This window comes from Janthinobacterium violaceinigrum, assembly GCF_009208555.1.
GTDB classification, from domain to species: Bacteria; Pseudomonadota; Gammaproteobacteria; order Burkholderiales; family Burkholderiaceae_D; genus Janthinobacterium; species Janthinobacterium violaceinigrum.
Genome location: NZ_WFLI01000005.1, coordinates 1 through 53,741 on the forward strand (window position 1 = coordinate 1; position 53,741 = coordinate 53,741).

A 53,741-nucleotide genomic window follows, 5' to 3' on the forward strand; every position below is an offset into this window, starting at 1 on the left:
TGCCGCAGCGCCAGTGGCACCTGCCGCGCCAGTCCAGCCGGCACCGCCACCCCCACCGGCCGCCGCGAAAGCACCGGCGCCGTGGGACGATGCGCCACCCGTGGCCGTGATGGAAGCGCCCGCGCCGGCACAGCAGGCGCGTCCCGCCGCGCCGCCGCCGCAAGCGCAGCAGCAGGATGACGACTTGCCGCCGTGGGTCACCGAATTTTCCGACGACAGCGCTTCGGCTGCCGTGTCGGCGCCCGCCAATGCGCCGGGCAATGCGCCCGGCGAACAGCCCGCCGTCGTCATGCCGCAGCGTGCCGCCAAGCAAGCCGCGCCCAGCGGACCGTATGTGATCACGCCCGTGCCGGGCCTGGACTGGGACGGCAACTGGCCGGCCGTCGCCGCCGTGCTGCCCTTGCGCGGCGTGGCCCAGCAGCTGGCCGTGCAGGCCGAGCTGATCGAATGCCTGCACGACGGCCACAGCACGACGTTCCGCCTGCGCGTGCCCATCGATACGTGGCGCAGTCCCGCCAACGTGGAAAAACTGGCGGCCGCGCTGACCGAGCGCTTCGGCCGCAAGGTCAGTGTCGACACGGAACTGGGCGCCGTCTGGTACACGGCCAGCGCGGAAGCGCAAGCCCACCGCGAGGCGTGCCAGCTGCAAGCGGAAGAGACCATCGCCAGCGACCCCTTCGTGCTCGACATGAAGCGCGCATTCGACGCTTTTGTCGTGCCGGGAACGATTACCCCTGCACCGGCCGGCTCCGCCGCGCCGACCCTGCATTGATGATTAACACACTCACAAACTGAATTGAACGGAGCATTCTCATGATGAAAAATCAACTGGCTGGCCTGATGAAGCAGGCGCAAGCAATGCAAGACAACATGAAAAAGGCCCAGGAACAACTGGCGCTGGTGGAAGTGGAAGGCCAGTCCGGCGCCGGCTTGGTAAAAATCGTCATGACGTGCAAGAACGACGTCAAGCGCGTTTCCATCGATCCATCCTTGCTGGCCGACGACAAGGACATGCTGGAAGACCTGGTGGCTGCCGCCTTCAACGACGCCGTGCGCAAGGCGGAAGCGACGTCCGCGGAAAAAATGGCAGGTTTGACTGGCGGTATGAACTTGCCAGCCGGCTTCAAAATGCCATTCTGATGCAACACCGCATGCGCTCGATCCATGGCACGGGGCAGGGTTGATCCATGTCCAAGTCGCTTGAATTCCTGACCGAGGCGCTGCGGCGCCTGCCCGGCGTCGGCCCCAAGTCGGCGCAGCGGATGGCATTTCATTTGTTGCAGCACGATAGGGAAGGCGCGGCCATGCTGTCGCGCGCCCTGTTCCAGGCCGTCGATGCCGTGCATCACTGCGGCCTGTGCAATACCTTTACCGAACATGAAGTGTGCGAGACCTGTCTCGACGAGGAGCGCGACAAGCGCTTGCTGTGCGTGGTGGAAACGCCCGCCGACCAGCTGATGATCGAGCAGACCTTGACCTACAAGGGCCTGTATTTCGTGCTCATGGGACGGCTGTCGCCGCTCGACGGCATCGGCCCGAAAGATATTCACCTCGAAAAATTGCTGAACCGCGCCAACGATGGCGTGGTCGGTGAAGTGGTGCTGGCCACCAACTTCACGAATGAAGGCGAAGCGACGGCCCACTACATCAGCGAAATGCTGAAGGCGCGGGGCTTGCGCGTGAGCCGCCTGGCCCGCGGCGTGCCCGTGGGCGGCGAACTGGAATACGTCGACGCGGGCACCATCGCCCGCGCGATGCTCGACCGCAGGGCAACCTGACTACAACATGACAGACGCTTCCGCATCTTCCGGCCCCCTCCAGGGCATCAAAGTCCTGGAACTGGGCACCCTGATCGCGGGGCCGTTCTGCGCCCGCATGCTGGCCGAATTCGGCGCCGACGTGATTAAGATCGAGTCGCCCGATGGCGGCGACCCCATCCGTACCTGGCGCGTGTTGAAGGATGGCACCTCGCTGTGGTGGTCGGTGCAGGCGCGCAACAAAAAAAGTTTAACGCTGAACCTGAAGTCGCCGGAAGGGCGCGCGATTGCCCGCCAGCTGGCCCTGGAAGCGGATATCATCATCGAGAACTACCGCCCCGGCGTGCTGGAAAAGTGGGACCTCGGCTACGAGCAGCTCAAGCAGATCAAGCCTTCCCTCATCATGGTGCGCCTGTCCGGCTTTGGCCAGACGGGGCCGATGAAGGACTTGCCCGGCTTCGGCGCCATCGGCGAATCGATGGGCGGCTTGCGCTATGTGTCCGGCTTTGCCGACCGCCCGCCCGTGCGCGTGGGCGTGTCCATCGGCGACTCCGTGGCGGCCCTGCACGGCGTGATCGGCGCCATGATGGCTTTGCGCCACCGCGACGTGACGGGCGGCGCGGCGGCCGGCGAAGGGCAGATGGTCGACGTGGCCCTGTACGAATCCGTGTTCAACCTGATGGAATCGCTGGTGCCCGAGTACGACCAGGCGGGCGTGGTGCGCGAGCGCACGGGCGGCTCGCTGCCCGGCATCGTGCCCTCGAATACCTACACGACGGGCGATGGCGAAAACATCGTGATTGCCGGTAATGGCGACGCCATCTTCAAGCGATTGATGCTGGCCATGGGCCGTATCGACATGGCGGGCGACCCGCAGCTGGCACGCAACGACGGCCGGGTGGCGCGCACGCAGGAAATCGACGACGCCATCGGCGCCTGGTGCGCCACGCACACGATAGACAGCGCGCTGGCCGTGCTGAAGGCAGCCGACGTACCCGCCGGCAAAATCTACTCCGTGCGCGACATGCTGAGCGATCCGCAATTTCTCGCCCGCGACATGTTCGAACAACACCATTTCGCGGACGGCACGCCCGTCAAGCTGCCCGCCATCAGCCCGAAACTGTCCGCCACGCCGGGCAAGACCCAGTGGCTGGGACCCACCCTGGGCCAGCACAACGACGAGGTGCTGGCATCGCTGGGCTATGATGCGGCCGCCATCGCGCGGCTCAAGGCCGATGGGGTGGTGTAATTCGCTATTAACCCACAGAACTAAAGCTGGGGTCAGACCCGGCGGGTCTGACCCCAGAATTTGCTTCCCGACTTATTTGATACCGATCATGCCTCCATTGTTCCGCACCGCGCTTGCCCTGGCCTCGGCCGCTGTTCTTCTTTCCGCCTGCGCCAGCTTCCCTCACGATGCACCGATCGCGGGCCTGCGCCTGATCGGCGAACAGCGCATCGCCTTGAAACAGCCGTTCGAGGGCACCACGGTGGGCGGCTTGTCCGGCATCGACTACGATGCGGCCAGCAACAGCTGGGTGATGGAAAGCGATGACCGCTCGGAAATCAATCCGGCCCGCTTCTACCGCGCCACTCTGGCCTACGACAGCACGGCCTTTTCCGCCGTGACCTTGAACAGCGTGCATTTCTTCACGCAGCCCGACGGCAGCCGCTATCCGAACCTCGCGCACGCCAAACTGGACCGTGGCGACCAGGTGCCCGACATCGAAACCATCCGCGTCGATCCGCAGGACGGCAGCCTGTGGTACGGCAGCGAAGGCAACCGCAAGGTGGGCTTGCATCCGTTCGTGCGCCACGCGGACCGCGATGGGCGTTACCTGTCCACCTTGCCCACGCCCTCCATGTTCAATGTGTCGAAGAACGAGGTCGGCTCGCGCAACAACATGAGCTTTGAGGGACTGTCGTTTGCCAGCGACGGCAAGAGCCTGTGGCTGGGCATGGAAGCGGCCCTGTACCAGGATGGCCCGCTGGCTACGCCGGACCATGGCTCGGTGGTGCGCATCACGCGCCTGGACCGCGCGGGCAAGGTGCTGGGCCAGTACGCGTATGCTATCGAGCCCGTGGCGTCGCGGCCCGCGCCGGGGCGCGAAGCGGACAATGGCGTGTCGGAAATTCTCGCCGTCAACGACCATCAAGTGCTGGTGGTGGAGCGGGCGGGCGTGGAAAACGCGGATGGCATCTACACCAACCATGTGCGCGTGTACGCGATGGACACGGAGGGCGCCACCGACATCCAGGCCATGCCGGCGCTGGCAGGCGCGGCCTATGTGCCGGCGCGCAAGCGCCTGCTGCTGGACCTGGAAAAGATCGGTTTGCCGCGGGTCGACAATATCGAAGGCATCAGCTGGGGCCCGCGCCTGGAAAACGGCCGCCGCAGCCTGGTGATGATTTCCGACGACAATTTCAACGCGCAGCAAGTCACGCAAATCCTTGCCTTCGAAGTGCTCTAGTTTCCAGGCTGGCCAGCTGGCCAGCCTGCCTGGCCAGCATGGCCGTGATCGTGTCGTGCGGCGACGGGTGGCCCAGGAAATAGCCTTGCGCCATGTCGCAGCCGTATTCTTCCAGCATCAGCAGCTGCTCGTCCGTCTCCACGCCTTCGGCCACCACCACCATCTTCAAGCCATGGGCCATGGCGATGATGGCGCGCGTGATGGCCGCGTTTTCCGTATCCTGCGGCAAGCCGGCAATAAAGCTCTTGTCGATTTTTAATGCCCGCACGTCGAAGCGTTTCAGGTAATTCATTGAAGAATAGCCCGTGCCGAAGTCGTCGATGGACAGATACACGCCGATGCCGCGCAACTGCTCCAGGGTCACCATGGTGGCGCGCGCATCGTCCATCAGGGTGCCTTCCGTCAATTCCAGTTCCAGCAGGCGCGCGTCCAGGCCCGTGTCGGCCAGGGCCGACAGCACGATCTGCATCAGGTTTTCATCCTTGAATTGCTTGGCTGACAGGTTTACGGCCATGCGGATGGCCCGCCCGCCATCGTTTTGCCACGCCTTGGCCTGGTTGCAAGCGGTGCGCAGCACCCATTCGCCGATGGGCACGATGAGTCCCGTCTCTTCGGCCAGCGGGATGAATTCCGTGGGCGAAATGATGCCCCGCTCCGGGTGGCGCCAGCGCACGAGCGCTTCCACGCCCACGATCTGCGTACTCGGCACGTCGATCTGCGGCTGGTACAGCAAGTACAGCTCGTTGTTCTGCAAGGCCTTGCGCAGACCCACTTCCATCTTGACGTGGCTCATGATTTCCATCGTCAGCGAAGAGCTGTACAGCTTGGCGTTGTTCTTGCCGCAGTTCTTCGCGTGGTACATGGCCGTGTCCGCATATTTCAACAGCGAATTGCAATCCTCGCCATCTTCCGGATACAGCGAGATGCCGATGCTGGCCGTGACGAAAATCTCGTGTCCCTCGATCATGAAGGGCCGGCGCATCGCTTCCTTGACGCGGTGCGCCACGTTGAGCGCATCTTCCACGCGCTCCAGGTCGGGGATCAGGATCGTGAATTCGTCGCCGCCCAGGCGCGCCAGGTTGCTGCCGCCGGAGGTGGGCTCGAACTCGTGTTCGGCGCGCAGCACCAGGTCGCTGGGGCGGATGGTTTCGCGCAGGCGCTCGGACACCACCTTGAGCAGATGGTCGCCCACGTCGTGGCCCAGGGTGTCGTTGATGCGCTTGAAGGCATCAAGGTCCATGAACAGCACGGCGAACTTCTTGTCGTGCTCTTTCGAGCGCAGCAGTTCGCGCTCCAGGGTTTCCAGGAACGCCTGCCGGTTGGGGATGCCCGTCAGGCTGTCGCAATAGGCGAGGCGGCGGATCTGTTCTTCCGTGCGCTTGCGCTCGCTGATGTCGCGCACCAGGCCCAGCACTTCGTCGGCGCCCGTGGCCACCAGGCGCGCCTCGAAATGGCGCGTGCTGTCCGCGTGCGTGAGCGTGTAGTCGACGGAGCCGATATGCTGCGTGGCCAGCACGGCGTGCGCCTTGTCCAGCAGGCGCGCGGCGATCTCGGGCGGCAGCACGTCGCGGATATGGCTGCCCACGCAGTCGCTGATGGAAAAGCCCGCGCTGGCGTCGTGGCCCTGTTCGTAGTCGAGATAGAAGCCTTCGCGGTTCAGGCGGAAGAAGGTGTCGGGGATGGCGGCCAGCACGGCGCGGTTGTGCGCGTCGGCGATGCGCAGGCGGGCGATGGCGTCGCTGGCGCGCAGCACGTACAGCACGCGGTGTCCGAGGATGGGCCAGTTGATGGGCTTGGAAATGAAATCCGTGGCGCCCACCTCGTAGGCGCGCGTGACGGCTTCCAGTTCGTCGCCGCCCGTGACCATGATGATGGGCACGGTGCCGCCCACTTCCTGCAGGCGGATCTCGCGGCACACGGCAAAGCCGTCCAGGGCCGGCATGTCGACATCGAGCATGACCAGGTCCGGCCCGCTGTGCTTGTAGCTGGCCAGCGCCTGCACGCCGTCCTCGGCCTCGATCACGTCCAGGCCCACCTGCGTGAGCATCTGCCGCATCAGCAATCGCATCACGGGATCGTCGTCGGCCACCAGCACCAGGCCGCGTGGGGGAGGGAGGGGCGCTGTCATGTCAGTGTTCCTTCACGAGGATGGCGCTCAGCGATTCGCGTACGGACAGGAAGGCTTGCTGCATCTCCTGCAGCAGGGTAGCCGCGCCCTCGGTGCTGCCGGCGCGGCCCAGTTTTTCCATTTCCTTGCACAGCTGCGCCAGGCCGTCGGCACCTACGTTGGCGCTGCCCGATTTGAGGCTGTGCGCCACCTTGCGCAGCGCTTCCGCATCCGCGCCGGCAATCGCTTCGCGCATGGCGGTCAGCTGGCGCGGCGTTTCGCCGGTAAAGGCGAGGATGACCCGTTCGAGCAGCGCATCGCCATCGGCGCGGGACAGGGCGCGGATGTTTTCCAGCGCCTGCCGGTTCAGCGGCTGGCCCGATGGCGGCGGGGACGGCGGTGGGACAGCCTGGGAGGCAGGCGCGGGCGGTGGCGCCTCGGGCGGCGCTTCCTGCGGCGTGGGCGGCTCCGGCGCCTCGCTGTGGTGCACGGTGGCCGCGCGCGGCAGGGTGATCCAGCGGGCAATCGTGTGGCCCAGGTCCTGCTGCGTGAACGGTTTGCTCAGGTAATCGTCCATGCCGGCCGCCAGGCACGCTTCGCGGTCGCCCTGCAGCGCATTGGCCGTGATGGCGACGATGGGCAGCACGCGCGCGTGGCCGCACTGCTGTTCGTGGCGGCGGATTTCCGCCGTGGCGGCAAAGCCGTCCATCACGGGCATCTGGCAATCCATCAGGATCAGGTCGAAGTCCTCGGCCTGCGCCGCCTGCAGGGCTTCTTCGCCGTTGCGCGCGCAGACCACGTCCAGGCCCAGGCTATCGAGCATGGCCAGCGCCACTTCCACGTTGACTGGATTGTCCTCGGCCAGCAGCACGCGGCGGCGCTGGCGCCGGCCCGCCTGGCGCGCCGCGTGCGGCGGATGGATGCGCAGGCTGTCGCTGGCGCGGGGCGGCGTGACGATGCAGTCGAACAGGTCGCATTCGCGGGCCGGCTTGATCAGCTGGAAGGCCACGCCCGCCTCGCGCCGCTGCACGGGATCGGCCGCCGCCTGTTCCGTGCTCAGCAGCAAAAGCTTGAGGTCGGCCAGCAGCGGGTCGCTCTTGATGGTGGCGGCCAGGGCCAGGCCGCTGGTGCGCGGCAATTCCATGTCCAGCAGGGCCACGGCATATGGCGTGCCCGCCTGCGCGGCCGCGCGCAGCTTGCCCAGGCAGTCGCTGGCCGTGCCTGCGCTGTCGCTGACGATGTGCCAGCTGGCCAGCTGCCGCTCCAGCACGGCGCGCGTGGCGGGTGTGTGGTCGACGATCAAGGCGCGTAACCCCCGCGTGGTTTTCAGGTTGAAGGACGGGTCATCGCTGTCGACGCGCCGCTTATCGAAATTTACTTCGAACCAGAAGATCGATCCTTGCGTTAAAGCATTATCAACGCCGATCGTGCCGCCCATCAGCTCGACCAGCTGTTTCGAGATCGTCAGTCCCAGGCCCGTGCCGCCGTGCTTGCGCGTGGTCGAGCCGTCCGCCTGCGAGAACGATTCGAAGATGCGCGTCTGCGCCTCGTTCGACACGCCGATGCCCGTGTCGTGCACTTCGAAGCGCAATCCCACGCTGGGCGCGTCTTCGCTGCACACGGTCACTTTCACGGTGACCTTGCCCGTTTCTGTGAACTTGATGGCATTGCCCAGCAAATTGACGATGATCTGGCGCAAACGGTTCGGGTCGCCGCAGATGGCGATGGGAATGTCGTAGGCGATATCGAATTCCAGGCTGATATTTTTTGCTTCCGCCTGCGGCGCGAACACATGTTCTATGTCGTCGAGCAATTCGCGGAAATTGAAGCGGATGTATTCCACGCTCAGCTTGCCCGCCTCGATCTTGGAAAAGTCGAGGATGTCGTTGATGATCACCAGCAAATTCTGCCCCGAGCGCTGCACCATGCTCGTGTAATGGCGCTGCTGCGCCGTCAGCGGACTGGCCAGCAGCAGTTCCGTCATGCCCAGCACGCCATTCATGGGCGTGCGGATTTCATGGCTCATGGTGGCGAGGAAGGCGCTTTTCGCCTGGCTGGCCGCCTCGGCCGCATCCTTGGCCTTTTCCAGCTGCGCCGTGCGCACGCCCACCTGGCGTTCCAGCTGGTCGCGGTAATTAGCCAGGGTGCTGTCGCGGCTGTCGATCTGCGCCAGCATGTCGTTGAAACTGTCGATCAGCACGCCCAGCTCGTCGCTGCGCTGGTGCGCGATGCGGTGGCTGTAGGTCTGGCTGCTGGACACCTTCTGCGCCGTGTCGATCAGCTTGGTGATCGGTTCGGCAATCACGCTCTTGAAGCGCCGCGCGAGGAACACGGCCACGAGGAAGGACAGCACGGTGGCGCCGCCGATGGCGCTCACGTGGCGGCCGATGTCGCGCCACATGTGGTTCAGGTCCGCCTCGATCAGCACGGCGCCGATGATCTCCTGCCCCGTCGCGGCCTGGCGGTAGACGGGGCGGTACAGGCGCATGGCGGGCGCCAGCGTCGTGCCCGAGCCTTGCGTGACGGGCTGCACGGCCATGTCGGCCAGCAGGGCCGGGTCCATGTCCTCCGGCGTTGCCAGCCCCTGCGCATGCTGCGGCGCGCGGTACAGGGCGAACAGGCGCCCGCCCTTGTCGAACAGGGCCGCCTGGGCAATCTCGTTGCGCGCGGACAAGGCCGCCAGCACCTGTTCCGCCTGCCCCTGCGCCGGCTTGCCCGCCAGCAAAGGCACCGCGCTGGCCGCGCCGATCACGCCCGCCAACGACAGCAGTTGCTTGCCTTCATCGTTCTTGTGGCTGAGCACGGACGTCAGCGCAAACGCCACGAACACCAGCAGCAGCGCGCAGCCCGACGACAGCACCGAAATCATGGTCAGCTTCTGGCTGATGCTGGAGCGTTGGAAATTGAACATGGTTGCGGCGCTTCCCCGGTCGGCCCGTTGGCTGTTTTTTAATTCCTATTGGAAAAATATAGACGCGAAGACACACCATGATGTTGATGTGGGTCTAATGGAAGAAAGGGGAGGGGAACTTATAAGAGAGGAAATGAAAAGGGCGGTCTCACAAGACCGCCCTCAAATTATTGCTGAGCAACAACAGCTGACTCAGCCGTAGCGAGCGGAAGGGACAGGTGGCCGAGAAGCGCAACCGTACTGTAGTACGGTGAGCATCGCAAGCCGCCTATACCGACGCGCAGTAGGCTGGGTCAGGTGTGTCCGCTAACAGCAGCCGCCGCGCTTGCCGGCCCCGCCATAACGGGCTTCCTGCCGTTCGCGGAAGAACTCTTCATACGTCATCATCGGCTCGCCGGGATGGGTCACTTCCCGGTGCGCCACATAGGTGTCGTACTCGGGCAAGCCGCACATGAGCCGCATGCTTTGCCCCAGATACCGTCCAGCCTTGATGATTTCGTCGATCATCATTGCACCGTGGGCATGGCCTGGAACGGCGTTTCCTTGGTGCTAGGCTTGCTGTCGGCGCGCGCCTTCAGAATGGTGCGGATGCCGAAGAAAAGCACGCTGATCACGACGATGACGAAGAAGGCGGCCAGGCCGGCGTCCAGGTAATCGTTGAAGATGATCTGCTGCATCTGCGCCACGGACTTGGCCGGCGCCAGCAGGGTGCCTTCATCCAATGCCGCAGAGTATTTCTTGGCATGCGCGAGGAAGCCCACGCGCGGGTTGGCATCGAAAATCTTTTGCCAGCCTGCCGTCAAGGTGCACAGCAGCAGCCAGATGGTCGGCAAGATCGTTACCCACGCATATTGTCCCCGTTTCATCTTGAACAGCACGCAGGTGCCGAGGATCAGCGCGATGGCGGCCAGCATCTGGTTGGCGATGCCGAACAGCGGCCACAGGGTGTTGATGCCGCCCAATGGATCGACCACGCCCTGGTACAGGAAGTAGCCCCAGGCCGCCACGCACAGGCCCGTGGCCAGCAGGTTGGCGATGACGTTTTCCGTCTGTTTCAGGCTAGGCACGAAGCTGCCCAGCAAATCCTGCAGCATGAAGCGGCCCGCACGCGTGCCCGCATCGACGGCCGTCAGGATGAACAGCGCTTCGAACAGGATGGCGAAGTGGTACCAGAAGGCCATCATGGCCTTGCCGCCGATGGCGCCCGACAGGATCTGCGCCATGCCGACGGCCAGGGTCGGCGCGCCGCCCGCACGCGAGATGATGCTGTGCTCGCCAACGTCCTTGGCCGTCTGCGTCAGCATGTCCGGCGTCACATAGAAGCCCCACTGCGAGATCGCTTGCGCGGCCGATTCGGCCGTGGTGCCGATCAGGGCGGCCGGGCTGTTCATGGCGAAATAGATGCCGGGCTCGATGGTCGAGGCGGCCACCAGGGCCATGATGGCAACGAACGATTCCATCAGCATGGCGCCATAGCCGATGAAGCGGGCATGGCTTTCGTTTTCAATCATCTTCGGCGTGGTGCCCGAGGAAATCAGTGCGTGGAAGCCGGAGACGGCGCCGCAGGCAATCGTGATGAACAGGAAGGGGAACAGATTGCCCGACCAGACGGGGCCGGAGCCGTCGATGAACTTGGTCATGGCCGGCATTTTCAGGTAAGGCGCGACGACGATGATGCCGATGGCCAGGCCCAGGATGGTGCCGATCTTCAGGAACGTCGACAGGTAGTCGCGCGGCGCCAGCAGCAGCCACACGGGCAGGACGGAAGCGATGAAGCCGTAGCCGATCAGCATCCACGTCAGTTCCGTGCCCGTGAACGTGAACATGGGGCCCAGCACGGCGTGTTCCTGCACGTACTGGCCGCCGATGATGGCCAGCATCAGCAGCACAAAGCCGATGATGGAGATTTCGCCGATGCGGCCCACGCGGATGAAGCGCGAGTACACGCCCATGAACAGGGCGATGGGGATCGTCGCCATCACGGTGAAGCTGCCCCATGGGGAGCCCGTCAGCGCCTTGACGACGATCAAGGCCAGCACGGCCAGGATAATGACCATGATCATGAAGCAGCCCAGGAGCGCAATCATGCCGGGAATCTCGCCCAGTTCAGCCTTGATCAGGTCGCCCAGGGAGCGGCCGTCGCGGCGCATGGAAATGAACAGCACGATGAAATCCTGCACGGCGCCCGCAAACACGACGCCCGCCAAGATCCACAGCATGCCGGGCAGATAGCCCATCTGCGCGGCCAGCACGGGGCCGACCAGGGGACCGGCGCCGGCAATAGCCGCGAAATGGTGGCCGAACAGCACGTATTTATTCGTCGGCACGTGGTCGAGGCCATCGTTGTGCTTGAAGGCGGGCGTCATGCGGCGCGCATCGAGGCCCAGCACCTTGTCGGCGATGAACAGGCTGTAGAAACGGTAGGCGATCAGGTAGACGCAGACGGCGGCGATGACGATCCAGATTGCGCTGATCGGTTCGCCGCGTTGCAGGGCGACGACGCCCAGGGACCCGGCGCCGGCCAGCGCAAGCGCTGCCCAGCCGAGCTGTTTGAAAATGCGGTTCATGCTTCCTCCAGAGATTGACGGGCGCTGTGCCGTGCGATGATGTGTGCTGCCGAGCCTGGTCGTCGCCAGTTTGGATGTTACTTTTGGTGTATCTGCAGCTTATGGCGAGTATTCAGGAATCGTATAATTGCCGCAAGCGCAGCACTACGCAGTAACGCTCAGTATTACTACGCAGGCCGATCACGGCGCCGCGACGTAAAATCACGCATTCCCACCAGCATCGACGCCGCCGGAGCGCCAGGCCATGAAACTCAGACAGAAAGTCATCTTCCTGGCCATCACGCCGCTCATACTCGCCCTGTGCGCCATCGCGTTTGCCGTGCGGCACCAGGCGATCACCTTGGCCGAGCAGCAGCGCGCCACCATCCAGCAGGCGTATCTGGCCAGCAAGGAAGCCGAACTCAAGCATTACGTGACCCTGGCCAGCCATTCCATCGCCTCCCTGTACCAGTCGGGGCGCAAGGATGGCGCCACGCAGGAAGAGGCCAAGCGCATCCTGTCCGCCCTCAGCTATGGCGACGATGGCTATTTCTTCATCTATGATTTGCAGGGCAAGTCGCTGATGCATCCGCGCCAGCCCGAGCTGGTGGGGCAGAACCTGTGGGAGCTGCGCGACGCGGAAGGCAACCTGACCATCCAGCGCCTGATGCAGCGGGCGAAGGGCGGCGGCGGCTTCGAACGCTACAACTGGATCAAACCGTCGACCAACAAGTCCGCGCCCAAGCTCGGCTATGTGATCCTGATGCCGGAGTGGGGCTGGATGATGGGCACGGGCATCTACATGGATGACGTGGACCAGGCGCTGGCCCAGGTCGACGCCCAGCAGTCGCGCAATATCCGCTCCACCATGGAATTGATCGCCGGCATCGCCATCCTCGGCTCCCTGCTGGTGGCCGCCTGCGGCCTGGTGCTGAACCTGCGCGAATTGCGCGTGGCCGATGCCAAGCTGAAAGTGCTGGCGCAGCGCGTGGTGGAGTCGCAGGAGGAAGAGCGGGCGCGGCTGTCGCGCGACTTGCATGACGGCATCAGCCAGTGGCTGGTGTCCATCAAACTGCAGATCGAGGCGGGCATCGCGCGCCTGGCCGGCAATGCAGAGCAGAAAGAAAAGGCGCCCGCCACGTTCGAGCGGGCCGCCGAGCAGCTCAACAAGGTGCTGGGCGAAGTGCGGCGCATTTCGCACAACCTGCGCCCGGCCATCCTCGACGACCTGGGCCTGGCCGCCGCGCTCGACCACCTCGTGCATGAATTTAACGACAGCAGCAGCGCGCAAGCTAGTTTCACGGCCAGTCCGGCGGCGGCGGGCGAGGGCTTGCCCGACATGGTCAATACCGTGCTGTTCCGCATTGCCCAGGAAGCGCTGACCAATTGCGAGCGCCATGCCCACGCCAGCGCCGTCGAGGTCAGCTTGCGCGAGGCGGACAAGGCCGTGGAATTGCGCATCGGGGATAATGGCGGCGGCTTCGATTTCGACGGCATCGTCCTGCACCCGCAGCGCGGCATCGGCCTGCGCAACATGACGGAACGCATGGAAGCCATCGGCGGCAGCCTGCACATCACTTCCTCGCCCGCCGGCACCGTGGTGCTGGCGCGGCTCGGCCTTTCCTCCACACACTGATAGATACGCAACCATGACCGAGAAGATCAACATCCTGCTGGTGGACGACCATCCCCTCGTGCGCGACGGCTTGCGCGCGCGCCTGGAAGCGGTGGCGCATTTCGACGTGGTGGCCGAGGCGGGCGGCGCCGACGAAGCCTTGAGCCAGGCGCGCCTCCACAAGGTGGACCTGGTGCTGATGGATATCAATATGCGCGGCACCAACGGCATCGAGGCGACGGCGCTGTTCAAGCAGGCGTTTCCGCAGATTGCCGTGCTGATCCTGTCCATGCACGACAAGCTCGAATATGTGTCGCAGGCGATTGCCGCCGGCGCGCGCGGCTATGTGCTCAAAGATGCCCCAGGGAAAGATATCGTGTTTGCCATCGAGACGGTGATGTCTGGCGGTATTTATTACAGTGCGGCCCTGGCGCGGCAACTGTCGCGCCCGCAAGTGCACGATTCCTTCCTCACCACGCGCGAGCAGCAAGTGCTGCAGCACATCGCGGCGGGCCAGTCGAACAAGCAGATCGCCCGCGACCTGGACCTGAGCGTGCGCACGGTGGAGACGCACCGGCTGAACATCAAGCGCAAGCTGGGCATCGAAGGGCAGGCTGAACTGATCAAATATGCGGTCGAGCATGCGCATGGCGGCAGTGCCTGAACGGCGCAGGCATCGCGGCATTTTTTCAAACCCGCATGGCAGGCGGGTCTCCCGGGGGAATGTTTTTTTTGAACATTTATTGCCAATTTTAAACTGTTTCGCGGGTGAGATTCGGATAGAATGATTCTTGCTGTCGAAATGGCATCCCTGTCGGGCCAGGGTTGCCAATGCTGGTCAGTTTATTTACTATGGCGCCCTACCCACACTGAGATACCGATGTCAGCGTCTGAATCAAACCTGTTTCCGTTGGTGGGATTACAAGCAGTAGCCAACGCTCATAACGAGTGGGTCGCTGTCACCTTGCATGTACCGCAGGCCTCGACGGCGCCGCTGCTGGCGGCGCTGGCCGCCGCCGATGCATATGCCTTCCTGGCACCGCTCGACTGCATCATTCCCCTGGCCGACCCGCATGGCGTGGACGAGGCCGTGCTGGCGCAACTGGCGCCGCAACGCACCATCTTCCGTTTGCCGGCCCATCTTGCCGGCGATAAGCACATCCAGAAAAAATGCCAGCAATGGCGCGACGCCGGCTACCGCATCATCCTCGATGGCGCCGAAGCCGGTCCCGTGACGGCGGCGCAGGTCGACGCGCGCGCGCTGAGCTTTGACGCGGCCGGCGCCCGCCCGGCCCTGCATCAGCTGCTGCCCTTGCCGGGGCCGCACCTGGCCTACAACATCGGCGACGGGGGGCAGCTTGCCGCGTTGCAGGAAATCGGCGTGAGCTGGTTTGCCGGCGACTACGCGCTGCAGCAGGCGCGCCAGCAAAGCGAGCCGGAGGATGCCACGTCGCGGCGCCGCCTGCTGGCGCTGCTGGGCCTGCTGGCCCGCGATGCCGATGCGCACGAGCTGGAAGTGCCGCTCAAGCAAGATCCATCGCTCAGCTATCATTTATTGAAACTGGTCAATTCAGCCGCCTTCGGTTTCACGGCGCCCATCACGGGCTTTGGCCAGGCCATCACCTTGCTGGGCCGGCGCCAGCTGCAGCGCTGGCTGCAACTGCTGCTATATGCGCGCCAGCAGGACGATGGCAAGATCCACGCGCTGCTGCCGCTGGCGGCCGTGCGCGCGGCGCAGATGGAAGCGCTGTGCCAGCTGCGCGGCGGCGACCGCGACGCGCAGGACCTGGCCTTCATGGCGGGCGTGTTCTCGCTGCTCGACGTGCTGCTGGGCATGCCCATGCAGGACATCATCGCCACCCTGAACCTGGCGCCCGAAGTCAGCGCCGCCTTGCTCGAACGCAGCGGCGAACTGGGCACCTTGCTGGCGCTGGTCGAAAGCGCCACGCCGCCGCCCGAAGGCTTGCGCCGTGCCGGCATCGATGGAGAAACCTATTGGCGCAGCCTGCTGCAGGCCTACCAATGGGCCATCCAGGTCAGCCGGAACCTCTAGCATGCCCCTGTTTCCGGTGTCGGATTTCCTCGGTGACAGCGCCGCCCTGTGCGACGCCGTCGTGCGTTTGCGCGGCCCCGCGCTGGTGGCGGAACTGGGCCGCATCGCCAGCGCCGTGATGGCCAGCCCCCATGGCCAGTTCCTGCCTGCGGCCAGCCTGGATGCGGCGGCGCCGTCCGCGCTGTTTCCCAGCGATACACCCGCCTTGCTGCAGGAAATCAGTTTCGACGGCCACTGCTTCGGCCACTACAGCGTGGCCGGACGCAGCCGGTACAACGACGCCGACCGCCGCCAGCTGGCCAGCCTGGCCTCGCTGACGGCCGGCGTGCTGCAAGTGCATTCGCTGGCGCAACGCTCGACCCATGCTTACGCGCAAGTCGAAGCCTTGCTGGCTCAGCAGACGCAAATCCTCGACCAGTTGCACGAATCCGTGCTGACGATGGACTTGACGGGCTACATCACCAGTTGGAACAAGGGCGCGGAGCGCCTGTTCGGCTATACCTCGGTGGAAGCCGTGGGGCGCAACATCCTGTTCCTGTACGACGAAGAAGACACGGGTTTCCACGATGCCTTCCTGGAGCAGGGAGGACGCCTGATGGAGGTGCGCCGCCGAAAGAAGTCAGGCGAGATCTTCTGGGCCAGCCTGTCCTTGTCGCCGCTGCAGGACATGGACGACAAGCCCATCGGACTCATCGCCTACCTGACGGACATCACGGAACGCAAGCTGGCTGAAGAGCGCCTGCATCACCTCGCGTATTACGACCCGCTGACCAGCCTGCCGAACCGCACCTTGCTGGCCAAGCTGGTGGACCAGGCCCTGAGCGTGGCGCAGCGCAGCAAGATGCTGGGTTGCGTGCTGTTCATCGACCTGAACCGCTTTAAACTGATCAACGACACCCTGGGCCGGCGCATCGGCGACGAGTTGCTGCGCCAGGTTTCGCTGCGCTTCCGCAAGGCATTGCGCGACCAGGACCTGGTGGCGCGCCTGGGCGGCGACGAGTTTGCCGTCGGCCTGTTCGACATCGGCCAGCATTTCGAGGCCAGCATGGTGTCGCAAAAGCTGCTCGCTTCCTTGGTGGAACCGTTCCTGATCGAAGGCCACGACTTGCGCGTGGGCGCCAGCATCGGCATCAGCGTGTATCCGCAAGACGGACAGGACGCGGAAACCCTGCTGCGCCTGGCCGACATCGCCATGTTCCGCGCCAAGCAGGACAGCGGCGGCGAAGCGGAAAGCGTGGCCTTCTACAGCCAGGACATGAATGTGGGCATGCAAGCGCGCATGCGCCTGGAAACGGGCTTGCGCCAGGCCCTGTCGGCGCAGCAACTGCTGCTGCACTACCAGCCGAAATATGCACTGGCCAGCGGGCGCATCATCGGCGCCGAAGCCCTGGTGCGCTGGCATCACCCGCAGCACGGCATGATCCCGCCCGCCGAATTCATCCCCCTGGCCGAATCGACGGGCCTGGTGGTGCAGGTGGGCGAGTGGGTGCTGGAAGCGGCCTGCGCCCAGGCGCAGGCGTGGAAACTGGCCGGCCTGCCGCCGATCCGCCTGGCCGTCAACGTATCCGCGCGCGAATTCACGGCGGCCCTGCCCGCCAGGGTGGCGGCAACCCTGGCCCGCTACGGCCTGGAAGCGGCCTGGCTGGAACTGGAAATCACGGAAAGCACCCTGATGCACAACATCGAACGCGTGATCGGCATCATGGACCGCATCACGGCGCTGGGTGTGGCCCTGTCGCTGGACGACTTCGGCACCGGCTATTCGAGCCTGTCCTATCTGAAACGCTTCCCCATCGACACCCTGAAGATCGACCGTTCCTTCACCACCGGCATCCCCACCGACGCCAGCGACTGCGCCATCGCCAGCACCATCATCAGCATCGCCCAGCAACTGCACCATAAAGTGATCGCGGAAGGCGTGGAAACGGCCGAGCAACTGGCGTTCCTGAAAAGCTCGGGCTGCGACGAAGTCCAGGGCTACCTGTTCTCGCGCCCCCTGCCGGCGGGGGAGTTCGAGAAGACGCTGCGGGAAAACTGGGGCGTGTAAGGCTTTCCGTTGGCGTGCCGGCGGCGGTATGGAACCCACCAGCGAAGAGCCGGGGGCAGACCCGCCGGGTACGCCCCCAGTCCTTGCCGCTTGGGGAAATAAGGCCACGGGAGTGCAAGCCATTGGTAAGCCACTGACCTTTATGTATAATGCTGCCATCTGGAAGCGTGGCCGAGTGGTTGAAGGCACTAGTCTTGAAAACTAGCGACGGGTTAAACTGTTCGTGAGTTCGAATCTCACCGCTTCCGCCAGAATGATAAAAAAGCCCTTGATTTTAAAGGGCTTTTTTTTCGTCTATGCGGCATGAGTGTGTGGGTGATGGTGGAGCACTACAAAAATCACGCAGACGTTGCGGAAGTGATTTCCGCAACAACGATAAGAAACGCACCAATTTTATTGTTGAGGCTTGTTGTTTTGTGATGCTTTTGGGGCTGGTGGTGTGCCTGCCGCTCCGGGATTAGCTTGAGTTTTCGGTGTTGATTTTGGCGGTTTTGCCTGCATTAAGCTTACCGGGAGCCCGTCCATCGCGGTGCCGTGCGTAGTCTTTGTCACTTTGTCGATTTTTGACATCTTTTCATTCTCCTTAATTATTGCTGATTTCTCAAGATTGCTGGAAACAAATACAATTGTAAAAACCAATGCCAAGAGGAAAAGTATTACGCATACAACATTTGATTTTAGAACAATCATGTTGTAACAATTCTTCTTGTCAATGAAATTTTCATTGTCCTTTAGATAGTATTCCTGCGCGTGACGTAGCGATAAATCCAAACCTTTGTAGCTGATCAGGAACGATAAAGTGGTTAATGCTATAGCTGCACTAAAAAGATACCAAGACCAATAGAGGAAGGCTGCATTGTTTGCTACCGTTATTGGTACAAAATCTTTCAAAAACGCGATTGAAATACCAAGTCCCCAGCTTGAGTACGTCAGAATAGATTTATCAAGATTGTCAGAGCTTAAGACCTGCCGTTTTTCAATCTCCGTCTTGAAGTCTTTGAATAATTTATTTAGTTCTTCCTGCCTTTTTTCATCTGTTTCCGGTTGTTCTTCTTCCCGGTCAGCTATTTCGGTTTCAGCCCCCATAGTTTTTCACCGCTTATTTGCTCTTCGGTTTCGGGGCGGGTTGACTTTTTTTAGGGGCAGGGGTCATTGAACTAGATGGAATTCCCGCTTTCGTACTAGTTCTAGTCGGCGTCGTAACTACTGTTATGGTTGGATTGTTGGTAACAACTACTTTTTTGTTTCCGGTCATCTTGGACTCCTTGAGAGTATTTTCACAAAGTAAATTTAATTTTCCTTAAAGCATTCTATTGCAGAAAGATCTATTTGTCTGTAAAACTTGGCAAGGAGGGTATTATTATTTTGATTACTATCTAGTTGGTCGTACTGCTTGACCAATGCGCCGATATACTTTTTCTGTGATGACTTTTTCACTATGCCCCAGCAACGAACTGGCGGCGCCCAGGTCGGCAATGTCACTGGCAGAGCGCGCCCGGATATCGCGGAACTGGAAGGCCTTGATGCGGCTGGCCAGCTCCTCGTCGCCAGCCTTTAGCGCCAGTTCCGCCGCAGCTTTCCGGGCGCCATCGAAGCGCAGGCGCAAATGCCACTTCTTGACCTGGCAGCCGTTCGGCAGCGCGACAATGAAGGTGGTGCGCGGCCGGTGCGGGCGCGCGTGGATGCGCTCGATGACCTTCGCCAGTTCGGACTTGATGCCGTCGTGCTCGAGCACGATGCGCAGCAGCTTGTTGCTCTTGCCCTGACGCACCTGCAGGGCCCCATCCTTCAAATCGCTGTCGCGCATCTTGAGCACGTCCGCAGGCCGCTGGCCGGTCAGGTAGTTCAGGTCCATGGCGTCCTGCAGTTCTTCGCAGCCTGCGTTCCGTACTGCATCCCACACGGCCTTGTCGGCATAGAAGTCGCGCGGCACTTCTTTATTCTTGCGCACGCCCCTGCATGGGTTCTCGCGCTTGGTGTAGCCCCATTCCCTTGCCATATTGAACACGTGCGATAGCAACGCGATTTCGCGGTTGGCGCGCACCTTGGCGCTGCGTGCGTCGCGGTAGCGGGCAATGTCCTGCGGCGTGATGGCATCGATAGGTGCGCTGTCGAAGACCGGGCGCAGCTGGCTCAACGAGCTTGAGTTCTCGCGTTGCGTACTTGGCGCCTTGCCGGGCAGTATGTCGCGGACGTACTGCGCAAACACGTATTCCATGAGCGTGGCGTCGGTCGGCACGGGTTTGCATTCGTATTCCGCCCACAGGCGCTTGGCCTCGACCAAATCAGTGCCCAGCGGATATTCTTTCCTGTTCCCGGCATCGTCCCGGCCGTTGTAGTAGTAGCCGGTCCATGTTTCGCCCGATTTCAGCTTGCGCACGCGGCGCAGCATGCGCGGCGGCAGTTTGTAGCCAGTGCTCTTAGGTCGCATAGTTCTCTTTCTGTTAACGTACTTTGGACAAGTCGGGCGCCCAGGCCGGCGTGCTCACCAGGCTGGCGGGATTGATGCCGCTCAAGCGCAACCTGGCGTACAGGCGCCCGATGATGGGTGCGCCAGCGCGGTTTCTAATGAAGGTCCAGCCGTTTTGCTGCAGCCATTTGATCTGATCCACTTTGCGGCAGCAGCCTGAAATGGTTTCCAACTCTTCCGCAGTCAGGGTTTCGGATTGGATGGGGTTATCAAAAAGATTATTCATTGGACTGCGCTTTCGTTGCGGCGGGCTGGCATGCCTTGCTTTTTCTTGTGGCCAAGGCGAACGCTTCGGCCTCTGTGTACTTGGGAACCTCGGCGCCTGGCTTGCGGTAGTCGCGCAGCCGGCAGAAGTCTTTGTACGCATCCGTCTGCATTGTTGCGACCTGCCGCAGGCAAGACACACATTGGCCATGCTGCGCCAGTTGCCGCGCCGTGCTGGCCTTGCCGCATGCGCAGCGCTTTCGGATCAGCGAGAACTCAGGCGCGGCCTGATTGGCCAGGTGTTGGCGCTCGGTCTGTGCTGGATTGGCTATCATGCGGCCACCAACAGGACAGCGTGGCTGGAAACGATCGCGCCCAGCGGCACCGCCCGGAACATGCCGGGCCACTGGTGGTCCAGTTCGACCCAGGCGTGCAGCTCGCCATTGCCCACGTCGCGGCGCAGGTCGTTGACGGTGCCGGACTGGTAGCCCTCATCGGTATCGAACGTCACACGGTCACCTAGAGCGATTTGCTGCGGTGAATCGGTCAGGGTATTCAGCATTGCAGGCTTCCTTTCAGCTTTTTGGCGTACAGAATATTCAAGGTGGCGTCGATTTCATCGAGGTCTGCATGTGCGGCCCACACATCTGCCTTGAACACGCCAGTTTTTCGTATTCCGCACAGCTGGGTCACCATTTTCTCTAAGAGCTCCTCCTTGCGCTCCAGTGCAATACGCCGCTTTTCGTGCAAAACCCGTAGGTCGTTGGCGATCCGTGCCTGGTAGCCTTCATCGGTATCGAATGTCACGCGGTCGCCCAGGGCGACTTGCCGCGGTGAATCGGTCAGGGTGTTCAGCATTGCGGTGCTCCTTTCAGTTTGGCGGTAACGCCGCACACGCCGAAGTGGTCGAGGGCGGCCTGGATCGCGTCGCCGCTGGAAGCGGCAATCGCGGCGTATTCAAAGCGTTCGGTTTGCGTGCGAACGGTCACGGAAAAGGTACTCATGTGGCATTTCCTCTTGTGGAAGACGAATCGGTGACGATCACGCGCGGATAGGGGCAGGCGTTTAGCCTCGCCACTTCGAAAAGCAAATCGATCTTTTCTTGGTCGCCCGGGATCCGGGGGAATGGGCATAGATTGTTGTGTGCTGCACAAGCCCAAATCGCGGTTCGCTCTTCATCACAGATCGCTCGCATGATGTCGGTGCTGCGATCCGGCGGGGCAGGGCGGTCGGGGTGCGTACAGTTATTTACACGAGTCCGAGGAACGGCAACCCCAACAGCCACCCCGCGCCCGCCTGTGGCTTGTACGGGCGTCCACGTATGGCGCACGGACTTGAAGACCACGCCAATCAGGTCGCTGCAGCGCACGCCGTAGGGCGTGGTGCGCAGCGTTTCGCCGTAGCGGCCGATGACGGTCTTTTCGTCCTTGGCCAGGGTGACGACCAGCTCCTTGCGCGGCACCAGGGCGCCGCCCTGGGCGCGCAGGTATTCGGCCCAGCAGGCGCGCTTTTCGCCGTCGATCTTTTGCACGGCGTCCCAGGCGCGGCGCATGGCAGCCGGGGCTTCGTTGAGCATGCTTTCCTCGATGCGGCGCAGTTCGCGCCACACGGTGACGGGAGCGCCGCCCCATTGCTGGAATTGACGGATGCCCCAGCATGCGGCCCAGGATTCGACGCGCGCCGATGGCGTCAGCTCGACATCGCCTTCGGTGTCGGCCGTGACGACATAGCCTTTCTTCGTCTTGTGGTCGGCCACACCGTCGATGTTCTTGGCCACATACTTGGCGATGTAGCCGGCGGCGCTGCCCTTGGCCCAGTCGATGCGTTTAACGTCCAGGCGGCGCGCGAAGGCGCCCGGTTCGCCACGGTCCACGCGCCAGGCGTAGCGCTTCATGATGCGGATGGCGCGGCCCGCCACGTCCTGCAGGTGGGCCGTCTTGTATTTCGCGGTGGGGCGCACGAACAGCAGCAGATGCCAATGCGGACAGCCATCGTGATGCGGCTCGGCGATGCGAAAGCCATACAGACCGATGCCCCGGCGCGCCAGCGCGGAGCGGCACAGTGATGTCATCTTGCCTAAATATGCATTGGCCTCGCGCGGCGTCGAACCGTCGAACTTATCGTTGGGCTTGCCGCTGTGCTGCATGGCGTGAAAGCGCGATGGGCACGTCCAGGTGATGAAAATGCCCTGGTCGCCGCATTCGCGGGCGATCTGCTCGAAGCCGTTGATGCGCAACATCAGTTCGCCTCGCCGGATGGCCTTGTTGGCGGTCGTTTTCTCGGCCAGCTCGGCGATGCTGAATTGCTGGCCGTTCTCGTTCTGCACCAGGGTGGCGGCCAGCGCTGCCGCGTTGCGGCGGTTCTGCGCCAGGCGCGACAGCACGGCGTCGTTGCTGGCGTAGGGTTCGCCGCGATAGTTCACATAGCCCAGGCGGATATTGCCCGCTTCAAAGGCGCGCTTGACGCGCTTGCGCAACTGGCGGCGCCACCAGCGGGCGTCCACCAGGCGGGCGATGGTGTCGGCCAGTGCGTTGAACTCGGGCAGCTCGATGCCATACGAGGTGCATTCGTCCTCCATAATCTGCAGGGCATGCCTGTCCGACGTGGCCGACCAGAGAGCCTTGACTACAACAGCCGCCGCACGCTCAGCGGTGGCCACGATGTCGGCATCGCTTTGCGACAGATCGACGCCGGCTGGCACGTACTGTTCGGCGAACTCGCGCGCAAAGCTCGTGGCGACGGACTCATAGACTTTGTACCAGGACGACCAGGCCATTTTTGCCATGGCGGCCGTGATGACGCGGTTGCGCCACTTGAACGGGATACGGGCCAGCTCGGGCGCGAACTGGGCGGAGCGCAAAAAAGCTTCGTGGCGTTGCGGGGCAGGCAGCAGGATCTGTTTAGATTGCATTCAACAGTCTTTCGTACACACGGATAGCGGCAGAGGTAGCGGCGCGCAGCTCGATGCGCTCGTCCTCGGTAAATGAATGGATGGGCGATTCCCAGCGGTCGGCGTCCATGCCGGCGGCGATTAGCACGGAGCGCCGCGCGCCGCGCGGCGACAATCCCCAGGCCTGGGCCATGAAGGGCGCCAGGTTGCGCGGCTTGATGCTGCGTAGCTGGGCCTTGGCTTCGGCGATGGCGGCCAGCGCATGCCCGGCGCCTGGTGGCGTCGGCATGTCCTTGTCGCGCGCGGCCAGAATCTCGGTGGCAGGCTGGAAGGACAGGTGATTGTCAATAAGGGATGCCGGCATGCTTCAGTCCTTGATGAAGTCGATGGCCCGCAGCACGCCGGGGGCAATAACGATCAGGAGCGACAGCAGCCAGATGCCGCAGGTTTTGGCCAGGCGCAGCATCAGCGTGCCCCTGGCTTGAAAAAATGTTCTGCCCAGTACGGGAGCGTGTGCGATGTGCCGCAGCAGTGACGGGAACCCGCTTCATTGGCGAAAAGGTAGTTCACCTCGATGGGCAGCTTGCCGACCAGTGCACGCTGCTTGGCTGGCGCGAAAAAGCCGTCACGCTCCAGTGCTTGCGCATCGCTGACGATGAAGGTCAGATTGGCAGCGCCGTAGGCGTGATAGGTCTTGGCAATCTCATGGATGCGGGCGGTCAGCGTCGCGATGCCGATGCCCGCGCTGGCTTGGAGCAGAAAACACGTTGGTGCCACGGGGACAATACAATTTTGCAGGGGAGTGCTAGGTGCCATGGATTGGTCGGCATGACTGGTGGCGTGCAGCGTGTTTTCCATCGGTTTTCCTTATTTCAGGTTGAACGAAGCCCGCACGCTCAAAAAGGAGCGCTGCAGGGCACAGCAAAAGAGAGGGGAGTTACGGCAGCCGGGCTACGGCGGCGCGAGGAGCGGGATCGTCATCAGCAGCCCGCCGTCAGATCGAGGGCCAGCTGACTGGTGGCCGCCGCGCGCGCATGCTGGGACATCGGAATGCGGATATCTGGCTTGGGCATGGCGGACAGCGAGAGGGTGCGCAGCACTTCTAGGCCGGCCACGAAGGAGTGCCCGCAGTCCGGGTTCTGGCACATGTAGGTGATTTCCTTGAACATGGCGGACATCGTGCGGCTTTTGACAGCGCGGACGGTGTATTCGCAATGCGGGCAGGGCAGGCCGATGACTCTCATTTCAGCTTTCTTTCCACTTGGTACAGGGCGCGACCGCGACCTGTCATGTTTTTTGACTGCTTGCGTAAGCGGGACTTGACGAGCCATTCAGCCGCCTGGTCGATACTTGCCAGCCCCTGGCGTTGGCGCACGAGTTCCAGCACCGCGCGCTCTTCGTCATTGAGGTGAATTTGATGGTCTGGCATTTTCTGTAACTTTAGAGTTGCTCAAAAGTGACTCGGTTTAAACGCTACGACGCTGTACGCTGTCGATGGTGGCGTCATCCAAGGCGATCACGGCCAAGGCTTCACGCATCACGATCTGGCGCACCAGCACCGCAAGCTCTTCGCCCTGGTAGTTGGCGATCGAGGAAACAAGCTGGTGCTCGTAATCGTCCAGGCGCAGCGCGACTGTATGTTTGCGAATACGTTTTGCATCGGGGTACATGACGTGGTCCTTAGTGGGTGGGTTTGGATGAGAGTTCGCGCTTGTAGTCGGCGAGGCCACGCAGGATCAGGAAGCGTAGAAACCAGGCACGGGGGCGTTCAAGTTTCTCTGCGTAGCCTTCGACCTCATCCACCTCAGCAGGGGTCAAGCGGACGCCAAGGGGGCGTGACGTGACGCCCTTGGCAGTACGACCGACTTTTGACAAATTATTCATAATGTTATGATCTGTAATCGCTACGGAATGGCGTAAATATATCACTCATTTGAGTGATTTTGAAGGGTGTTTGTACTCAAATGAATTATTTTTTTGATCGTCTTAAGGAAGAACGGAAGCGCCTCGGCCTCAATCAGGACGAGTTTGCTGCCCTTGGTGGGGTAAAAAAGGGTGCCCAGTTCAACTATGAAAACGGCTCCCGTACGCCAGATTCTGACTATTTGGCCGCCGTTGCTGCGGCTGGAGTAGATGTGTTGTATTTGCTGACAGGAGAACATGCGTTGTCAGCGTTGCCTGAGGACGAACATGAACTGTTGACCGGTTATCGAAGTATGGACGTTCGCGGGAAAGCAGGCGTGCTCGGGATGATTAGCGGCATGCGCTCGCCAACGCCCTCGGCATCCCAAGTAGGGAATGCCCCACACGTTGAAACCCACGGCAAGATTGGGCAAAATTTCGTGGGAAATATCATTGGGCCACAGACTTTTAATGTGGTCGGCAGCGGACGAAAAAAGGAAAAATAGTCTGCAAATTATTCAGCCTCTTATGCTTATTGTAATGGCTACCTGATTGGTAAGCATATTTTGCCGTTGGTATGCTGGCCGATTAGTTACCAGTGAGCACAATGGCCAGGACGAAAATTGAGACTATTGTGAAATCTGTTGTTATATGAGCCACTTGGTAGAACGTTACGAATTCGAGTTTTACCTATGCGGAAAAATGTAGTTTGTACAAAGGAGTTCTATGGGAACGATTATTTGTCTTTTTAATCACAAGGGTGGAGTAAGCAAAACCACCACCGCTTTTAATCTTGGTTGGATGCTTGCCTTGAAGGGAAAGCGCGTCCTTCTAGCTGATTTTGACCCCCAATGCAATTTGACTGGTATGGTCTTGGGGTTCAAAGGAGTTGACGATCTTGATGGATTTTATTGTGTTAATCCGGCTAATAACGTTAAGGATGCATTAGCGCCAGCATTTGAATCGCAACCGCGTCAGGTCATTGGGGCTGAATGTGTGGAAGTCGGGGGATTAGATAATTTGTTTTTGTTGCCGGGCCATATTGGTCTTTCTGAATACGAGACAACGCTCGGAATAGCTCAAGAATTAAGTGGTTCTTTGTTGCCGTTGAGGAATCTGCCTGGCTCACTCCGCTTCATGCTCGATGCAACGATGGTAAAGTACAATATTGATATTGTACTGGTCGATATGAGTCCGAGTTTGGGGGCCCTTAATCAGAACCTTCTCACCACGTCAGATTTCTTCATTGTTCCGTTGCATCCAGATTATTTCTCTGCGATGGCTCTAAGTTCCCTTGCGAGAGCCTTGCCGCGTTGGCAGGCATGGGCAAATACTGCATATGGCATCGATGTTCTGTTAAGGGCCGACTATCCATTTCCTAAACCGAAGGCGAAATTTGCTGGTGCTGTAATACAGAAATATAGACCAAGAAACGGTCGCGCTTCAGCGGCGTTTCAAAAGTGGATTAATCAGCTTAGCAGTGGGCTAAAAGACACGCTAATCCCTGCTTTAGAACAGGCTGGGATGATTAATCAAAGGGATTTTGCTACGAGGTCAGGGATCGAACCTTGGCAGCCGCTAATGGAAGTGGCAGACTTTAATAGCTTGATTGCTTTCTCGCAAGAGCATCAAGTTCCAGTATTTGCGTTAGAGCAGAAGCACTCTGATCAAGAAGGTGCGGTATGGGAAAGAACTGAACAGAGCATGCATTTGTTCAAGAAAGCATTTTCGGAATGTGCGGATCGCCTTCTTAAATTAATCGCATAAGTAACCATGCTTGCAATTGATCAGTTCAAAGACGTGTGGGCGCGCTGTGACCACCTTTCAGTAGTACACGCCTATCTATCAAGGAATGCAGCTGCTGTCCTTAGACCAGATGAAATATTACGTGCGGAGTGGGCAGCGCGTGTCAGTGCACTAGATTTATATGTGCATGAACTTGTAGCCCAGCAGATGCTGGGCATTTTTGAAGGAAGACTGCCTTCTTGCTCTGGCTATTTAGCCTTTGCTGTGCCTGCAGAAACGATGGAGCGTGTCCGGACTGCTGCATCACCTACTGATGCAAGTGCAGCATTCGATCTCACTGTGCGTGAGCAACTTTCGCGTAGAACTTTCCAGTACCCTGACAATATTGCTTCGGGGGTCAGAATGTGTTCTGGGATTCCACTTTGGATCGAGGTTGCAACACACTTAGGTTCCAGTTTGCAAACTAGGGACGAGGATGCTAAAAGGATTAAGAAACAGTTGATGCAGGTTGTTGGGCGCCGTAATAAAATCGTACACGAAGGAGATTTACAGCCAACGGTTCCAAGGATTCCATGGCCAATTACGCAGGACGATGTTGCAATCGTTACCAAATTTATTCATGATCTAGTTCATGCTTTGGATTCAGTAGTTTAGCGTCTAGGTTTGGTTTAAGTCTAGCGATGGTGGTGAGGCCAGATCCTAGTGGTTGGGCCAGATCTGCCATTCGGACACGATCTCAGTCGTGAGGTTTAGGCTCACAGAAAACTATGTATTAATTGGAAATGCCGCTCGACTAACTATGTTGCGTTTGCTTATGCGTACTGACGCTGAGCTTACGCACAGGCTTTAGTTTGAGGATTCGCATAGCTGGGCCTGTGTCAGAATGGCAGACCATGCCTTCAAACGCATTAGTAGGAGTTGGACGGATATGAACGCATATACGCAGAAACAAATGATGCTCCAGCAGGAGATAATGGTTTTACTCAACTGTCGGCTGCAAATTCGGGACTTGTGGCGAAATAACTTAAGTCCAGAATTATTCTCTGCGATGGATACAATTTTAGTCCGACTGAAAATTGCTGAGCAGGAACTTGATACCGTGATAGCAGCGCGAAATCTTGAGGAGAATCTGAGCAATAAAGTTGAAGTTCCGCACATATCGTTACGTTTGAAAATTTGAGCGATAATATTCGCTCATTGTCAAAATAAGTCTTTTGAGGCAGAGCTGCTCACCCTTAGTAATTGTAATTTCCACCTTCCGTTACTGCTCAGGTATCGAAGACTTTTCGCTATTCTCACGAATGATCTCGCGCACTTCCTGAATATGCTTCCATGCATGCAGCGCCGCCCGCTTCGCGGCCTGCTTGCTCTTGTAAAGATGCTCCAGCGTCTTGAGTGTGCCGGTGGCGCCTGCCTGTTCCTGCCCCGCTTTTTTCTTCTTCGCCGCCACGTCCTTCCACTTGGCCACCACACCCGTGATGCCTTCGTCCGGGTCTTTCTCGTCCTCGCGTTCTGCCTCCACCGCTTCCGTCTTCGTTTCAAACTCCACGCGCGTGGTAAAACCGTTGCCGCCCAGGTTGTGCGTGACCTTGACCGATAGCCATTCGGTGGCGTCGATTTCGGGCTTGAAGCCTTTCACGGTCACGGGCGATTGCGGGAACACGGCCGGGTTGCCCAGGGCCAGGCTCATTTCAAAGGTGGCCAGGCCGCGCAGGATGCGCTGCCATTCGGCCACGGCCGCCGCGCGCGCATCCGTTTCGTTGGCAAAGGTGGTGCGCAGGCGCTTGCTGTTACCGGGCACACCGGCCACGACGCTGCGGCGGCGCGCGTAGCGCTCGTCGTGCCAGAAGGCGCGCACGCCCGTTTAGGCGTCGCTTTCGGCGCTGTGGTAGCGGTGGCCATCGCCCAGGGCGCGCGTGATGGGGATGACGGGCAGCGCCTTTCCGCTGGCCGTGCGGCTCTGGTTGATGGGGATGAAGAGCAAGGTGTCATTCTTGACGGTGGCCACCGCGTCGTATTTCCTGCCCAGCCGGCGCAGGAAGGCCGCATCGCTTTCGTGGGTTTGGTCGATGTGCTCGATGGCGGTATCGCGCAGGCGCGCCGACACGCCCGACGCCAGCTCGTTGCGAAAGGCAATCGCCTCGATGATGGCGCCCAAGGTGGTCTTGTGAAAGCTGTGTTCCTGCTGCTGCTTGAATGTGTCGATCAGGTTGGCCGACCTGGCGCGCAGGGTGATGGTGTCGGGCGCGCCGCTGTGCTCCACCTCGTCGACGGTGAACTTGCCCATGTCCACCAGGCCGGACGCTTGCTAGCCCAGCGCCAGGGCGATCTGCGCACCGCGCGGCGGCAGGGCCAGTTTGCCGTCGCTGTCATCCAGGGAAATGTCGAGCTGGTCGCTCTCGTCGCCACGGCATAGGGTCAAGGTCAGATTGATCAGCCGCGGCGAGACGATGAAGTAGGACGCCTTGATGGTGCCGCGCTTGATCGATTCGGGCCAGTTGTCGTCCCAGCGGTCGACGGAACAGGCCCAGGCCAGAAACGGCAGCAGGGCAACCGGGCAGCGGTCGGCGTTCCACAGCTCGCGCAGCGGCACGGGCACGTTGACCAGCTCGGCGCAAGCTACCGCAATGGTGCGCTCGAGCGCCGTGGTGTTGGGCGGCAGTGTCGGCACGGTCCTATTCATCGAGCACGACCACGTTCAGTTTGATGGCCGTGCAGCGCGCGGCCTGGGTGGCGTTCAGTTCGATGTCCGCCGCGGGGCTGGTCAAGACGACCTTGCGCACGCCTTCGACGTGGACGGCGGCGCTGCAGGCGGAACGGTAGATGCTGTGGCCCAGAGGGCGGCGCGGCTGCGACACGCGCGCAGCGTAGGCGCGCGCGGCGTCCAGCAGAATCGGTACTTCCGGCCCGACGCCGATAAACAAGGTGGCCTCGATCTGGTAGTCGATGACCTGGGCGGCTTGCACCGTCAGGCGGTCGCCCAAGGGGCGCACTTCCTCGGCGTTGAGCGCGCGCGCCACGGTGGCCAGCAGCGCGGCGTCGGCGATGCCCGTGTCGTTGTTGGCCAGCACCGTGACAATGACGTGCGCCGGCGCCGGGCTGGTGGCGCTCGCGTCCTTGACGCGGCCGTCGCTGCTGCGGGCGTGGAATTCGTAGGAGGCTTTCGGGCCGGCCACGGACAGGCCGTCCGGCGCTTCCTGGATGCGCAGGCGATAGGCGTCGTTGTCTTCCATGACGGCGGCCACGGGCGGCAGGGCGTTGGGATTGGCCGGCGTGATGACCAGGCGCGCCACGTTGACGTTGGCGCCCAGTTGATCGAGGTCGCCATCGAGGGCAAACGCCAGCATGACAGCCTTGCCGGCATCGTTGACGCGGTTGCGCAGGATGGTTTCCTGATAGTTGTTCTCTTCCAGCAGCTTGGTGGCTGGCTCCGACTCCAGCTCAAGCAGGGCCGTGACGGCCGCGCGCTCGGCTTCCGGCCGCAGGCTCACCAAGTGGGCTTTGCGTGTGGCCAGGATGGTTTCGAAGTCCAGCACCTCGACCACGCTGGGCGCGGGCAACTGGGTCAGGTCGATGGGCGTGCTCATACGATGCCCACTTGCTTGACGGGAACGGACAGGGTGATGCCCTGGCCATTCGCCGTGCCATCAAGCAGCAGGGCGATGGCGCCGTCCGTGTCGCGCGTGAGCTGCACGCTGGCGAGCTGCAAACGCGGCTCCCAGCGGCGCAGGGCAAAGGCCGTGGCGGCGTAGATGCGCAACTGCGTGGCGCTGTTCAGGGGCTGGTCGATCAGCTCGGGCACTTCGGAGCCATAGCGGCGGCGCCGGATGCGCGAGCCAATGGGCGTGGTGAGAATGTCTGTGACCGACTGGCGCAGGCGGCCCAGGCCCGTCAGGCTGCGCCCGGTGGCCGCGTGCATGCCCATCATGATTGCGGCCCGCCCGACTGGTCGCCGCCGGCCTTGACGCCACCGTGCGGATGCTTGGCCAGGCTGATGGCGCCGGCCAGCACGTCCTCGCTGGCCTGGATCGTCCCTTGCACGGCCATGGCCACGCCGCTGTTCAGGGTGGTGGCGCCTTCCACGGTGGCGGACTGCATGACAATCAGGTTTTTCATGACGGTCAGGTCGCCCGTGCAGATAGTGCTGGGTGCGTTGGACGTGACCTTGTCAGCCGTGATGGTGGCGGTGCCGCCGGGTAGGGTGGCCGTCAGGGAATGGGCCGCATGGTCGTACTGCACCACGGCGCCATCCGGGTAATGCGCGGTGTGAATGGTGGGGCTGGATTCGGGCGCGTCAAATTCCTGGGAGTACAGCGCCGGCAGGATGATGCCGCGTGTTAGGTCGCCGCCTGGGGAAAAGACGATGACCTGTTCGCCGACGGTGAGCGCCGACCAGGTGCGCGTGCTGCCGGCGCGTGGGGTGGCCGAGTACAGCCATTCCGTGGTGAGAGTCGGCCCGAGCCGCACGCGCGCCTTGGCCCCTTTGACCTCGGCAATGGTGCCCAGGCGGATCAGGTTTTGCAGCAAGCGGAGGAGGTCGGACAGGTCGGCGTTCATGCAGTGCATGTTGCCGAAGTCCGCGTGCAAATGCACGCGGGGGTGGGTTAATATGTGGCTTAGTAACCGCTAGCTATATACTTTTCTTATTTGTTTTTTTGTAAAATTCCTTGAATTTATCATTGTAAGTAAAGGGCTATATTTTAAAAATTCTCTCCCTGCTGACTTCATATTGGACAACCTGAAATAATTTTTTTGATTTTTCGGATTTTATATAGTATTCAGAATTATCGCCTAAGTCAAAAAGGGTTATATCCCATGCCCCTTCTGTTTTTTCCGTATAATTTGATTTTTTTAATATTTCAATAAATTTATTTGGGTGGTGATCTCCATTTTTATTGTAAATTATGATATCGCCAGTGCTATTTAATTCGCAATTAAAGTCGGGTGAATTTATTTCTGAATTTTCTAAAAATGATTTATTTGAAGAGTTGGAGTAAAATCCGAATCTTGTATGTGCTGGCCCTAAGCATTTATTTACTACTTCACCGACCATTAATTTCTCAAAGAATTTTTTTTCAATGTCATTTATTCCGAAGATTGTTTCACTTGCGTCTAATATTTTGTCTTTTGAAAGTATTGCTGCCGCAGAAAAAGTTCCATGTAATTTAACGAAACATATTAATCCGTCATCTGTTTGCGTAAGTATTAAATAATGTTTTTTGCTATTTAAATCTATATATTTTCCGTATTCAGAAAATGCATCAGTGTCAAAGTTAATTTTCAAATACTCATTTGCTTTTTCGTGATTTACATTTTTTATTATATTTGAAATTTCAATTGATGTTTCGTTGTTGATATAGGATTCGATGCTATCCATGGCAAATTCGTAAGCAATTTTAAGTATGCCAATTTTGAATTCTATGGTGTCTATATTCCATCTTGTTTCAAAGTTGCTATATTTAAATTCTTCTTTCTTATTTTTTTTAATAACTGCTGATTGCGGAATTTTATTTCTCGTTAAGGTTTTCGATAAAATTCGATCAATTTCATCTTCATTTTCCGAGTCCACTTCAATTTCAATGGATGTTATTAAGCCATTATTTTCATTAATTCTAATTATTGGATGAGGTGAGATTTTTAATTTCCCATTTGCATCAATATTAACTATTGCTTTATTTTTTTTGTTGTTTTCTTCATTAAATACTCCAGAGAATGGATTTGGTATTTTCCCTGTTTTACCTTTTATTTCTTCGGAGAAGCGGTATAATTCAGTTAATTTGTGATTGATTAGTGGAGCATCGACTTTGCTACCCATTGTAGAGTTGCAGTTTTCACAGACGGAATATATGTGGTAAAAACCACCAAGGGATTCTGGTATAACATGTTCATCAGACATTTTATACTCATTTGTTCTGCATATAATACATTTCATAATCTATTCCAGTTAATTTATGATGCTTTGTCTGTGAAGTAATTTGAGAAAAGCATATAGGGTTTTTATGTTAAGTAGAAAATCCATGTTTTTAAGAAATTGTGAACGTGGATTATTGTAAAAAGATGATTTTTTACGGAAATCACTTCAAGTGACTGAAGTTATTAAATGATAACTCTAACTCATTTGGCAACTAATGTCAGCTGAATTTTTCATTGATATGTTTTATTTGTGCTCCATTTGATGTAGAAGTGACTCGCGTACTGATATCCGATCCAGCTCACTAAATCCCAATAGTGGCCGCTCTGGGTACTTGCAGGCCGCTCTTTTCTTGGGCGTATTTTCTTGCTGTCCAAACTGATGTACCCGCGCCACGCGCGCCACCCAGCCAAAGAACCCGACCTCGATCTGGTCCCCGCTCGTTTTTACTGTCAAGTGTTTGGCGGTACGGATCTTGGCGAACATCGCCGGCTTCTGCCGCTTGATACGCCCATTCTTCCCCTTGAATTCCTTGCGCCGCTTGCGCGCCGGGTAAGCCGTGCCATCCGGACCCTGTTGTGCCTTGATGCGCTGTGCCTGGCTGCGGCGAAGGTCGATGGCCACCTTGTGATTGATGGCGCGGCGCTGGGCCGGCTGCAGCTTGGCCAGCAGGGCGCCGGCCCAAGCTTCCAGCGCATGCAGGTCGTCGCTCATGGCGTGGCCTCGGGCGTGCGCCATTCCGCCAGCAGGGTGTCGCCGTCATACAGTTTCCAGAACTCGTCCGCGTAGGCGGGCATGTGCTGTATCTCGGCCAGGTGCTTGATGTCCAGGCGGCCCGCCTCGCCGGCCTTGACGGCCACGCGCTCGGTCAAGTCCAGCTTGATGGAAATGTCGACCGTTTCGTGGTTATTAAAATCCACCTCGAAGGCGATGTCGTGCTTGCGGGCTTCCTCGTTGGCCATCAGGTCGAGCTGGTGGACTTTAAGCCAGGCGATCAAGGTCACCATGATGGCGTCCGCGTCGCCCGCGTAGTCGGTGACGATCAGGTTGAGCTTGAAGCGGTATTCGAAGGAGAGGGAGGCTGTGGCCGACGCCACCACGTTGCCCTCGTCGGCGAAGACCAGCAGGCGGTCGGGATCGCCCTGTAGGTCGGGGATGGCGGCGGCCAGGTGCTGGCGCAGGCTATTCGGTTTGTACATGGTAGGTGTTCCGCACGGTGTTGTAGGCGTCGATACAGGCGTTCAATTGGCGGGTGACGTCGTCGCCGTCGCCGGCAATGGCGTCAAGAGCTGCCGCAGTCGCCGGGTCAAGTTCGGCGCGCGCTTCAATCCGATGGTCTGCGGTAAAGGTGGGATCTGCAGTGGCGGCGCACTGGCCGCTGGCGACGGGGATTGACAGGCGCACAGCGCCGCCATCTACATCGAAAATGAAGAAAAATTATCAATGCGGCATTTGTTTTTTGTTAATTAAAAATCAATGTTATTTTCATGGGGGGATACTATCGGTTTTGTGCTTTCAAGCTTGGAGAATTTTTTTTGGATAATTGATTCATAGTATCAGTGTAAATCTTGTGAAATTTCACACATTCACACAAATAAGAAAAATAATTACATGGCACGTGAAAGACGGTTGTTATCTGAAGAGTTGACGCGCGAAGCAGTCCAGCTGGTAGGTCAGCCGGATGCAAGTAAACGTATGTAAGCAGAGGGCGCTAGGAAGGGGATACTCCAACAAAAAAGGCTGTCATTTTGTTGTCATTCCCAGGCTAAAACAGCCCAAAAACAACCCCAATAATGACAGCCTCCTTCTTGCTAACTACTTGATTCTAAATAATTCAGTGGTGGAGACGGCGGGAATCGAACCCGCCGCGCTCTAAGTCCACTTCCGAACCAGTCCAGGGCAACTGGTTCGGAAATGCGCAAGCCGGTTCGGAATGCAAGTTGCAAACAGGTTGCAGCCCTTACCGGCTGCGTGGGTCGATCAAGGAATCCAGCATGGCGTGCGCTTGCAGGTCGCTCCGGGCCGCCGCCTCTTCCTCGCCACTTAAAATCCAGTGCGTCCTGCCGTCTTGCGTATTACTGTTGCCATATGCCTGCATCGCCTGGCGCAATGCCTGTTGACGCTCCGGCGGTAGCGCGTCGAGTCTGGACTGGCTGAAAATACTGATGGGATATACGTCGCGTATGTGCTCATACTGCAGCCCGTTGCGCTTGATGGCGCCCCAGTTATTGCCAGGATCGGAACTGGCCGGTACAAACGGATGGGCTTCATCGATTATGCGATAGCCGCCTGCGTAACCCGCACCATAGCCCAGCGTTTCGCTGTAGCCGTACACATAATCGCAATGATCGAGCAAGCCAGATATGCCCTCCGCGCTTTGAAATAGCTGTGCCAGCGGCAGTTTGCTGGCGTTGATAGCCAGCATCAGCGAAGAGCTATTTGAGTACAGGGCAAGAACGTCGCAGTTCGCCCACTCGTCTATATCGTCGGGTGGTACGACCCGAGGCGAATACAGGCTGATGCTGTCGGCATCAGGTGCGAACAGGGTTTTCTCGTAGTTTTTCTGCGAAAACTTGACGACCTTGCCGGTCTTGCTGCCGTAGCGATCAACGCGCTCGCCCACCTGCTCAAACCAGGCAAATAGTTGCGCGCTGACGGCGGCAGGAATAAATGGGCTGTTCTTTTTGAATTCGCCTACCAGGAAATGAAATTGCTCCATGTGTCACCATAGTTAATGTTATGCGCGCATGATGCCATGCGCGCGGCCATGCGGCTGCACGCCATTCCAGCCTACATTTGATTTTCATAGCCAAATCGTATTGGTGCAGATATACAAAGACTTTTTGTAGCGATTCTTATGCGTAGGTAGTCCGGTAGGTACGGTTGGCGTATGGCGGTTTGAAAGCCTTAAAACTTAGATATTTGAATCTCACACGCAGCGCGCCTTCGTGCCCTATGTGTGAGATTCGAAGGGCCGGGCCTACCGGTTCAGCCCGCCCCGAATGCCGCTGCGCGGCAGCCCCTCGCGCCGAGGGCGCACGTTCGTGTTTCCAATTAGGTCTTCAACTGAGCCAGCTTGTACAGCAAGTGCAGCAGCCCGTATCCGAATAGCAGACCTGTCCTCGTACTTGCTAATGCACGCTCTTCATCAACACGAGCACAATGAACACGCAAAACACGATGTTGGCCACTACCAGCAGCATGCAAGTGCGCCACAGCGCGCCCCATTTGCCCAGGTTATAGGTGCCGCGTAGCTGCAGAAACATGTGCAGGGGCGGCGCCAGGCACACCAGTAATCCGATCAGCCAACCCTGGTTGAGCATCGATAGCGGTATCAACACGGTAAACAGCAAGGACATGAAGCACAGCGAGTACAGCACGAACACCGCATGCTCGTACATGGTCACGTCGCGTTTCCAGAAAAACATCAGCCACATGAAGGGCAGCGAGATCGGGATCAGCAGGAACGAGAACTTGTAGATCGTGTTCTTGAGCTTGTAAAACGCCAACTCGGGATTCTCAGCGGCATGACGAAAGCTTTTTTCCAGCTCCGGAAAATCGGCGTCGGGATTGGGTGGGCTGGATGCGATCTTGGCGACAGTCTTGTCGAACCAGCCGGGCTCTCTCAGCTCAATGGCCTCCTCACTGTTCACTTTTTCGGGCGATACGACGTACAGCAGGCGTTGCTCGGCTTCGTGTTGCAGCTTGCGCGACACGGCCAGCGCCTTCTCGACCCCAGCGACCCCGGTATTGGCCTTGCGGGCTTCAGCCAGCGCCTGCTCATTGCGCTCGACCCGGAGCTTGGCAGACGCGGCGTGGTTGGTCAGCGAGGCGATATTGGCGTCGCGGCTGAGAAGCTTGCCGCTGCCGAACGAGGTGATGAAGAAGGTCAGGAAGACCATGAACAGGAACAGCGCTAGCGGCGAAACATAGTTCTTGCGCTGGCCGTCGATGTAGCGGCGCGTCAGACGGCCCGGAAAGGCCACCAGCAGCGGGAGCGTCTTCCAGGCCTTGGCGTCGAAGTGCAGGATGCCGTGCATGACTTCTTCGGCCAGGTGCAGCAGCGAATGGTGGATGTGGGCCGACTGGCCGCAGGCCTGGCAAAACGCGCCGCCCAGCGGCGCCTGGCAGTTGGCGCAGTTCGCAATGGGCGCGGCACTGGCCCGCTGCGGCGTGTTATCGCCCTCGATTTCGCTGGACGTCACACCTGCCATCGTCAGGGCGCCGGCTGCTTTCAAGTCACTCATCGCGCATCTCTCACCAGGAAAATGGCTGATTGTGCAACAAGGCGCCTGTATGTTCAAGTAAATACTGGCAAAAACGGCAATCGGTTTGCGCAGCCGAGTGCGTGCCAATTCAGCGCCAACAGCGAGTGGCCTTGAATCTGAACCTCGCGCGTGCAGCACAGCGGTTTTTCGTGCGGATGCGGCGATGGCGAGGGACGCGCTATGCCTCCTCCATGCGTGCTCCGGCCCGGTGCCGTCACGCCCGGCTTACTGGTAAATGGTCAGGTATTGCGCGGGAATGTGGAGCGGGTGGAGCATGCCCGCGAAAGCCAGGTCAATCAGGAGGGCGGCCAGCAGGCCGGCTCCCGCCGGGATGCCAAGGGCGAACCTGCGCACCGTCAGGGAGCGCGCTTGGACTTGCCAATACATGGCACAGCCCAGGTGCGTGAACAGGGCAGACACAGAGAAGAAATAGTACGGCGCAAACAACAATGCATATGGCATCCGCACAAAACCGGCAGCGGCATAGTAGAAATTGGTGTCGAGCTCGAGCGCGGCGCGGCCGAACAGGACTGCACCGACATGAAAAAGCAGGAACAGGGCCAGGTAGATTCCCGAGCCGGCCTGCAGCCACGCTACCAGTCCGGAGCGTTCTTTCCATTTCTGCCGCACCAGCCATGTTCCGCTGCCACATTGAAACAGCACGCACGCCAGCAGCACCGGCTCGACTACGGCATGCCGATAGAGTGGCCGGATCGCCTCCATGACGGCGATGTGCGCGTGGGCGCCGGCAATGGCCGCCAGGTGATTGGCAAGATGGAGCAATAGATAGGCCGCCAGGCGGTGAACTTTACGAATTGACATATGCATTCATGAGTGAGTCGGGTTTTTCCTGTGTTGCGCTGGCGCTCCACCAACCCGAGGACAGCAACACCTGCTGTGTTTGCCTACCGTCACGTGCCCATGGCCTCGGAGTGTTGGCGCCGCTTGCCAACGCGCTGGAGATACCGCTCCATAAGAAGATTCCTGTCCAGGAGCGATCAGTCCATTGCCGCCGATCCCCGCTGGCGCAGGGTGATCGCCAGCGGCGTGGACGTCATCGTGAAACCCATCACTTCACTGGGGGCGGCGCCAGTCAATGGCCGGACTTGCGTGACATCGAAGTTGGCCAGCACCGTTGCCATTGCTACCTTGATTTCCATCAGTGCCAGGTAGCGTCCAGGGCACATTCTTGGCCCGGCGCCAAACGGCAGGGACAACTGGCGGGCAGCGCCATCGTTAACCAGCCAACGCTCCGGTGTGAAACGCTGCGCTTCGGGAATGAACGCCTCGGCCACGCTGTCGTGCCGCAATACGCACCACAGCAGGGTATCCGCCGGCAGGCGCACATCCAATACCGTGGTCTCGCACAGCGCCTGCAGCGGCAGGAATGGCGCGGGTGGCTTCAGGCGCATGGCTTCAAGCGCACATGCCTCCATATAATCGAGCCCGTCGACCTGTTCCGGTGTCATCGTGTCGGTATCGGATATCTTGCTCAGTACTTCCTGTTGCGCACGTTCCAGTGCGGTTCGATTCTGCCAGAGCAGCCAGATCAGCCATGCGAGCGCGCTGGCAGTCGTCTCCTGGCCGCCCAGCAGCATGGTGGAGACGTTGCCAGAAATGACAGCTTGATTGACGCCGCTATCCGGTTTCCCGGCTGCCAGCAGCATGGCTTGCAGCATGTTGACGGGCTGGGCGCGCAGCGCGGGATCGGCCGCAAGCGCGTGGCGTGCCTGGTCGATAAAACCATCCGTCGCCGCCTGCAGTGCGCGTACGCTGCGTTCCAGGCGCCGGTCCGCGGGAAGCCGCAGCCAGCGCCAGTAAGGGAACGGCATCAGCGAGCGGCGGGCCACTCCGGCCATCACCTCGCTCACGTCTTCCTGCAGCTTGTCGTCGCCGTTGAGCAGCGTATTGACGTCTTCACCAAAGGCGAGACCGGCAATCACATCGACCGTGTAGCGTTTGAGGTCACCAGAAAGATCAATCTCCTGCTGCGCTTGTGCCGCAGCGTTCCAGCGCTGCGCCAGTCGCAGGCCCACTTGACGCAGACGCACGAAATACGCCCTGACCATTGCTGGCGAAAAGCTGTGCATCACCATGCGGCGCTGCGTCAGCCATTCGTCGCCCTCGGCCAGCAGCAGACCGGGTGCGCCGCCCAGTTCGGCCGAGATGTCGGCCGTCACGGCGGGGCGGCGGAAGGTGTCGGGCCGCGCACGCAGTACCTGGGTGATCGCCGTGCTGTCCGACACCACCACCACTTGCCGGCTGCCTATGCTGGCCCGGAATATCGGGCCGTAGCGCCCGCTCCATTTTTCCATGGTCCGGTGGATAGTGCGGGGGTTGAGCTGGTGCGCATTGCCGAGAAACGGCAGCGCGGGCGGGGCAGGCAAGTCGGCGATCTCGCGCGAGACGGGCATGGCGGCAGTATTCATGAAACTCCCTCGGTTGGCAGGTGATGAAGGCAGTATCGTTTGCTCAGGCAAGCAGGTCTTGAACGTTTGCGACACGCTACAATGCTTGCATGACGCCACCTGATGCCATCTGCCCGCCGACTGTCGCACGCCTCGTTGCCCCGCGCGTGGCACTGGCTTCCTGCGTACGTGCCTGGCTGGTACGCAGCACCATGTACTCTGCCCCGTTGCCGCCGGCACAGCGTCTTAACCGCTTTCCCGCGACGCCGTTCTGCGCCATTACATGGATGATCGAGGGAAATGCCACACTGGTGGAGCCGGCCACCGGCGAGGAGGCGGGCCCCGGCGACGCCGTCTTTTCCGGTCCGCGCACGCAGCCGTGCATCACTGCCAATCCCGGCCCCGTACACACGATTACGGTGCTGTTCTTTGCCGACGCGCTGCATCGGCTGACCGGGATGGACATGTCCGCTCAGATCAATAATATGGCCGAACTTGGCGCTGCGCTCGGTGACGAATGGCGGGCGCTGTCGGCGCCCTTGCTGGCGGCGGCGGACGATGAGGCCCGTATCGCCGTGCTGGAAGACTGGCTGGAGCCGCGATGGCGCCAGGAGCGGGGCTCCGAGGGCGCATTATGGGCGCCGATCCATGACTGGCTGCAGGCGCTTGCCCTGCGGGCCGCAACCGCTGGCGCGGGACGCAGCGCACGAATGGTGGAGCGCCGCGTGCGGACGTGGACAGGGCACCCCTTGCGTATGCTGCGCCGCCTGGCGCGGGCCGAGGAATCGTTGGTGGCTGCGACGCGCGAGCAGCAGCAGGGGAAAACGTCGCTGTCCGACGTGGCGGCCCGTTCAGGCTACGCGGATCAGGCGCATCTGTCGCGTGATGCGCGCGAATTGGTGGGCGCCAGCCCGCGCGAGCTGATTACGCTCGCGCAGACGGATGAGAGCTATTGGTTGTACCGCATATGGGTTTGACCAGGGATCGCTGCCGTCGCGCGGCAGCTTCGCGCGCCGCGGGCGCGCGTTCGTGATCCCGATTGTCTTTCGACTGCCCCGGCTTTTACCGCATCCAGCGCATCAGTCCGTATCTGAGTGACGGAACTGATCCACGCGCGTGGACAGTCAAACCACGGCCGCGCTGAACGACTCGGGCCGCCTTGCAAGCAGATGCGACAGTCGTTGAAGACCCGCCTGCAAGCGTCCGCGGTCCTTGATGCTGCCCAGGGAGATCCGGATGGCATTCACGGATACGCTGCCAGTTGCAAATGCCTCCGCCGGCGTGACTGCGATGCCGGAGCTGTCGGCTGCCCGCGCCAGCTGCGAGGAGTTCCAATACGCCGGCAACTCGAGCCATACGTGCAGGCCGTCACCAGAGCCGCTGTAGCGCCCCGCCAGGATATCGCGGGCCATCCGGTGGCGCAGGCGCGCCTCCTTGCGTACGCCTTGCAACAGGCCGTCGGCCGAACCGTCGAGTATCCACTGCGTGGCCAGGGCGGCCGTCAGCGGCGCGACCATCAGCGCAAATGACCTGAGCGCGACCAGGAAGCGTTCGCGTTCCTGCGGGTCGCGTATCAGTACGAAGGCGACACGCAAGCCGGGCGTCAGGCATTTCGACAGGGTGGAGATGTAGTACACGTGTTCCGGGGCAAACGTGGCAACGGGCGGTGGCGGGGCATCGGCCAGCAGCCAGTAGGGATCGTCCTCGACGATGCGTACATTGCAGCGCTGCGCGATGCCGGCGAGCTCCTTGCGCCGGCGTTCCGGCATGGTGATGGCGGTCGGGTTCTGCAATGTCGGATTGAGGTAGATCAGCCCCGGCTTGTGCTGGCGGCACGCTTGCTCCAGCATCGCGGGCACCATCCCGTGCTCGTCCGCTTCCACGGCAATGATGTGCCGGCCGAATTGGGCTGCTGCGGCCCGCAAGCCGGGATAACTGCTTGGCTCTGCCAGGATCGCGTCGCCTGGCTCCGTCAGCGCCAGGATCAATGCGGCGATCGCCGCTTGCGCACCGGGGCAGACAACAAGCTGCCGGGAATCCAGATGCCCGAACATCGGCGCCAGCCATTTGCTGCCAGCCTTGCGGTCGGAGTCGCTTCCCCCGCCCAGGTGGTAAGTCATCAGCAATTCATTATCTGCCCTCATCAGTACTTGCGACAGGCCTTGTCTCAACATGTCGTCAAAGTCCACGCCATAGGGCGGCGGCGGGGTATTCATGCTCAGGTCGAGGATCGCCGTCAATTCGACTTTCGGCGCCGCGACATAAGTGCCCCGAGCGCCGCGGCCCTCCAGCAAGTTGCGGCGCCTGGCTTCGTCGTATGCGCGCGTGACCGTCGTCAGGTCGACGCCCAGCTGGGCTGCCAGGTGGCGTTGCGGGGGCAGCCGATCACCCGGGCTCAAGGAACCGATTGCCACCGCCGCCTGCAGCGCATCGGCAATCTGCAGGAAACGCGGCCCTTTGTTCGGGGTCAGGCGCGGCAGCCAGTTGGTTAAATCTTCATCTTGTATGGTTTTCAACTGGGACATTTTGTCTCAATGTATGGAGATTGTTTTCATGTAGTATGCATCATAACGTAGAGCAACACCATGCTTGTATGGCAGTTGCTGACGTTTTCTCTGCTCTCATGCGCATTCGGCACATCACTGCGCCCGATGCCACTGTGATGTCATGGCTGGCTATAATGAAAGAGTCAAACAGGGTGCCTGGGGATGGGTTGGAGCAGTTGCTGCTGAAGCAGCGTTTTGAGGAAGTGTTCCTCACCACAGATAGTGTCAAGTAATAGCCTGGAAATATTCAAAATGATAGATTGGACCCCTATAGTCTTCGTCACGTTCAAGGCTCTCGTGCTCGCCACGGGCATGTTCTTTGCCATCAAGTGGCATTACGATCAAGGCAAGAAGGATAAGGACAAGGCGAAGCAGAATCGCGCGGTGCTGCGTGCGAGCGGCAAGGTGATCGCCATCTTCGGACTATTGCTGCTGAGCCTGGGTCTCGTCACCTTCATCTTTGTCAGGATGCTCGGCCTGGAGTTGGCCTTCTCATGAGCGAAGTGCGAAGCCTGGCGAATTTTCCAGGCCCGTGACCTGTGTTTCATCCTTGAAGGGGATGCCGCATCAGTTCGTCGCATCTGTGCCTGTATCCATGCTGGGCCCGACTCCCGCGCCCGCACGGTGCTTTCTGTCTTGGGGTCTGAAAGTGCCTGCACGTATGCCTTGCCTGTCTGAAAGTACTGTGTAAAAATACAGTATCAACTTTCAAACAGGACACCTCATGATCAAAGGCAGTTGCTGCTGCGGCTCGGTAAAGTTTGAATTGGCATCGCCCCCAGCCATGATGGGCATGTGCCACTGTTCTCGTTGCCGGAAGGCCGGAGCAAGTGCCCTGGCCTTCGTTAATAAAAGCTCATTTACCTTGCTGGAGGGGCGGGAATTTATTCAACGATATGCGCCAGAGCCACCGTTTACATATGCAAGAACCTTTTGCAAGCACTGCGGGACGTCTTTGGGAGAGATTGGCTCAGAGAGTGATTCATTTCCAATCTCGGTGAATTGCCTGGATGATGACCCTGAGATAAGTATGCAATTTCATGTGTATGTCGGCTCCAAGCCTGCATGGTATGAGATCTGTGATAATGCAAAACAGTTTCAAGAAAGTCCGACATCATAAAAAAAGCCAGTCAGTTGACTGGCTTTTTTATTGTACTCCTGAGTTTTCGAAGAATTGCGATGCTCGTTTTTTCTCAGGATGGAACCTCGTAGCGACCCTTCATCGAGGTATCATCGATTCTTTGCAATCACATCACTCATGTACTCATTTAAATCGCGAAAATCCTTGACCCGCCAGGCGTACGGCGCCACCTTGACGCCATTCTCTTTCAGGGTTTTTGGAATCAAGTCTCCATTCGGACGCAAGATTACCGATGAAACAATGACGCCCGGATAATCCCTGAGGCGCTTTTTGAAAGCGGATGTTGTCAGGTCAGGTGTGGGCGGATTGCTTTTGTTTGCCAATGGCCCTGTTCCCTTGATATCCACGCCGTGGCACATGGCACATCTCTGTACATAGAGATTTTTTCCATTGATATTCTCGGCGAAGGACGATGATGTTTGAAGCAGTGACAGAATTCCCAGCGAAGCGATGAGTAATATTTTCATGTTGCGTGTTGTCTGAGCCAGATATGAATCCATGATTATATCTGTCCTTGTCCGTTTGCACGAAGCCGGTGATTTTAATCGAGAAATTCTGGTGTCACCGCATCGCAGGCGCCTGACTCTCCACGCGGCCAGTCATGAGCGATGAATCCCTTATCGGCTGACCGGCACGAACACTTCCCATTTCTTTTGTGTCGTGGGCTTTACGGTCCTGGCGCAACTCACGGCAACATTGGGTCCAGACAGGCCGTAGCTCTTTGCAACCCATGTGACGCGCAAAGGCGCCGCGCATGTGCTGACCAGAATCTTCCGGTTTGGCTCCATGACGTGCCACTTTGTGCCATCTTTTAGATTTTCCGCTGCAATGAACTTGACGGCAGCATCCCTTATCTCAAACAAGCCTTGTATGTCGCCGCGTGTCCGATCCTCGTTCAGCGTGGACGCGCGTGCCGGCGAGATGCCGGCAACGAGAAAGGCAATCAGGGTGGCGCACACGCGTGTATTCAATGGTGATGGTAGCAACATATTGACAAGCCTTGCCGGCTCTGTTTGATATTGGATAGAAATAGGGGAGCATCGCCAGGCATTGCGCGCTGGCGAGTTTTTTCAGCTTGACGCAGTCAGACTTCTTCACTCCGTCGATATGTGAATTGTTGACTGCTGATGCCTTGGGTGACAAAGTCCGCATCCGGCGGTATCGTTTCCCAGAAAAATTTCCATTTGAAGATGGGGATTTTATTGAATTTTCGCGAACGGAATATCCATCTGTTTTTCGTGAAATCGCTGTAGCGGTCGCCTTTGAACTGCTTGTGTACAGTTGTGAAAGGAAGCAGGTTTTCCGCGATATCGGGGAAAGCCAGGCTAGGGTTGTCGTCCTTGAATTTCTCGAAGATGCCGAATTGATCCCGGCAGATGACTTGAATGGCCGTCTCGGGAAACCGATAGCGCGGAGACCATAAGACGTTCCAGCCTGATTCTATTTCATTGATGAAATTTACCAGGCGCGGCGACATGATATAGGCATCCGATTCGATGTGGATGATCTTGTCGACGCCTAATTCATTTGCCACATTGATGGAATGGAGAAAGCTCCGCCACCAGCCGGGGTAATCAGCCCCGCTTTGCCGTCCCAGATTGTTATCGAAGCGAATGATGAGATTTTTGTCGCCATTGGAAGCCAGCGCATCTTTATTGGAAACCGTCTTGATGATTTCGGCAGGCGGAAGAAATGGCGAAGCATCGTCAATCATTATTTTTTTGACGGCATCGATTGGAATGTTTTCGTAATAGTCGAGCCACCTTTGATACCGGCTTTCCCATGACGGCGCATCTTTTATAAAACTGGTGCAGAATATAATGGCTTTCATTGCTTAAGCACATTCCTTGTAGCTGAAAAAATCCGGGTTATTCATGGTTTACTGATTGAAATTTGCATATATTTTAACAGGTCGGAGGCGCTTGAATCAGCGTCCGGGCATGCCGGCGATGGGGCGGCAGCCACCCGGCGGCATCATGGTTTCTGGTGCGCGCTGCTGGCGCCGTCACGCCAGGCATCGACAGATCCCGCTGCCTCCGCCCGCTTCTGTCGTATCGTCCACAGGCCTGGATGATCGCTGGTTATACTCTGGCATACAAGAGGTTTTTTCCCGGGCCGGCAAGCCGCCCAGCCCGGATCAAGCACTGAACGCGCCATGCGCGGTTTCCTTACACCCATGAACCCATGAAAAACACCACTGTCGAATACCGTCATAACTTTCCTCTGGATCCGCTCGATGTTGTCCGCGTCTTCGATCAATCCGGCATCAAGCGGCCGACCGCCAATCTTCCGAGAATTGCGCGCATGTTTGCCGCGCCTTGCCTCTTGCTGTCGGCATGGGTGGATGGCCAGCTTGTGGGGCTGGCCCGCTCGCTGACCGACCATGCATATTGCTGCTATCTCTCGGACCTGGCCGTCGACAAGCAATATCAGGGCCTGGGTATCGGCAAAGAGCTGGTCAGGCGCACCCAGGCAGTCATCGGCGACGAAGTGTCCCTGATACTGCTTTCCGCTCCCGATGCCATGTCCTATTATCCGACGCTGGGTTTTGAGCCGGCGGGCAACGCCTACGTCGTGCGCCGCCAGCATTGAGGAGGATGCCTCGATGCAAGAGGGCGCGAGAAGGTGGAGACATGCCGCTCGCCCCTGCATGCGATCTTACCCTTGAGCGCGGACGCGCTCGCGTCAAACCCGCCATCCTCACCGCATCAGCCATGCTGACCAGGAGTTCCTGCGCCTTATGAAACCCGTCTACACCCTCGCCGAAGCCCTGGCACAGGACCCCGGCCGCATTGCCAAGACCCAAGCCCTCACCCTCGACAGCGCCAGGCCCCACATGGGCTTGAAAGGCCGCCACGGCCTGTTCGCCTCCGACGCCTGGTGGGAAAGCATCACAGCGGGACGCATCCAGACGCAAACGTTGACGGGCATCATAGAACGCATATATTTCGCGGGCCAGGACAGCCGCCGCGGCGATCAAGTCAACAGCGTCACCCTGCGCCTGGCCGATGGCTCGACCGTCGATGAGGGCATCTACGCGCACCGCAAGCAGGATATCAAGCTGTTCGTGCCTGGCGCCATGGTGACGATGGTGTATGCGCTGGACGAACTGAAGGCACAGCCGGCCGCCGACGGCAGTGTCGATGTGGCGCGCATCGTGCTGCAAGCGTTTGTTTCTACTGGATAATGCCGCTACATGATGGCAGCGGAGTATGGCGGCCCTGGGCATGCGCACCACACTGGTTTAATCATGGCTATTCAAGGAAATCATGCGATTAATTTTACTGTCTATTTTGTTTTTTTCCTCTCCTGTGTTTTCAAAGGAGGTCCTCCCGCCAGATATAAAAAGATTCATTTCTCATGCGCAGGCATGCGAGCATTTGGCCGGGGAGTTCGATGGAGAGCTGCCTGAGCGGCAGCGGGACGATATTGTGAAAAATATTGATAAATACTGCAAGGCGGCGAAAACTGAACTGAGGATACTCGGGATGAAATACAAGGGTAACGCGCGGATGATGGAAGTGATTCAGAATAATGCCAATGATGCAGTGAACAGCTACCAGGGTTAAATTTCAGCAGCCTGCACGACGGGCCAACCATGTGGAAGATGTCCCGGGTCTCCGCAGAATAGGGTACGACGTTTTGTCCTCACTCCAGCCATCTGCGCAGAATTGATCCCGGACAAGTTCTCCGCCGAAATTCGTTTGACCGCCTGCCGCGCCAGGTCTACAGTCGTTGGCGAGACTTCAACCGGCTCCATTGCCCAAGCCCATGGCCAAACCGTTTCCCTTGAACCCCAGGAATCCCGAGCGCATCTGCTGGGGCTGCGACAAGTATTGTCCGCCGGACGCCATGCGTTGCGGTAATGGTTCCGAGCGCACGCAGCATCCGATCGAGCTGTTTGGCGAAGGCTGGAATGACTGGGGGCTGGCGGCGGCCGACAAGCAAGAGGATGAAAGCCAGCCTTGACGGCGACTGCCGCCGGACGGTTCAGCGAGCCGCTACAATCACCCGCTGCAATCACCCGCTACAATCACCGTATCGCACACGCGTCTCAGGCATCAGCAATGCACCACACCCTGTCCCGCTGGCTGGCCAGCAATGCCGGCGACTGCCCGCTCGTCGAGCACCGGGCCGTGCACACGATCGCCGAAGCGCTCATGCATGTGCCGGCCATGCCCGGCCTGATGGTAAAAAACCTGTTCGTGCGCGACGAGAAGGGCCGCCGGCATTGGCTTGTCATCGTGCCTTGCGACAAGCGCATCGACCTGGCCGCGCTGGGGCGCTTGCTGCCGGCAAACAAGCTGAGCATGGCCTTGCCGGAACGCCTGCTGCGGCACCTGGGCATCGCGCCCGGTTCCGTCAGCCTGTTTGCCTTGCTGCACGACAGCACGCAGGCGGTGGAACTGGTGCTGGACCAGGCCGTGTGGGAAGCCGAATCTGTGCAAGCCCATCCGCTGCGCAACACGGCTACCGTGGCGCTGTCGCATGGGGCCATGGTACGTTTCCTCGCACACACGGGGCATGTGCCCCGCATCCTGCCCATCCCCGCTGCCAATTAAGCGACGGCCATGTCAATGCCCGGCCACGGGCGCGCCGCCGCTGCGCCGTCCCGGGCGGAAGCCATGTTTGCGGGCCGACCAGGCAATGGCAAAGGCCAGCACCAGCAAGCTCGCCATGGCCCAGGGGAAGGCGCCCGCGCCCCAGGCTTCCAGCAGGGCGCCGCCCGCCACGCCTGCCGCCGCGATGGCCCCGTTCCACGCCACCACATTCATCGACAAGGCCACGTCGGCGCCGTTGCCGGCCGTATCGGCCAGCGCCGTCTGCAAGAGCGTTGCCGCGCCGCCAAAGCTCAGGCCCCAGACGGCCATGCCCACGTAGATGACGGCAGGCAAGTGCGACGCGACACCCAGCACGAGGGCCGTCGCGGCAAACACGGCCAGGCTGGCCAGCACGGTGGCGCGCAGGTGGCGCTCGACCAGCTTGCCCGTGATCCAGATGCCGGCCATGGCGGCGGCGCCGAAGACAAGCAAGACCAGGTCGATTCTGCCCGTCAAGCCGGCAGGGGCGACAAACGGCGCGATGTAGGTGTAGAGGATATTGTGTGCCAGCATCCAGGCAATGACGACGGCCAGCACGGGGCGCACGCCCGGCGTCGTGAACACGCGGCGCAGGGGCAGGCGCTCATGGACGGACTGGCCCGGGTAGTCCGGCACCTTGGCCAGCACCCAGGCGATCAGGATCAATGTCAGGGCGGAAATGATCCAGAACGCGGCGCGCCAGCCGACTAGGGAGCCGAGCAGGGTACCCAGCGGCACGCCCAGGGACAGGGCGACGGGCGCGCCCACCATGGCCAGCGCCAGGGCGCGGCCTTGCTGGTGGGGCGCCACCATGCGCCGCGCATAGCCGGCCAGCAAGCTCCACGCCAGCCCGGCCGCCATGCCCGCAAAGAAGCGGGCCGCCAGTGTCAGCCAGTAGTGGGACGACAACGCAGTGACGGTATTGAACACGAGAAAGCCGATGATGGTCAGCAGCAGCACGTTGCGGCGGCGCCAGCCGCGCGTGGCGATGGTGAGTGGAATGGCGGCCAGCAGGGAGCCCAGCGCATAGGCCGTGACCATTTGCCCTGCCAGCGCGGCGCTGATGTCCAGGCCCGCGCTGATCTGCGGCAGCAAGCCGGCGGGCAAGGTTTCCGTGACGATGCAGATAAAACCCGTCATGGCCAGGGCCAGCAAGCCGGCGACGGGGAGGCGGTCGGCCAGCGCAGCGCTGGTTCCGGTAGTGATAGTGGCGTGATTCACGGCAAACATCCTTGTCAAATGATCGGGCGCAGGAGTGCCCCGACCGTCGTTGCGGTACATATGTATCGATCGGTATAAATATAGGCGAGCGCGCACCGCATTGTCAATGACTTCTGTATCGAGTAGTATGTAAGTAGATGAAAAGGAGGGATGGATGGCGCAAATGGGACGGCCGCGTACGTTCGACCGGCAGGCTGCGGTCGAGCAGGCCATGTTTTTATTCTGGCAGCAAGGGTATGAATCGACGTCCTTGAGCCAGCTCAAGGCGAGCCTGGGCGGCGGCATTTCCGCGCCCAGCTTTTATGCGGCGTTCGGCTCGAAGGAAGCGCTGTTCCGCGAGGCGGCGCAATGCTATCTGGACACGTATGCGCGCGTGACGGAATGCCTGTGGGATGATGGCCTGGCACCGCGCGCAGCCATCGAACTGGCCTTGCGGCAGTCGGCCAGCATGCAGTCCGATGCGGGCCATCCGCCCGGTTGCATGGTGGCGCTCGGCTGCATGAGCGCGCCGACGGCCGAGCATGCGGCCGTGGCCGCGCCCCTTACGGCTTCGCGCGCGCGCACGCGCGCCGGCTTCGTGCGCTGCGTGGAGCGGGGCATGGCCGGCGGCGAATTGCCCGCCGCGACCGATGCGGCGGCGCTGGCGGCCGTCTTCGACAGCTTTCTGTCGGGCGTGTCCATCCAGGCGCGCGATGGCGTGGGCTATGCCGTGCTGGACGGCGCCATTACGCAGATTCTGCGCGTGTGGGATGCCAGCCGCGTGCCGGGCTAGGCGCTAGGCCGTATAGCGAAATTCCAGCACGTCGTCGCCGTATTTGTCCCTCTCTCCCGTCGAGGTCCAGCCCAGGTAGCGGTAAAAGCCGTACGAGCGCGAAGCGGGGTCGTCGGAGCAGCCGAGGAACAGCCGCTGGTGGCCGCGCGCGCGCAAGTCCGTCATGACCCGTTCCAGCATGGTCTTGCCGATGCCCCGGCCTTCGAATTCCGGCAGCAGGGCCAGGACGACGATTTCGCCCGTGTCGCGCGCGCCAAAGCAATAGCCGACCAGCTGGCCGTCGTGATGGCAGACGTGGCCAGGCAGGTTGCCCGAGCGCATCATGTCGGCCCAGGATGCGGCCGTGATGCCCACTTCCGCCAGGCGTTCCGCGGATACGGCGTTTTGCCGCGTCTTGCCGCGCAAGTCGATGAAGGCGGCCGTATCGTCCGCATTGGCGGCATGGAAGGTGATGGAGGCTGGATGTGTCGTCATGTAATTACTCGCTGGTGTCGTGTCTGTGGCGGGTATGGGGCCGGATAAACCTCATTCCCAGGATTTGCGCATGGTTTGCGCATGGCGCTGCCAGTCAAAGACTTTGGTATTTTCGATTGCCTGCTGGCCGGGATTGCCGCTATCGATGATTTCATCCTTGACGATGATCAATTCGTTCTTGTCATTCAATCCGTATTCCCTGTAACGCTCGCAATCCTGTGCGCGCCGGGCGATGGCGATTAATGTATTGGCCCGCCACGCATAGCTGTCTTTATAAAAGCATTGCGCCGCGCAGCCGCAATTGGGGATGCCCCCTTCGATTCTTTGATCGGCGATGTCGATGTCCAGATTCGGAATTGCCGATAATGTTTGATTGAAACTGTATTTTTTCGCTGGCGCATCCCATAACCACACATCGGAACAGCGTATGCGTCCCTGGCTATCCGTATAGCCGGTTACCCACAGGTCGGCATGGCCGTCGAAATTCATGTCCAGCAGCAGGGCGTGCAAATTACCCGTGCCGCTGCTGCTGCAACTGCCCTTGATCCACTGGCTGCCGATTTTCAGCCGGTACGTCTGTTTTTCATCGTGATTCGCATAGCGGATATCGGCTGCCTGCCGCACTTTGCCTGTCGCGGCTTTATCCAGGTGCAAGGTGCCGCAATAAGCCGAAGTGGAAATCAGGGATAAAAGCAGAGCAATCAGTTTCATGGACATATTCTTGGGCTGGCACGGGGGAACAATGCGCGGATTGCACCGAGCGGAGAATGATCATAACGCATGATTTGGGCTATGCGCCACACCATTTCCTATCGTGCATTCGCGCGTAACAGGGCTGTGTACAATGCGAAAAAAATCCCCGAACAAGGAATCTTCATGACGGTTTCCAGCGCATCTTTTAATGAAGCGGGCATTCTCGCTTATAACGACGGCAATTACGCCGAGGCATACAAGCAATTCGACGCGGCCGCCCGCACGGGCGATCCCGCCGGCCAGCATTTATTGGCCAGCCTGTATTACCAGGGCCATGGCGTGGCGCAGGACTTGCCGAAGGCCGTGGAATTATTCACGGCTGCCGCGCAGGCCGGCTTTCCGCCGTCGCTGGCCAATCTGGCCCTGATGTATGCGAGCGGCGATGGCGTCGTGCAAGACATGGCGCAGTCGCTGGCCTACGGGCGCGAGGCGGCCGAGGCGGGCGACGGCCAGTCGCAATTCAACCTGGCCCAGGCCTACCGCAAGGGGATTGATGTACCGCAAGACTATGCCGAGGCGGCGTTCTGGTACAAGCAGGCGGCCGAGGCCGGTTCCCTGTCGGCGCAGAACGAGTACGGCTTGCTGTACGCGCAAGGGCAGGGCGTGGAACTCGATTACGTGCAGGCGTACGCGTGGATCGCCATGCCGGCCGAGGCGGGCAGCGCGCAATCGGTCAAGAACCGCGACCAGTTGCTGGAAATCCTCACGCCGTCACAGCAGCAGGCAGCGCGCGCGCTGGCCGCCGAGTATGCGGCGCAGTACGGCGTCAATCCCCACTGAGCGAGGATTTCGCGGGCAGCCTGGTCAGCACGCCTGCCGCATCGAGTTCATAGCTGTCGAAATCGCGCGCGAGAAACAGTTCGCCCGAGTAATGCCGCCGTGCTTCCTCTTCCAGCTCGGCCATGCCGTCCGCATTGTGATAGCGGGCGCTGAAGTGGGTGAGGATCAGGTTCGGCAAGCGCACCGCTGCGGCAAACTGCGCCACGCGCTGCACGGAACTGTGCGTGGGACCGGGTCCCACCTTTTGCAGCATGGCTTCCGTGTACGTGGCTTCGTGCACGAGCAGCTGCGCGTCCGCGCAAGCGTCGGCCAGCAAGGCGGGCGTGTCGTTGTCGCCGCCGATCACCACCGTGGCGCGCTGCGTTTCCGTCTGGCGGAACGCGGCGGCGCTCAATACGCTGCCATCGTCGCGCAGCGCATCCTGGCCCGCCTGCAAGGCGCCCCAGGCGGGACCGGGCGGCACGCCCGCCGCCTGCAGGGCTGCCTTGTCCAGCTTCCACCGGCTTGTTTCCAGCGTAAAACGATACGCGACGCTCGGTGCGCGGTGCGACAGCGCGTGGCGCGAGACGGTCAACCCCGCTTCCTCGTGCACCACCGGCGCGCTGTCCACGTCGATGTGGATCAGCGGATACGTCAAAAACAGTTCCGTGTGCAGCAAAGTGGCGTCGATCCACGCCTTGATGGCGGCCGGGGCGATCAGCAGCAGGGGCTTCTTGCGCCCCGTCATGGAGGCGCTGGCCAGCAGGCCCGGCAGCCCGTAGCTGTGGTCGCCATGCACGTGGGTGATGCAGATGCCCACCAGGTCGTGTACGGACAGGGGCAGGCGCTGCAGCCGGTGCTGCGTCGCTTCGCCGCAATCGATCATCCACCAGTCGCGGTTGTGCATCGTTTGCAAGGCCAGCGACGTGACGTTGCGGTAGCGCGTGGGCACGCCGGAAGACGTGCCGAGAAAAGTCAGTTTGAACATGCGCGCATTATGCGGCAAGCCACGGTTGTTGCCAACGCGCCAGTCTTCAACCGGCCAGCGGCGCGCTTAATTTATCTTTGTAGATGCGGCCGTTCTTCATGATCAACAGCAGGTTTTCTTCCGGCCGGGCGAGGAAATCGAGGTTTTTCACGGGGTCGCCATCGGCCACCAGCAAGTCGGCCAGCGCGCCCGGCGCCAGCTTGCCCAGGGTGCCCGCGTAGGGCGCGCGCTGGCCGGACAGGGCCAGCAGTTCGCCATTTTGTCCCGTCGCCTGCGCCAGCAGAATCAGAGGGTCGTAAAAGCGCGTGAGCTTGGCCAGCTGGCGGCCTTGCGTGGGCGTGTTTTTCGCGTTGAACAGGATGTCCGTGCCCCAGCCCGTCCTGATGCCGTACTTTTGCGCCAGCGCATACGCCTTCACCGTGCCTTCGGAGACGATTCTCTGGCTGGCCTTGCGCGCCGCATCAGGATACACATTCGCATCCGCGTCTTGCAGGAACGGCTGCAGGCTCCACCACGTGCCCGTGTCGCGCATCATGCGCGCGGATTCGTCATCCGCCAGCTGGCCATGCTCGATGCTGCGCACGCCCGCGCGGATGGCCCGCTGTATGCCTTTCGGCGTGTACACATGGGTCATCACATAGGTGCCCCAGTCGGCGGCCGCTTCCACGCCGGCGCGCAGTTCGCGTTCCGAATACTGCGTGCTGTCGAGCGGGTCGTACATGGATGCCACGCCGCCGCCCGCCATCATCTTGATTTGCGTCGCGCCCAGCATCAGCTGCTCGCGCACGCGGCGCAGCACTTCCGCCTCGCCATCGGCGATCATGGCCATGCCTGCCGTTTCCGCCATGCCCAGCGGCGCATTCGCGGCACGGGGAATGTCCGAACGCAAACGGAAGTCGCCATGGCCCGAGGTTTGCGAAATCATGGCGCCGGACGGGAAGATGCGGGGGCCGTCGACGATGCCTTCATCGATGGCGCGCTGCAAGGCAAACGCGGGGCCGCCCGGATCGCGCACGGACGTAAAGCCCCGCAGCAGGGTGCGTTGCGCTTCCTGCGCCGCCACCAGGTACAGATAGCCGATATCGGACGTCATGGCCGTCACCTGGTTGATGGCGGCCAGCATGGTGTGCCAGTGGGCGTCGATCAGGCCCGGCATCACCAGCTTGCCCTGGCAATCGATCACTTGCGCGCCGTCCACCTT

Annotated in this window: 63 protein-coding genes, 1 tRNA gene and 1 pseudogene (1 of these 65 running past the window's edge); 25 read left to right on the top strand and 40 right to left on the bottom strand. The window is 60.0% G+C overall.

From position 1 onward, the window contains the following. The 5 genes and pseudogenes from GCN75_RS05450 to GCN75_RS05470 form a co-directional block, all read left to right on the top strand. Window positions 1–772: pseudogene (locus tag GCN75_RS05450) on the top strand (DNA polymerase III subunit gamma/tau); the annotation flags it as partial. A 41-nt stretch (window positions 773–813) separates the two neighbouring features. Continuing rightward, window positions 814–1,140, top strand: a complete 327-nt coding sequence (locus GCN75_RS05455; protein ID WP_034759121.1) for a YbaB/EbfC family nucleoid-associated protein — start codon at window positions 814–816, stop codon at window positions 1,138–1,140. A 47-nt stretch (window positions 1,141–1,187) separates the two neighbouring features. After that, entirely contained in the window at window positions 1,188–1,778 is a 591-nt protein-coding gene (gene recR / locus GCN75_RS05460; RefSeq protein WP_034786598.1) for a recombination mediator RecR, read from the top strand. Window positions 1,779–1,785: 7 nt separating this feature from the next. Then, window positions 1,786–3,006, top strand: coding sequence for a CaiB/BaiF CoA transferase family protein (locus GCN75_RS05465; RefSeq protein ID WP_152259491.1), 1,221 nt, complete (start codon window positions 1,786–1,788; stop codon window positions 3,004–3,006). Between the two features lie 88 nt (window positions 3,007–3,094). Beyond that, window positions 3,095–4,228, top strand: a complete 1,134-nt coding sequence (locus GCN75_RS05470; protein ID WP_152281718.1) for an esterase-like activity of phytase family protein — start codon at window positions 3,095–3,097, stop codon at window positions 4,226–4,228. On the opposite strand, the gene GCN75_RS05475 is transcribed toward GCN75_RS05470, so the two are convergent. The 4 genes from GCN75_RS05475 to GCN75_RS05490 form a co-directional block, all read right to left on the bottom strand. Beyond that, window positions 4,197–6,356 (bottom strand): putative bifunctional diguanylate cyclase/phosphodiesterase, encoded by a 2,160-nt coding sequence (locus GCN75_RS05475; protein WP_152281719.1) that lies wholly within the window; start codon window positions 6,354–6,356, stop codon window positions 4,197–4,199. The two genes, GCN75_RS05470 and GCN75_RS05475, sit on opposite strands and share 32 nt — an antisense overlap. A gap of 1 nt (window position 6,357) precedes the next feature. Beyond that, window positions 6,358–9,246: a hybrid sensor histidine kinase/response regulator gene (locus tag GCN75_RS05480; RefSeq protein WP_152281720.1), complete on the bottom strand. Its 2,889-nt coding sequence runs from the start codon at window positions 9,244–9,246 to the stop codon at window positions 6,358–6,360. A 306-nt stretch (window positions 9,247–9,552) separates the two neighbouring features. Next, complete coding sequence (locus GCN75_RS05485) at window positions 9,553–9,753, bottom strand: YbdD/YjiX family protein (RefSeq protein WP_010396213.1); 201 nt, start codon at window positions 9,751–9,753, stop codon at window positions 9,553–9,555. Beyond that, window positions 9,753–11,813 carry a carbon starvation CstA family protein gene (locus GCN75_RS05490; RefSeq protein WP_152281721.1) on the bottom strand — a complete coding sequence of 687 codons (2,061 nt, stop codon included), beginning with the start codon at window positions 11,811–11,813 and terminating at the stop codon, window positions 9,753–9,755. The genes GCN75_RS05485 and GCN75_RS05490 overlap by 1 nt, the downstream gene beginning before the upstream one ends. A 244-nt stretch (window positions 11,814–12,057) precedes the next feature. Between GCN75_RS05490 and GCN75_RS05495 the strand changes: the two genes are divergently transcribed. From GCN75_RS05495 to GCN75_RS05515, 5 genes are all read left to right on the top strand, one after another. Next, entirely contained in the window at window positions 12,058–13,428 is a 1,371-nt protein-coding gene (locus tag GCN75_RS05495; RefSeq protein ID WP_152281722.1) for a cache domain-containing protein, read from the top strand. Window positions 13,429–13,441: 13 nt separating this feature from the next. Continuing rightward, the gene (locus GCN75_RS05500; protein WP_152281723.1) at window positions 13,442–14,071 is read left to right on the top strand and encodes a response regulator transcription factor; all 630 of its coding nucleotides are present in this window, start codon (window positions 13,442–13,444) and stop codon (window positions 14,069–14,071) included. Between the two features lie 300 nt (window positions 14,072–14,371). Then, the gene (locus GCN75_RS05505; RefSeq protein ID WP_319633283.1) at window positions 14,372–15,460 is read left to right on the top strand and encodes an EAL and HDOD domain-containing protein; all 1,089 of its coding nucleotides are present in this window, start codon (window positions 14,372–14,374) and stop codon (window positions 15,458–15,460) included. 1 nt (window position 15,461) lies between these two features. Next, window positions 15,462–17,507 (top strand): putative bifunctional diguanylate cyclase/phosphodiesterase, encoded by a 2,046-nt coding sequence (locus tag GCN75_RS05510; RefSeq protein ID WP_152281725.1) that lies wholly within the window; start codon window positions 15,462–15,464, stop codon window positions 17,505–17,507. Between the two features lie 161 nt (window positions 17,508–17,668). Next, window positions 17,669–17,758 (top strand) — tRNA-Ser (locus tag GCN75_RS05515). A 142-nt stretch (window positions 17,759–17,900) separates the two neighbouring features. On the opposite strand, the gene GCN75_RS05520 is transcribed toward GCN75_RS05515, so the two are convergent. The 13 genes from GCN75_RS05520 to GCN75_RS05570 all read right to left on the bottom strand — a co-directional run bounded on the left by GCN75_RS05520 (window position 17,901) and on the right by GCN75_RS05570 (window position 24,741). Further along, window positions 17,901–18,593, bottom strand: a complete 693-nt coding sequence (locus GCN75_RS05520; protein ID WP_152281726.1) for a hypothetical protein — start codon at window positions 18,591–18,593, stop codon at window positions 17,901–17,903. Between the two features lie 286 nt (window positions 18,594–18,879). Continuing rightward, on the bottom strand, window positions 18,880–19,938 hold the full coding sequence (locus tag GCN75_RS05525) for a tyrosine-type recombinase/integrase (protein WP_152281727.1): 1,059 nt from the start codon (window positions 19,936–19,938) through the stop codon (window positions 18,880–18,882). A 13-nt stretch (window positions 19,939–19,951) separates the two neighbouring features. Continuing rightward, window positions 19,952–20,203, bottom strand: a complete 252-nt coding sequence (locus tag GCN75_RS29110) for a DUF4224 domain-containing protein (protein WP_226941131.1) — start codon at window positions 20,201–20,203, stop codon at window positions 19,952–19,954. Further along, window positions 20,196–20,516 (bottom strand): hypothetical protein, encoded by a 321-nt coding sequence (locus tag GCN75_RS29115; RefSeq protein WP_193317389.1) that lies wholly within the window; start codon window positions 20,514–20,516, stop codon window positions 20,196–20,198. Before GCN75_RS29115 ends, GCN75_RS29110 begins: the two co-directional genes overlap by 8 nt. After that, window positions 20,513–20,692 carry a hypothetical protein gene (locus GCN75_RS05535; RefSeq protein ID WP_152281729.1) on the bottom strand — a complete coding sequence of 60 codons (180 nt, stop codon included), beginning with the start codon at window positions 20,690–20,692 and terminating at the stop codon, window positions 20,513–20,515. The genes GCN75_RS29115 and GCN75_RS05535 overlap by 4 nt, the downstream gene beginning before the upstream one ends. 44 nt (window positions 20,693–20,736) lie before the next feature. Continuing rightward, window positions 20,737–21,039 carry a hypothetical protein gene (locus GCN75_RS05540; protein ID WP_152281730.1) on the bottom strand — a complete coding sequence of 101 codons (303 nt, stop codon included), beginning with the start codon at window positions 21,037–21,039 and terminating at the stop codon, window positions 20,737–20,739. Next, window positions 21,033–21,185, bottom strand: coding sequence for a hypothetical protein (locus GCN75_RS29120; protein ID WP_170932979.1), 153 nt, complete (start codon window positions 21,183–21,185; stop codon window positions 21,033–21,035). Before GCN75_RS29120 ends, GCN75_RS05540 begins: the two co-directional genes overlap by 7 nt. After that, window positions 21,182–23,092, bottom strand: coding sequence for a replication endonuclease (locus tag GCN75_RS05545; RefSeq protein ID WP_152281731.1), 1,911 nt, complete (start codon window positions 23,090–23,092; stop codon window positions 21,182–21,184). The genes GCN75_RS29120 and GCN75_RS05545 overlap by 4 nt, the downstream gene beginning before the upstream one ends. After that, window positions 23,082–23,435 carry a hypothetical protein gene (locus GCN75_RS29510; protein WP_226941133.1) on the bottom strand — a complete coding sequence of 118 codons (354 nt, stop codon included), beginning with the start codon at window positions 23,433–23,435 and terminating at the stop codon, window positions 23,082–23,084. The genes GCN75_RS05545 and GCN75_RS29510 overlap by 11 nt, the downstream gene beginning before the upstream one ends. Window positions 23,436–23,536: 101 nt before the next feature. Continuing rightward, the gene (locus GCN75_RS05555) at window positions 23,537–23,929 is read right to left on the bottom strand and encodes a hypothetical protein (protein ID WP_152281732.1); all 393 of its coding nucleotides are present in this window, start codon (window positions 23,927–23,929) and stop codon (window positions 23,537–23,539) included. A gap of 122 nt (window positions 23,930–24,051) precedes the next feature. Beyond that, window positions 24,052–24,315, bottom strand: a complete 264-nt coding sequence (locus tag GCN75_RS05560) for an ogr/Delta-like zinc finger family protein (RefSeq protein WP_046682346.1) — start codon at window positions 24,313–24,315, stop codon at window positions 24,052–24,054. After that, the gene (locus tag GCN75_RS05565; protein ID WP_096234259.1) at window positions 24,312–24,500 is read right to left on the bottom strand and encodes a hypothetical protein; all 189 of its coding nucleotides are present in this window, start codon (window positions 24,498–24,500) and stop codon (window positions 24,312–24,314) included. The genes GCN75_RS05560 and GCN75_RS05565 overlap by 4 nt, the downstream gene beginning before the upstream one ends. A gap of 37 nt (window positions 24,501–24,537) precedes the next feature. After that, complete coding sequence (locus GCN75_RS05570) at window positions 24,538–24,741, bottom strand: hypothetical protein (RefSeq protein WP_035825594.1); 204 nt, start codon at window positions 24,739–24,741, stop codon at window positions 24,538–24,540. A gap of 294 nt (window positions 24,742–25,035) precedes the next feature. Here GCN75_RS05570 and GCN75_RS05575 point away from each other — a divergent pair, with 294 nt between their 5' ends. The 4 genes from GCN75_RS05575 (at window position 25,036) to GCN75_RS05590 (ending at window position 27,899) form a co-directional block, all read left to right on the top strand. After that, entirely contained in the window at window positions 25,036–25,479 is a 444-nt protein-coding gene (locus tag GCN75_RS05575) for a helix-turn-helix domain-containing protein (protein WP_152281733.1), read from the top strand. A gap of 220 nt (window positions 25,480–25,699) precedes the next feature. Further along, a complete protein-coding gene (locus GCN75_RS05580; RefSeq protein WP_152281734.1) occupies window positions 25,700–26,740 on the top strand; it encodes a ParA family protein in 1,041 nt (346 codons plus the stop codon). Between the two features lie 6 nt (window positions 26,741–26,746). After that, window positions 26,747–27,373, top strand: coding sequence for a hypothetical protein (locus GCN75_RS05585; RefSeq protein ID WP_152281735.1), 627 nt, complete (start codon window positions 26,747–26,749; stop codon window positions 27,371–27,373). Between the two features lie 274 nt (window positions 27,374–27,647). Further along, the gene (locus tag GCN75_RS05590) at window positions 27,648–27,899 is read left to right on the top strand and encodes a hypothetical protein (protein ID WP_152281736.1); all 252 of its coding nucleotides are present in this window, start codon (window positions 27,648–27,650) and stop codon (window positions 27,897–27,899) included. An 81-nt stretch (window positions 27,900–27,980) separates the two neighbouring features. Here GCN75_RS05590 and GCN75_RS05595 read toward each other — a convergent pair whose 3' ends face one another. The 14 genes from GCN75_RS05595 to GCN75_RS05660 form a co-directional block, all read right to left on the bottom strand. Then, entirely contained in the window at window positions 27,981–28,577 is a 597-nt protein-coding gene (locus tag GCN75_RS05595) for a hypothetical protein (RefSeq protein WP_152281737.1), read from the bottom strand. 6 nt (window positions 28,578–28,583) lie between these two features. Beyond that, window positions 28,584–29,006, bottom strand: a complete 423-nt coding sequence (locus GCN75_RS05600; RefSeq protein WP_152281738.1) for a contractile injection system protein, VgrG/Pvc8 family — start codon at window positions 29,004–29,006, stop codon at window positions 28,584–28,586. Window positions 29,007–29,027: 21 nt separating this feature from the next. Then, window positions 29,028–29,390, bottom strand: a complete 363-nt coding sequence (locus GCN75_RS05605; protein WP_226941135.1) for a phage tail protein I — start codon at window positions 29,388–29,390, stop codon at window positions 29,028–29,030. A gap of 4 nt (window positions 29,391–29,394) precedes the next feature. Continuing rightward, window positions 29,395–30,306, bottom strand: coding sequence for a baseplate assembly protein (locus GCN75_RS05610; protein WP_152281740.1), 912 nt, complete (start codon window positions 30,304–30,306; stop codon window positions 29,395–29,397). Further along, window positions 30,303–30,647 (bottom strand): GPW/gp25 family protein, encoded by a 345-nt coding sequence (locus GCN75_RS05615; protein WP_152281741.1) that lies wholly within the window; start codon window positions 30,645–30,647, stop codon window positions 30,303–30,305. Before GCN75_RS05615 ends, GCN75_RS05610 begins: the two co-directional genes overlap by 4 nt. Next, window positions 30,644–31,285 (bottom strand): phage baseplate assembly protein V, encoded by a 642-nt coding sequence (locus GCN75_RS05620; RefSeq protein WP_226941136.1) that lies wholly within the window; start codon window positions 31,283–31,285, stop codon window positions 30,644–30,646. Before GCN75_RS05620 ends, GCN75_RS05615 begins: the two co-directional genes overlap by 4 nt. Window positions 31,286–31,412: 127 nt before the next feature. Continuing rightward, complete coding sequence (locus tag GCN75_RS05625; protein ID WP_152281742.1) at window positions 31,413–32,651, bottom strand: HNH endonuclease; 1,239 nt, start codon at window positions 32,649–32,651, stop codon at window positions 31,413–31,415. A gap of 225 nt (window positions 32,652–32,876) precedes the next feature. After that, on the bottom strand, window positions 32,877–33,344 hold the full coding sequence (locus tag GCN75_RS05630) for a phage virion morphogenesis protein (RefSeq protein WP_152281743.1): 468 nt from the start codon (window positions 33,342–33,344) through the stop codon (window positions 32,877–32,879). Then, window positions 33,341–33,829 (bottom strand): phage tail protein, encoded by a 489-nt coding sequence (locus GCN75_RS05635; protein WP_152281744.1) that lies wholly within the window; start codon window positions 33,827–33,829, stop codon window positions 33,341–33,343. Before GCN75_RS05635 ends, GCN75_RS05630 begins: the two co-directional genes overlap by 4 nt. Continuing rightward, a complete protein-coding gene (locus GCN75_RS05640) occupies window positions 33,813–34,034 on the bottom strand; it encodes a hypothetical protein (protein WP_152281745.1) in 222 nt (73 codons plus the stop codon). Before GCN75_RS05640 ends, GCN75_RS05635 begins: the two co-directional genes overlap by 17 nt. 556 nt (window positions 34,035–34,590) lie before the next feature. Beyond that, window positions 34,591–35,349, bottom strand: a complete 759-nt coding sequence (locus tag GCN75_RS05645; RefSeq protein ID WP_152281746.1) for a type 2 periplasmic-binding domain-containing protein — start codon at window positions 35,347–35,349, stop codon at window positions 34,591–34,593. 412 nt (window positions 35,350–35,761) lie between these two features. Next, window positions 35,762–36,877, bottom strand: coding sequence for a DUF3667 domain-containing protein (locus tag GCN75_RS05650; protein WP_152281747.1), 1,116 nt, complete (start codon window positions 36,875–36,877; stop codon window positions 35,762–35,764). A gap of 246 nt (window positions 36,878–37,123) precedes the next feature. Then, a complete protein-coding gene (locus tag GCN75_RS05655; protein WP_152281748.1) occupies window positions 37,124–37,720 on the bottom strand; it encodes a hypothetical protein in 597 nt (198 codons plus the stop codon). 176 nt (window positions 37,721–37,896) lie between these two features. Beyond that, window positions 37,897–39,327, bottom strand: a complete 1,431-nt coding sequence (locus GCN75_RS05660; protein WP_226941143.1) for a cytochrome P450 — start codon at window positions 39,325–39,327, stop codon at window positions 37,897–37,899. An 89-nt stretch (window positions 39,328–39,416) separates the two neighbouring features. Between GCN75_RS05660 and GCN75_RS05665 the strand changes: the two genes are divergently transcribed. Continuing rightward, the gene (locus tag GCN75_RS05665) at window positions 39,417–40,283 is read left to right on the top strand and encodes an AraC family transcriptional regulator (protein ID WP_152281749.1); all 867 of its coding nucleotides are present in this window, start codon (window positions 39,417–39,419) and stop codon (window positions 40,281–40,283) included. 147 nt (window positions 40,284–40,430) lie between these two features. Here the strand turns inward: GCN75_RS05665 and GCN75_RS05670 are convergent, their stop codons facing one another. After that, on the bottom strand, window positions 40,431–41,831 hold the full coding sequence (locus tag GCN75_RS05670) for an aminotransferase-like domain-containing protein (RefSeq protein ID WP_193317391.1): 1,401 nt from the start codon (window positions 41,829–41,831) through the stop codon (window positions 40,431–40,433). A gap of 273 nt (window positions 41,832–42,104) precedes the next feature. Between GCN75_RS05670 and GCN75_RS05675 the strand changes: the two genes are divergently transcribed. Both GCN75_RS05675 and GCN75_RS05680 read left to right on the top strand, forming a co-directional pair. Beyond that, a complete protein-coding gene (locus tag GCN75_RS05675) occupies window positions 42,105–42,350 on the top strand; it encodes a hypothetical protein (RefSeq protein ID WP_152256356.1) in 246 nt (81 codons plus the stop codon). 226 nt (window positions 42,351–42,576) lie between these two features. Then, entirely contained in the window at window positions 42,577–42,972 is a 396-nt protein-coding gene (locus GCN75_RS05680) for a GFA family protein (RefSeq protein ID WP_152281750.1), read from the top strand. A 110-nt stretch (window positions 42,973–43,082) separates the two neighbouring features. On the opposite strand, the gene GCN75_RS05685 is transcribed toward GCN75_RS05680, so the two are convergent. From GCN75_RS05685 to GCN75_RS05695, 3 genes are all read right to left on the bottom strand, one after another. Then, on the bottom strand, window positions 43,083–43,460 hold the full coding sequence (locus tag GCN75_RS05685; RefSeq protein ID WP_152281913.1) for a c-type cytochrome: 378 nt from the start codon (window positions 43,458–43,460) through the stop codon (window positions 43,083–43,085). Window positions 43,461–43,610: 150 nt separating this feature from the next. Next, window positions 43,611–43,982, bottom strand: coding sequence for a hypothetical protein (locus GCN75_RS05690; RefSeq protein WP_152281751.1), 372 nt, complete (start codon window positions 43,980–43,982; stop codon window positions 43,611–43,613). A gap of 95 nt (window positions 43,983–44,077) precedes the next feature. After that, a complete protein-coding gene (locus GCN75_RS05695) occupies window positions 44,078–44,824 on the bottom strand; it encodes a hypothetical protein (RefSeq protein WP_152281752.1) in 747 nt (248 codons plus the stop codon). Between the two features lie 353 nt (window positions 44,825–45,177). On the opposite strand from GCN75_RS05695, the gene GCN75_RS05700 reads away from it, so the two are divergent. The 5 genes from GCN75_RS05700 to GCN75_RS05720 all read left to right on the top strand — a co-directional run bounded on the left by GCN75_RS05700 (window position 45,178) and on the right by GCN75_RS05720 (window position 47,555). Further along, window positions 45,178–45,585: a GNAT family N-acetyltransferase gene (locus tag GCN75_RS05700; RefSeq protein WP_152281753.1), complete on the top strand. Its 408-nt coding sequence runs from the start codon at window positions 45,178–45,180 to the stop codon at window positions 45,583–45,585. A 148-nt stretch (window positions 45,586–45,733) separates the two neighbouring features. Continuing rightward, window positions 45,734–46,180: a hypothetical protein gene (locus GCN75_RS05705; RefSeq protein ID WP_152281754.1), complete on the top strand. Its 447-nt coding sequence runs from the start codon at window positions 45,734–45,736 to the stop codon at window positions 46,178–46,180. Window positions 46,181–46,262: 82 nt separating this feature from the next. Further along, window positions 46,263–46,562 (top strand): hypothetical protein, encoded by a 300-nt coding sequence (locus tag GCN75_RS05710; RefSeq protein ID WP_152281755.1) that lies wholly within the window; start codon window positions 46,263–46,265, stop codon window positions 46,560–46,562. 202 nt (window positions 46,563–46,764) lie between these two features. Beyond that, the gene (locus tag GCN75_RS05715; RefSeq protein WP_152281756.1) at window positions 46,765–46,962 is read left to right on the top strand and encodes a DUF3079 domain-containing protein; all 198 of its coding nucleotides are present in this window, start codon (window positions 46,765–46,767) and stop codon (window positions 46,960–46,962) included. Window positions 46,963–47,060: 98 nt separating this feature from the next. Then, window positions 47,061–47,555, top strand: a complete 495-nt coding sequence (locus GCN75_RS05720; protein ID WP_152281757.1) for a prolyl-tRNA synthetase associated domain-containing protein — start codon at window positions 47,061–47,063, stop codon at window positions 47,553–47,555. A 12-nt stretch (window positions 47,556–47,567) separates the two neighbouring features. Here GCN75_RS05720 and GCN75_RS05725 read toward each other — a convergent pair whose 3' ends face one another. Further along, the gene (locus tag GCN75_RS05725) at window positions 47,568–48,803 is read right to left on the bottom strand and encodes an MFS transporter (RefSeq protein WP_152281758.1); all 1,236 of its coding nucleotides are present in this window, start codon (window positions 48,801–48,803) and stop codon (window positions 47,568–47,570) included. Window positions 48,804–49,005: 202 nt separating this feature from the next. On the opposite strand from GCN75_RS05725, the gene GCN75_RS05730 reads away from it, so the two are divergent. After that, window positions 49,006–49,566 (top strand): TetR/AcrR family transcriptional regulator, encoded by a 561-nt coding sequence (locus GCN75_RS05730; RefSeq protein WP_264372537.1) that lies wholly within the window; start codon window positions 49,006–49,008, stop codon window positions 49,564–49,566. Window positions 49,567–49,569: 3 nt separating this feature from the next. On the opposite strand, the gene GCN75_RS05735 is transcribed toward GCN75_RS05730, so the two are convergent. Both GCN75_RS05735 and GCN75_RS05740 read right to left on the bottom strand, forming a co-directional pair. After that, window positions 49,570–50,040, bottom strand: a complete 471-nt coding sequence (locus GCN75_RS05735; RefSeq protein ID WP_152281760.1) for a GNAT family N-acetyltransferase — start codon at window positions 50,038–50,040, stop codon at window positions 49,570–49,572. Between the two features lie 51 nt (window positions 50,041–50,091). Next, window positions 50,092–50,529, bottom strand: coding sequence for an XAC2610-related protein (locus GCN75_RS05740; RefSeq protein ID WP_152281761.1), 438 nt, complete (start codon window positions 50,527–50,529; stop codon window positions 50,092–50,094). On the opposite strand from GCN75_RS05740, the gene GCN75_RS05745 reads away from it, so the two are divergent. Together GCN75_RS05745 and GCN75_RS05750 are read left to right on the top strand one after the other, a co-directional pair. Further along, window positions 50,512–50,730 carry a hypothetical protein gene (locus tag GCN75_RS05745; RefSeq protein WP_152281762.1) on the top strand — a complete coding sequence of 73 codons (219 nt, stop codon included), beginning with the start codon at window positions 50,512–50,514 and terminating at the stop codon, window positions 50,728–50,730. The two genes, GCN75_RS05740 and GCN75_RS05745, sit on opposite strands and share 18 nt — an antisense overlap. Before the next feature lie 186 nt (window positions 50,731–50,916). After that, window positions 50,917–51,573 carry a tetratricopeptide repeat protein gene (locus GCN75_RS05750; RefSeq protein ID WP_193317392.1) on the top strand — a complete coding sequence of 219 codons (657 nt, stop codon included), beginning with the start codon at window positions 50,917–50,919 and terminating at the stop codon, window positions 51,571–51,573. Here GCN75_RS05750 and GCN75_RS05755 read toward each other — a convergent pair. Continuing rightward, entirely contained in the window at window positions 51,560–52,540 is a 981-nt protein-coding gene (locus tag GCN75_RS05755) for a ribonuclease Z (RefSeq protein ID WP_152281764.1), read from the bottom strand. The genes GCN75_RS05750 and GCN75_RS05755 overlap by 14 nt on opposite strands. Window positions 52,541–52,586: 46 nt before the next feature. Then, window positions 52,587–53,741 carry the 3' portion of a metal-dependent hydrolase family protein gene (locus GCN75_RS05760; RefSeq protein ID WP_152281765.1) on the bottom strand. Its footprint extends 339 nt past the window's final position, so the window shows 1,155 of its 1,494 coding nt (coding positions 340–1,494); its start codon lies off the right edge, out of view; it ends in the stop codon at window positions 52,587–52,589.

Excerpts from the sequence above, each read along its gene's own strand:
- GCN75_RS05455 (WP_034759121.1), top strand. The coding sequence starts at position 814 with ATGATGAAAAATCAACTGGCTGGCCTGATGAAGCAGGCGCAAGCAATG.
- recR (WP_034786598.1), top strand. The coding sequence starts at position 1,188 with ATGTCCAAGTCGCTTGAATTCCTGACCGAGGCGCTGCGGCGCCTGCCC.
- GCN75_RS05465 (WP_152259491.1), top strand. The coding sequence starts at position 1,786 with ATGACAGACGCTTCCGCATCTTCCGGCCCCCTCCAGGGCATCAAAGTC.
- GCN75_RS05470 (WP_152281718.1), top strand. The coding sequence starts at position 3,095 with ATGCCTCCATTGTTCCGCACCGCGCTTGCCCTGGCCTCGGCCGCTGTT.
- GCN75_RS05475 (WP_152281719.1), bottom strand. The coding sequence starts at position 6,356 with ATGACAGCGCCCCTCCCTCCCCCACGCGGCCTGGTGCTGGTGGCCGAC.
- GCN75_RS05480 (WP_152281720.1), bottom strand. The coding sequence starts at position 9,246 with ATGTTCAATTTCCAACGCTCCAGCATCAGCCAGAAGCTGACCATGATT.
- GCN75_RS05485 (WP_010396213.1), bottom strand. The coding sequence starts at position 9,753 with ATGATCGACGAAATCATCAAGGCTGGACGGTATCTGGGGCAAAGCATG.
- GCN75_RS05490 (WP_152281721.1), bottom strand. The coding sequence starts at position 11,813 with ATGAACCGCATTTTCAAACAGCTCGGCTGGGCAGCGCTTGCGCTGGCC.
- GCN75_RS05495 (WP_152281722.1), top strand. The coding sequence starts at position 12,058 with ATGAAACTCAGACAGAAAGTCATCTTCCTGGCCATCACGCCGCTCATA.
- GCN75_RS05500 (WP_152281723.1), top strand. The coding sequence starts at position 13,442 with ATGACCGAGAAGATCAACATCCTGCTGGTGGACGACCATCCCCTCGTG.
- GCN75_RS05510 (WP_152281725.1), top strand. The coding sequence starts at position 15,462 with ATGCCCCTGTTTCCGGTGTCGGATTTCCTCGGTGACAGCGCCGCCCTG.
- GCN75_RS05520 (WP_152281726.1), bottom strand. The coding sequence starts at position 18,593 with ATGGGGGCTGAAACCGAAATAGCTGACCGGGAAGAAGAACAACCGGAA.
- GCN75_RS05525 (WP_152281727.1), bottom strand. The coding sequence starts at position 19,938 with ATGCGACCTAAGAGCACTGGCTACAAACTGCCGCCGCGCATGCTGCGC.
- GCN75_RS29110 (WP_226941131.1), bottom strand. The coding sequence starts at position 20,203 with ATGAATAATCTTTTTGATAACCCCATCCAATCCGAAACCCTGACTGCG.
- GCN75_RS29115 (WP_193317389.1), bottom strand. The coding sequence starts at position 20,516 with ATGATAGCCAATCCAGCACAGACCGAGCGCCAACACCTGGCCAATCAG.
- GCN75_RS05540 (WP_152281730.1), bottom strand. The coding sequence starts at position 21,039 with ATGCTGAACACCCTGACCGATTCACCGCGGCAAGTCGCCCTGGGCGAC.
- GCN75_RS29120 (WP_170932979.1), bottom strand. The coding sequence starts at position 21,185 with ATGAGTACCTTTTCCGTGACCGTTCGCACGCAAACCGAACGCTTTGAA.
- GCN75_RS05545 (WP_152281731.1), bottom strand. The coding sequence starts at position 23,092 with ATGCAATCTAAACAGATCCTGCTGCCTGCCCCGCAACGCCACGAAGCT.
- GCN75_RS29510 (WP_226941133.1), bottom strand. The coding sequence starts at position 23,435 with ATGCCGGCATCCCTTATTGACAATCACCTGTCCTTCCAGCCTGCCACC.
- GCN75_RS05555 (WP_152281732.1), bottom strand. The coding sequence starts at position 23,929 with ATGGAAAACACGCTGCACGCCACCAGTCATGCCGACCAATCCATGGCA.
- GCN75_RS05560 (WP_046682346.1), bottom strand. The coding sequence starts at position 24,315 with ATGAGAGTCATCGGCCTGCCCTGCCCGCATTGCGAATACACCGTCCGC.
- GCN75_RS05565 (WP_096234259.1), bottom strand. The coding sequence starts at position 24,500 with ATGCCAGACCATCAAATTCACCTCAATGACGAAGAGCGCGCGGTGCTG.
- GCN75_RS05570 (WP_035825594.1), bottom strand. The coding sequence starts at position 24,741 with ATGTACCCCGATGCAAAACGTATTCGCAAACATACAGTCGCGCTGCGC.
- GCN75_RS05575 (WP_152281733.1), top strand. The coding sequence starts at position 25,036 with ATGAATTATTTTTTTGATCGTCTTAAGGAAGAACGGAAGCGCCTCGGC.
- GCN75_RS05580 (WP_152281734.1), top strand. The coding sequence starts at position 25,700 with ATGGGAACGATTATTTGTCTTTTTAATCACAAGGGTGGAGTAAGCAAA.
- GCN75_RS05585 (WP_152281735.1), top strand. The coding sequence starts at position 26,747 with ATGCTTGCAATTGATCAGTTCAAAGACGTGTGGGCGCGCTGTGACCAC.
- GCN75_RS05590 (WP_152281736.1), top strand. The coding sequence starts at position 27,648 with ATGAACGCATATACGCAGAAACAAATGATGCTCCAGCAGGAGATAATG.
- GCN75_RS05600 (WP_152281738.1), bottom strand. The coding sequence starts at position 29,006 with ATGGGCAAGTTCACCGTCGACGAGGTGGAGCACAGCGGCGCGCCCGAC.
- GCN75_RS05610 (WP_152281740.1), bottom strand. The coding sequence starts at position 30,306 with ATGAGCACGCCCATCGACCTGACCCAGTTGCCCGCGCCCAGCGTGGTC.
- GCN75_RS05615 (WP_152281741.1), bottom strand. The coding sequence starts at position 30,647 with ATGATGGGCATGCACGCGGCCACCGGGCGCAGCCTGACGGGCCTGGGC.
- GCN75_RS05620 (WP_226941136.1), bottom strand. The coding sequence starts at position 31,285 with ATGCACTGCATGAACGCCGACCTGTCCGACCTCCTCCGCTTGCTGCAA.
- GCN75_RS05625 (WP_152281742.1), bottom strand. The coding sequence starts at position 32,651 with ATGAAATGTATTATATGCAGAACAAATGAGTATAAAATGTCTGATGAA.
- GCN75_RS05630 (WP_152281743.1), bottom strand. The coding sequence starts at position 33,344 with ATGAGCGACGACCTGCATGCGCTGGAAGCTTGGGCCGGCGCCCTGCTG.
- GCN75_RS05635 (WP_152281744.1), bottom strand. The coding sequence starts at position 33,829 with ATGTACAAACCGAATAGCCTGCGCCAGCACCTGGCCGCCGCCATCCCC.
- GCN75_RS05645 (WP_152281746.1), bottom strand. The coding sequence starts at position 35,349 with ATGGAGCAATTTCATTTCCTGGTAGGCGAATTCAAAAAGAACAGCCCA.
- GCN75_RS05650 (WP_152281747.1), bottom strand. The coding sequence starts at position 36,877 with ATGAGTGACTTGAAAGCAGCCGGCGCCCTGACGATGGCAGGTGTGACG.
- GCN75_RS05655 (WP_152281748.1), bottom strand. The coding sequence starts at position 37,720 with ATGTCAATTCGTAAAGTTCACCGCCTGGCGGCCTATCTATTGCTCCAT.
- GCN75_RS05660 (WP_226941143.1), bottom strand. The coding sequence starts at position 39,327 with ATGAATACTGCCGCCATGCCCGTCTCGCGCGAGATCGCCGACTTGCCT.
- GCN75_RS05665 (WP_152281749.1), top strand. The coding sequence starts at position 39,417 with ATGACGCCACCTGATGCCATCTGCCCGCCGACTGTCGCACGCCTCGTT.
- GCN75_RS05670 (WP_193317391.1), bottom strand. The coding sequence starts at position 41,831 with ATGTCCCAGTTGAAAACCATACAAGATGAAGATTTAACCAACTGGCTG.
- GCN75_RS05675 (WP_152256356.1), top strand. The coding sequence starts at position 42,105 with ATGATAGATTGGACCCCTATAGTCTTCGTCACGTTCAAGGCTCTCGTG.
- GCN75_RS05680 (WP_152281750.1), top strand. The coding sequence starts at position 42,577 with ATGATCAAAGGCAGTTGCTGCTGCGGCTCGGTAAAGTTTGAATTGGCA.
- GCN75_RS05685 (WP_152281913.1), bottom strand. The coding sequence starts at position 43,460 with ATGAAAATATTACTCATCGCTTCGCTGGGAATTCTGTCACTGCTTCAA.
- GCN75_RS05690 (WP_152281751.1), bottom strand. The coding sequence starts at position 43,982 with ATGTTGCTACCATCACCATTGAATACACGCGTGTGCGCCACCCTGATT.
- GCN75_RS05695 (WP_152281752.1), bottom strand. The coding sequence starts at position 44,824 with ATGAAAGCCATTATATTCTGCACCAGTTTTATAAAAGATGCGCCGTCA.
- GCN75_RS05700 (WP_152281753.1), top strand. The coding sequence starts at position 45,178 with ATGAAAAACACCACTGTCGAATACCGTCATAACTTTCCTCTGGATCCG.
- GCN75_RS05705 (WP_152281754.1), top strand. The coding sequence starts at position 45,734 with ATGAAACCCGTCTACACCCTCGCCGAAGCCCTGGCACAGGACCCCGGC.
- GCN75_RS05710 (WP_152281755.1), top strand. The coding sequence starts at position 46,263 with ATGCGATTAATTTTACTGTCTATTTTGTTTTTTTCCTCTCCTGTGTTT.
- GCN75_RS05715 (WP_152281756.1), top strand. The coding sequence starts at position 46,765 with ATGGCCAAACCGTTTCCCTTGAACCCCAGGAATCCCGAGCGCATCTGC.
- GCN75_RS05720 (WP_152281757.1), top strand. The coding sequence starts at position 47,061 with ATGCACCACACCCTGTCCCGCTGGCTGGCCAGCAATGCCGGCGACTGC.
- GCN75_RS05725 (WP_152281758.1), bottom strand. The coding sequence starts at position 48,803 with ATGTTTGCCGTGAATCACGCCACTATCACTACCGGAACCAGCGCTGCG.
- GCN75_RS05730 (WP_264372537.1), top strand. The coding sequence starts at position 49,006 with ATGTTTTTATTCTGGCAGCAAGGGTATGAATCGACGTCCTTGAGCCAG.
- GCN75_RS05735 (WP_152281760.1), bottom strand. The coding sequence starts at position 50,040 with ATGACGACACATCCAGCCTCCATCACCTTCCATGCCGCCAATGCGGAC.
- GCN75_RS05745 (WP_152281762.1), top strand. The coding sequence starts at position 50,512 with ATGGCCGTCGAAATTCATGTCCAGCAGCAGGGCGTGCAAATTACCCGT.
- GCN75_RS05740 (WP_152281761.1), bottom strand. The coding sequence starts at position 50,529 with ATGAATTTCGACGGCCATGCCGACCTGTGGGTAACCGGCTATACGGAT.
- GCN75_RS05750 (WP_193317392.1), top strand. The coding sequence starts at position 50,917 with ATGACGGTTTCCAGCGCATCTTTTAATGAAGCGGGCATTCTCGCTTAT.
- GCN75_RS05755 (WP_152281764.1), bottom strand. The coding sequence starts at position 52,540 with ATGTTCAAACTGACTTTTCTCGGCACGTCTTCCGGCGTGCCCACGCGC.